This is a genomic window from Prochlorococcus sp. MIT 0603 (genome assembly GCF_000760215.1).
In the GTDB taxonomy this organism is placed as follows: domain Bacteria; phylum Cyanobacteriota; class Cyanobacteriia; order PCC-6307; family Cyanobiaceae; genus Prochlorococcus_E.
Window position 1 is genome coordinate 1 of the sequence record NZ_JNAW01000004.1, and the last position, 54,727, is coordinate 54,727.

Genomic DNA, 54,727 nt, shown 5'->3' on the forward strand with positions numbered 1-54,727 from the left:
TAATTAGATCTAAAGTAAGAAAAGCGTCCAAAATATTGGGCGCTTTTTTTATTAACTAAATTAAAATCTAAGAAAAAAAATTGAGTTTTATAGAGAAAGCTAATTACATAGAATGTCTCTCAGAGTTAGTAAAGAGAGATATTCTCTAGTTAAAATATATTTTTTTAGGAAGTAATTTTAATCTAAGGATTACAAATTTTAAATGGTAAATATTTGATATTAATATAATTTGTTATCGCTACCAGCAATTCTCTCCTTCACCAATAGGGATACAAATATCTTCTTCTTTAGCTTTTTTTCTAAGCTTTTTAGCCTCTTTATCAAGAGTGCTTTTTTCATCAACTTCTTGATCACTTGTCCACTCTTTTAGTCCTCCCATAGGTTCTTTACCTGCATTACTAACAGAAGGATTAATTGTGCTAGTAGCCAAAAGAGCTGAAGCTGCTAGGAATATAGCGATTGGTGATCTCTTACCCATAAGAACGATATTAATACTCCTTATTCTGACCCGATCATTGCAAATGTGATACCAAAAAAGCACTTACTGATGTATCAAATAGCACTAGCTCTAATCACCTAGCCTCCTAAGTAAATTGCTATATGATTGAAAAACTAAGTCCAGCTCTGCAGATCTGCCATGTTTGGCAAGTAATCCTTTTGCTCCCGCATCGAGTCCAAACAATAGCGTTCTATCATCATTATTACTAACATAGCTTTGTATCCAGCCAACACATACAACTCTCTGGCCAGATTTAACTTGCTCCACTGAATGCAAAGAAGTGCTTGGATAGATGACAAGATGACCTTGAGCAAGCTTGAACTTTTTCACCTCTTGCAGGGTATGTATAGACAATTCGCCACCTTCGTATTCTTCAGGGTCATTTAAAAACAAGGTAAAAGACAAATCACTTCTACCAGAACTCATATATGGGTTATCTATATGTATTCCATAACCTTGGTTTTCTGAAGTTTTTGTAAACATAACGCCATGGATTTTTCTAGGCAAAGAGAAGCTTTTAATTAACTGATCTGAAGTAATCGCTTTTCGAATGATTTCGACATTTTCAATGGCAATTTTTGAATTTCTATTTAATTGCAAATTGTCTTTTAATTCAGCGGCATGCGTACCTGCCGTCCTTTTACCACTTTCCCAGCTCATTTGATCGCTCTCAATACTTTCCAGACATTTCGCAGCTTCAGCTTTGCCTATAAGCTTATGTACTAAAAAATCCATAAACAATCAAAGACTAATAAATCAGACAGAAAACTATTGAGCAATCATATCTCAAGGAACAATTTATACTCTCCTACGTATCATATGTGCACACGTATTTACTTTTTCTTGTTTTGTCTAAGATTAATATTAATCATCAAAATGCAATCGACTAATGAAAGTTTCAAGAAGCATGATCTCATCTCTAAGTGCATGTGCTGTAGTAATTGGAGCTAGTTTAGGTGCACAACTTACCGCTTCAACAAAAAGAGAGGTTAGGGTATATTCTGGTCGGCACTATAATACTGATAAACAAGTATTTAAACAGTTTGATAAAGAAACAGGAATTAGGGTAAGGCTTATTGAAACTGAAGGCATCTCATTACTTGAAAGATTAAAAAGAGAAGGCAAAAAATCTACTGCTGATGTCATCTTATTAGTCGACGCTGCAAGAATAAATAACGCAGCAAAGGATGGTCTTTTACAATCATTTCGATCAGATAAATTAGAAAAAAATGTTCCTTCTAATTACAAGGATTCAAAAAGAAGGTGGTATGCACTTACCAGGAGAGTAAGAGTGATGGTAGTGAATCCAAGTAAAGTAAATGCATCTAAGATACGAACATTCGCAGACCTAGCTGATCCTTCCTTAAAAGGATTAGTATGCCTTAGAAAACGCAACAGCCCATATAATCAATCATTAGTAGCTAATCAAATAGTTCTCAGGGGTGAAAGAAAAACAAGAACTTGGCTGAACAAAATGTTATCTAATGTATCTCAACCTTACTTCCCTGGAGATATAGGAATAACACGTGCTGTCGCTCAAGGAAAATGCGGAGTTGGAATAGTAAATCATTATTATGTTGCTAGAATGCTTGCAGGAGTTAATGGCAGCAATGATATACGTTTAGCAAAAAAAGTAAGGGTAATTACACCTAACCCTGCACATGTTAATGTAAGCGCAGGTGGGTTAGCAAGATACGCCAAGAATAGATCTGAAGCGATAGAGTTTTTAGAATACCTTGCTTCACCTAAAGGAAGTGAGGGGCTTGCAGGACCAACATATGAACACCCTTTAGTTGGATTAAATAATAGTGAAGAGGTTAAAAGTTTTGGAGGTTTCAAACCAGATAAAGTAACAATCAGCCAATTAGGAGAATATAATTCTAAAGCCATTAAAATGATGATTAAAGCTGGTTGGCAATAAATTCAATGTTCATATTACTTTTGAAATAGAATAAAGAAATAAATAAAGAGTTTAATAGGTATAAAGTATCCTTACATAAAATTATGTTTATAAGGATAATTTTATGTAAGGAGAGGTGGCTAAGTGGTCTAAAGCGAACGACTCGAAATCGTTTGACGTTATAGCGTCCGTGGGTTCGAATCCCACCCTCTCCGTTCATGACTTTTTCCGTAGGCGTCTCAAGGCATCCATTACGGTCAAGAATTTCGTCTGAATTCTTTATTCTTCCGTCAATTTCAGTGTTTCAGAGATTTATTGTATTCGCATAGGATTTTGTTGTTTTCAGTGATACGAAACCCGCCAGTATTATGAGCATAAGAAAAGCTTTGACTATTAAAACTTACCCAATTTCCCCATCCCACTGATAATCCAATCTCTTCTCTTCTTTTACTATTTGGATATCTGACGATAATCTTTGCAGCATGAATCCTTTTTAGCGGAAGATTATCTTGTTTAATATTTCCAATGTCCTGCAAGTATGGAGGAAAACTTTCAAATTTAATTACATGTCCATAGCAATTTTGTGAAGATGTATAGATGAATCTATTTGGACGATCATTTTCTTTATACGTATGAGCTGTCGATGTATTATTAAAGTTTAAAAAATTAATTATAAATAAATTACTAATTATATACAATACATGCTTATTCAATTTGAACATACCATATTGAAACATATAATCCATTCTATCGTATAAATCTATTTATATATAGCATCTCTTTCTAATAAAAACTTGAAATCGTCTTTTGCCTATTTGTGATTACCTAACTTCGTCCAAGAAAATAAGCGAATTGGCAATGATTATTTAAATCGAATTTCAACTATATCTAACCAATACTAAAACCGATTACTCCTAATGATAAGGATCCCCATCAACATATTCAATTGATAAATCATGCAATCTACTTAATAGGCCTGAATCTAGATCTATAAGGAGAAAATAATGCCTTTTTGAATAAATTATTGGTCTTATACCAGTTTTCCATTTATCTGAAATACATGTGTAAAGAGCGTCGTAGGGTCTGCCCTTTTGATTATTAAAATATGAAATCTTTTTATGTTTAATTTCATTGCCATTTTTATCTAACAATGAATGTGATAAAAATCTTTGCTCTTCATAATTTCTCCAAAATATCTCACAAGAGGAAGATATTATTCGATGGAATTTTCCCTTTAACCTTTCCTTTAACTGTCTTCTGATTCCTGCTAGATGGTATATAGATAATCTAGCAAAATCTTCTGATATCAATGCTATAGAGTAATCATTACTTGATGAATAATTCCATTCCTCGAATTTTGGAGCTAAACCACTACCTTTAAGAAAATAATTCATTAGGCAATTTTTGTTACGCTTGCATTTTAAGATATATTTATTATCACTAATATTATCTAGAGTATTCTCTAAATTTTTCTGGAAATTTTGATTTAAAGTAAGTGTAACCGGTACAATGATTGTACTATCCATATTCCATTTGCTAAGCTCATACAAAGGTGAGTTACATAAACTATAAACACCATTATTATCAACAAAATTACAATCTTTCTGACTATAATCAAATTGTACATCTGATAAGTTTAAATCTCTTATACGCTGAGATTCTCCTATTTTAATTCCTACCACTTCACCAGAAACCAAAGGTGAATAAATATTTTCCAGAAGGAAATCTAATTTTTGATCCTCGTTATTTAAATCTGTGGCAACAGAAGTGAATACATTAAGATTCCTAATTTTTACTTTTTCAGATGCTAATTTCTTCATATAATGCCTAAGATCTTCTACTCTCACATCAATTCTTGCAGAGATATTGTAAATTGAACCCTTCTTTTTTATATCAAGTATTTCAAAATACTTGATAGATCCCTGCGCGTAATCTCTTCTATCCTTTTTTATTATCTTTGTTTGATTAATTATACCAGCTCTAATTTCCTTCTGGTTTAAAATCTTGGTTTCGGAATCAATAAAAGAACCGACAACATTTGCAAGTGCATTTTCTACAGCATTTTGTATAGCAGCTTGAACAGATTTCCCAATTCCTTTAGCATCAATTGTTTTAATTATCTCTTTATTAGTAGTTGAACTATCATCAATCAGTTTTGATGTATGGTAATTTTTAATATATTCTTTGAAATCTTCTACTCTAATATCAACACGAGCTATTACATTATAAATTGAACCATTCTTTTGTATATCTAATATCTCAAAATACTTAATTGATCCCTGAGAGTAATCTTTTATGTCTTTTTTAATCACTCTGGTCCTACTAATAACACCGTCCCTAATTTCCGTTTGCTTTTTTATTTGAGTCTCTGCATCAATAAAAGAACCAACCACTTGAGTTAAGGCATTTTCTGCAGCATTTTGTGCAGCAGCGTCAACAGATGTTCCATACCCTGCAGCTGTAACAGTTTTAATGGCTTTTTTGTTTGATCTATAAGAATTAGATATTTGGGTGAATGTTGTACTTCCAGAAGCTTCTTTTAAAGGGGGAACGGACTCATAGGCAATCGAAGATGGACAAAGAAGTAAAGGGAATAGATATATAAACTTTGGCAAATTCATATTGGCAGGAGTTTATTCTTCCTCTTGCATTTTACGCCCATAGTTTAGCTTGGTTTATAATGTTGGTTGTAACCCAATCAAAATCATGAAATTTACATATCTTTCCGCAGCGTTACTTCTTTCTTTTATTACTCCAACAAGTACATTTGCTTCTTGTAGAAATTATCCTAAGAGACCAGGTGTAGATATTGTTGAAGTAGAGAATGGAGTGAAAATATTTTCAACTGCCATGGCTACTGTTCCAATTGATGATGCAGAGCTATATATTGATGCACTAGAGGAGGCAAAAGTCGAGGCAAAAGTCGGAATATCGAGCTTTATGTCTGAAAATGTTTCAGAAGCATGCAAAAGAGATAGAAAGAAAATAAAAAAATTACGTGTAACCAATGAAAATAAAAGTGTTGATTTGGAAAAAGTCAAGACAGTGTTGTGCTCAGTTAGCACTCAAACCCAAGCACTATTAAAAGGCACAGTGAATGTTGGAGAATGTTATACGCCAGGCAAATTTGTAATGGTTACAGTTGGAATAAAACCTCAAACGATTTCAAATGCAAAGAGATTATCTAACAACTTAAGAGGCACAGCAGATCTTACTTCAGATGGTTCCTCTTCAAACTCAGGCGGATTTACAAATATAGATGGATATTCTAATACTGATAGATTTAATGACTTCTAAGGGGCCTAATTAGTGTTTAGTTTAACCTTTGCTTCATAAGCTTCTGATACATTTCCGGCCATTTCTCGTAAGAAATATCGCAAGGATCACATTCAAGCCACTCTATAGTTGCTTTCATAACTTCCCTCCCATACTCAAGAAGGTTTCTCTATTACAGAGGCAACACTTGTACTCGGGATAATGCCTTTTCATAATTGCTCCTATTCCCATAGCAGTAATTGAACTTTCACATAGGATCCAAATCTCTTTTTTTTCTTCAACAAAGATGTGGTTGCGAGGTAATTCCATTCTTCAAGTTAGCGTAGCATCTTTTTTTTAATTATTCATTAGAAGATCATCTACATTTCTGATATTTTATAGCAGAAGTTTTCCATTTACAAGAAATTATTGGCTTAGTATACTTCATCTAAATTAAATTGCTAATTAAAAAATTCAATATTTATAGCTTTGAGCTCCTTCATTATATCTAAATCCAAATCCATAAAAAGAAGATATTTCCTCTCTGACGAAATAAAGTGCTGTAATCTAAATTTTGTTTTTATATAATTTCCATGAAGCGGTGAGAAATTGCCGTAATATCCTAAACCCCAATCTATTGGCACCAATACAAGGGGAGGTTTGCAATAATAAGTAGAGGTTGAATCAGAAGCCATCGTACAATAATGTGACATCTGATAATTATTATCTTTGGGATCATATTCCTTTGTGTATAGCAATTGATTATTAGTACCATATATATTTATTCGGAAAGGATTAAATGTTTTTGGGTAAGGCCTTCCTTGGCGATCTATAGTAAGATATTTAGTGTATTTTTGAAGCTCCCATTTATGCTTAACATCTTTTAGGATATATGTTGTGAAATTCTTTCCTTTCATATCTATAATTGAAATAGTATAATCATTTTCCTTATCAAATAGTCCTTTAGAACGAAAGGAATCGATATTCTTATCTATCTTTATCATATGAGCTGGGGTTGCTATTCTAGTTACTCTCTTCTCATCACTTATATTATCTAGAGTAGATTCGATTGTTTTAATAAAGTCATCATTTACTAGAAAAGTAACTGGTATGACAAAAGTCTTAAACTTATCGAAACTAGGAGGAAACGATGATGGGTTGCATAAATTATTTCTACCATGACCATGCCCGGCACTTTGGGCATATGATCTTGAAAAAGCAATCCATTCCTTACAAAAATTTGAAGTGAAGAAATCCGAATGCTTTATTGGATTCCCAATATCTACTGTAACTATTTCACCTTGATTTTCTAAAGGCCTAAGAACTTTACTGAAAAGTATGTCTCTTTTTTGATCTAGGTTTCTTAGATTTGAAGTGACTTCAGTAAAAAGGTCTATTGCATTTATTTCTTTTGATGTTTTTGCTAATTCTCTAATATAGACTCTAAAATCCTCTATCCTAATATCAACTCTTGCAGTGACATTAAAAATCGATCCATTCTGTTGAATATTGAGAATCTCAAAGTATTTAATAGATCCTTGCGAATAATCTCTGATATCCTTTTTAATTATTTTTGTTCTGCTAATAACACCATCTCTAATTTCTTTTTGCTTTTTAATTTGAGTTTCTGCATCCATAAAAGAACCAACAACTTGAGTTAAGGCATTTTCTGCAGCATTTTGTGCAGCAGACTCTAGCGATGTTCCATAGCCACTTGCAGTAACAGTTTTTATGGCTTTCTTATCTGATGTAAAGGAATTAGCTATTAGGGTTGATATTCTCCTGTCAGATTTTTCTTTGAAAGGTGCCAGGGACTCATGAGCAATCGAATATTGACAAAGAAGTAATGGGAAAAGGTATATAAACTTAGATAACTTCATATTCTCGCCAATTTTCTAACTGTTAGTAATTTACTATCACAAGCACTTGCTTGAGAAGTCTGGAAGAATATTGGTTATGAGAATAAAGAATGTTGGGTGAATGGATTTGGTTAAGACAATCGAATGCTTGAATGCAAATGTTTGATCAAAACAATCAGAGCGTTACTACAAATGCATCTCTAAAATTTATTGATTTTATGTAATAGTGTATTAGCATAATTATATTCATACTATTTGATGTGATCATGGAAATCAATGAAGTTGATTTCCAACAGACTCTTTAGACCACTTGAGCAATCCATGTTGTCTATACCTTTTCAAGATGATCTATTTGGTATCAGTTCAGCATCATTACCAATCAAAGAACTATTAGATGAGCTGCTTGGAAAATGATTATATTAACTGGGCATAAAGGGTTTATTGGGAAAAAGTTCTTAGATAAAATATCTGTAGATGTTTTAACCATAGAGAAAGATACTAGTTTGAATTTTCGTGAATCATTTACTAATTGGAAGGATATAAGTTTGATAATTCATCAAGGTGCAATATCAGATACAACATGTACAAATATTAAAGAGATTTATACATATAACATTGATTATACTGAATGGTTATTTAAACAGTCAATTAAATATCAAATCCCTATAAAATATGCTTCTTCTGCATCAGTCTATGGTAATCAACAAGGCATAATAAATCCTCTCAATTACTATGCAATATCGAAAGTAATAATGGACTATTGGGTCCAGGACCATATAAAAGAATTTAAATTAGTTCAAGGATTCAGATACTTTAATGTATATGGGAAAGGAGAAGACCATAAAGGAGACCAAGCGAGCCCTATATCTAAGTTTGCAAAACAAGTAAAAGAAAATGGTAAGTTAAAGCTCTTTGAGGGTTCTGATAAATTTCTTAGAGATTTTATTTGTGTGGATGATGTTGTAGATATTGTTCTTAATAATAAAAAGCCATCAGGCATCTATGATTTAGGTACTAGCAAGCCTATAAGCTTCCAGAAGGTTGGAGACCTCATAGCCAATAAATATGAAGGTCAAATAGAATATATCCCCTTCCCAAATCATTTAGTAGGCAAGTATCAAAACTATACCTGCGCAAGGGATGAGGATTGGGGCCTTAACTTTATTTCAGTAGAAGATTATATAAATAGCCTTTAAAACCCTATTGAGAAATGGCTGGCAGATCCAGAGTCGAAGAAATAATAGGACTTGCAGTGCTCAATAAACCAAAGAATCAATTCCGCACATTTATGTTCTGGCGATCACATTTGATTATTTGATTTCCTTGTGAATAGTCATCTTATTTAGCTGAGGGCAAAACTTTTTAAGCTCCAACCTTTCGGTTGTGTTCCGACGGTTTTTTTCTGTCGTGTATCTTGACACTCCAGGAGAACGCTTTTCAGAAGCAGGAACAGTTCTACACTCAGTACACTCTATGGTTACAACGATTCTAGTTCCTTTCTTTGCCATAACTATAAATTCCGCGTTAAAGGAGTATTAATTGATAAGATCATATTACAACCTAATAGGTGATTTTAGAATTTATTGAAGCTCTCTTTGAAGTCAGACTTCAGATGAGTGCTTCTGGTAGGAGGTGTGTTCAAGCATGTTTTTTAAAGTGGGAGTTTGGGAACAGTTTCAATAGATCGCTCTCCTTTGCTCAATAACTTACTCAAGCAGAATAAAATCAATTAAATCCTATTATTTTTCATTTCTATAGGCTTTCTCAAGAAGAACATCAAATTATTTAAGCCTATTGGTGAAATTCAATGGGGCTTCTGAATTCCAACACTCACACATACGAAGACTTAGGTTTGCTAATCGCAACAAGTGCTTCCGCTGGAAGCGATCCTAAAGAATTGGAGTTGAAGGTTTGATAAAAATTTGGCAAGAAAGTGTAGTTTTAGAAAAAATTTCTTTTGATTAATTAATAGGAATCTTCAGATTAAATTTTACAGAAGTCTTACAGAAGAGGGTATATAATCGAAACCCACTGAAGGGGTTAAGATGGTAGATAAAAAAAGGATTTTTAATAGAATATTTTCTCTATTAGCAGTCAACTCTATTCTATTGCCCTCTATAGGAGTACAAGAATTAAAGGCTTTGCCAATAAGCAATTTTGATCATTTAGAAATTTCACAGAGCTTATTAGATTCAGAGCCAATTACTATTGCAGTTAGGAAGGTAAAGAATATGGCTGGTAGCTTTGCTGAAAGCGGGGAAATATATGGTCCTAATGGTAAGAAAATTAATGTTGGGTTTTGGAATAAAAATGTTGAGATTAAACTTGCAGAGTATATTTCAAATGCACTTTCAGATACCGGTCATTTCATTATAGTTGAGAGAAATAGGTTATACGATGTCTTTAATGAACAATCAATTAAAGGAATAAATCCAAAAACTGCAATCAAGAAAAATAACTTGACAGCTGCTAAGTATATTGTACTGACGACATTGAGCAATTATGTGCCAAATTCATCAGGCTCAAGAAGTAGCTCAGATTCAAGATTCTTAGTTTTTAAATCAGGAAAAGATCGCGCTAAGGTTAATACTTATATATCATTAGATGTAAGGATCGTTAATACAAGTACAGGGACTATTGAGCATAGTAGAACAATTGAAGGGATAACTTCAACAGTTGCGAAAGCTGATAGATCGGGAGTTACATTAGGTTTAGCTAATAATGTCAGTGAGAAGCAAAGGTATGATATGACTGCCACAAGCAGGGCCTTACGTGCAGCTGTTATTAACGTAGTTGATTATTTGGATTGTCGTCTATATCTTCAAGATGAATGCTTGGATGAATATAAAGCCATGGATGAGATAAGGAAAGAGTCCACTAAAGATACATTTGATCTTTTTTAGTTAATGCAATTCAATTGATTATTCATACTTAAACAAACGACGCAAAATCATGAAGTTAAATCATTTAAAAAGCAAATTACTTGCATCTGTATTTATAGTCTTATTTTTGGGTTTTGATTATGCTTATTCTAATCAAAAAAGAAGTGCTGATAATTCAAGCGCAATAGAGAAAGATATTTTAATTGATGAAATGATAAATATGGTGCGTGATTCTCAAGTCAAAAACAGAACTTATAAGATCAATCGGAATAGCAAGTTAAACACTATAACACTGCATGTTTACCCCTTTGAGTTAAGAACAGAAGGCAGTCCAGACTGGTGGTCTGAAAAAAAATCATATGATCTAGCTTATCTATTAAAAAAATCGCTAGACAAATACCCTGGTCTAAAAGTCAAATTATATAAAACATGGGAAGAGTATTTGATTAATGAGGAAATGAATCAAAATAATTCTAATATAATGAAAAGTAAGAAAAAAGAAGAGTTTAAAACAAACTCAAATTTCTACCAAAAAGCTAAGGAGAGTCTATTTAATATATCTAATAATATAAATTATTTTATTAAAAGAGATGAAAAAGAGAATCAAGAGATTTTACAACCTAAACAATACCATTTATCAATTCGTCCAAATATAACTGAATATATTCATCAGAGACTGCCTTCTAAGAAGAGAGGGATTGGACTTGGCTTTGTTGCTTTTAATTCCAAGAAATGCATTACAGAAACTTATTTTTCTTCAGACTATAAAATGAGCTTTGAAGACCAACCCAAATATCTGTTAGATTCTGGTAATTTCAATCATTTAAAGACATTTGAATATTCTAAATCACTTACAATAAATAAATTAATAACACAGACAATGGGGGGTTCAAGTATGAATGTTAATTTAATATTGGGTGGATTTGGTGGAGGTAAGTTCAAAGAGCCTAATAAACCAATTAAAAAGATAATTTATCAAAATATTGTAGATGCTTCTGAGGGTATATATTGCCTAATCACAAATCAAGAAGAGTGTATTAATTTTTACAAGGATAGGTTGGATCAGTCGCCTACATTGCTTAAGATAAAAGATGAAAAGAAGCCTGTTGACAAGAGTTGCTAGCCTTATTAATTTTACAAATTAATAAACTTTTTTTTCTAATCTAAAATCACTTGCTATTATTTAACTTAAACAAATAATTATGAGATGAGACTTTTATTTAACTATAGGAGATTAGGCTTTTTGCGGTTTATTATTATTGGATTACAATTATTTTCATTTTCTTCTTTTACTCCTCCTGTTCTTTCTCGCTCATACCCTTTTCAAGGAAAATGTGGAATATTAATGATCGAAGCTTATCAAGAAAAATGTAAAGCTCTATTTTCTGAAGATATCTTAACAATTATCCCTAAAGGTTCAAGGCAAATAAGGATTCTACCTCAGCAAATTGTATCTTTCTCACTTGCAAATAAAGCTACAATGAAAATAAATGAAAGAGATCCTTTATGGAAAAATTCTTTTAATAGAGGTAGATTTTGGTGGAAAAATTCAGCCACTCCAGAATGGGTTATTAAAGCCTCCCAAAGGAGAGAGTTGCATCAATTCTTGATTAGTTATGTTGACAGAAGCTTTAATCCACAGTTAGTACTTTTTGTCCTAGACGATCCAACAAAAGCCGGCTCTATGAGCATTGCATTGAATAACATGTCAGGGTTAAACTTAAATCAAACTAGAAAGCCAGGTGATGCATTAAGTTCTCAAATTTCATATCGAATGATAAAGAAAGCAAAGCGCCAAGCCAAGAGGCTTAAAGGACTATGTAATGCCTCAATGTATGACGATGCTAAACCAGTGGCAATTGCTTTAGATTCATACGTAAATAATACTATTAATGAGATATCTATTTTTTCTGGTTCTGAACGAACTATTGAGGATCTGCAAAATATAGTTGATGGAGTTATCTCAAATTGTGATGGTAAAAGGCAAGAGGATATTGCACTAGAGAGAAAAGAGAAGGAAGCGGCAGAGGAGGCCAAAACAAAAGCAGAAGCAGAAAAGCGAAAAGCTGCTTTTGATATGCTTGGATCCTATTAGAAAACCCCATAGCAAATGAATTCTCTAAAAGCCCTACCATTTCTAATATTTCTCTCTATTGGAGTTTCAAGTTGTGGCAACTGGAATATTAAAACAGGTACGTCAGACATAACTAAATCAGGTGGATTTATGTTTGACCATAATTCTGGAGATATAATAGGTACTGAAATAGATGAGAATGGGAACTTAAGAGATTGCACAAGAGGAAATTCCTCAAAGAAAAGAGGATTACCATCGTGTAATAGTATTATTGACAAAAGAGAGCTAGCAAGAAGTAATTCACTTAAAGATTCAAATAAGCAATCTGAAAAATTATTAACTGATAAAGTTGCTGGGGTTAATTTATTTAACTTGCCGAATGGTTCTCAGATAAGAGTTAAATCAATGGTTAAATATAATGATAATACCGGTCAACTAATAATTAATTCTCAGGTAGAAAGGGTTAAAGGTAATAGTGCATTATTCGAAAACTTATTTATCGAAAGCAAAGCAAATATTATTATTTCTTTTTTAGATAAGGATGATTTTGAATTACTTGAACCATTAAGGCTCCCATTGAATGTTCTTAAAGGTCAAGCTCAAAACATATCATATAGAAAAAAGATAGGTAGAACTACAGATGACATCATTGCAGTCAGGTTACAAGCAAGAAGGACAATTAAAAGTATTAGAGAGTACAAGAATATAGCTAGAATAGAATCATCAATTAACTTCTAGTTTTCATTCAAGATAATTCACTTTATACACTCAAAGCCAATATTTTCAGGGTATTCCCAACGATTCTTATCTTCAACCTCCTTAAACTCAGAATATTCAGAATCATCAAATCTAGCTCTTCGAATACTCGAAAATTTGACTTTTGATAGTTCATTTTCCAATGTTTGATAATCATACATAAGGTGATGACCATCACCTCTCATTCTGCTAAAAATATTTTCAAAACTTTCCTTACCTAGGTTTGAGTTTAAACAGAAATCTATACTTTTAGATTTTGAATCCGAATCTAAATACTCTTCTATAAAATAACGCAAGTTCGGAACGACTAGTCTGAAAATGCCTCCTTTCTTTAAAATTCGATAACTTTCCTTAATGGCAAAAGTAAATTCCTTTAATGGTAAATGCTCTAACACATGAGACGCATATAAAAAATCTACTGAAGAACTTCTCTCTGGCAATCTTTTAGTTATGTCGCCATAAATTGCTTTGTTCGAGATAATATTCCTTAGATTTGCAGATATACGCGGATTGGTTTTTTTCAAGATTTTATAAATTATCTTAGAAAATAGTTTTGAAAGTGGGATTTTTTGTATAAAGAGGGTTGGGGTTGAGTCATAGTTTTTCCACCCGATAGGATTACTTAAACCACAACCGTATTGAACTTTTAGGGAATCCATATGAATGTTAATTGTGCAGGCAAGCTGATTTACTAATATTAAGTCTAGTTTATTGCGAGAACAACACTTTTAGCAATATAAGTTTTCACTATATAATTGTTCAAATTGTTGGAAATTCATACTAATTAGCTTTCTAAATATAAAGACTGTGATATTTGTAAAAGAATCAAAGAATAGATACTTAAATGTCTTCTGTCCTTATAAAAATAGCATCTAATTGAAGTAAGCGATGGCTATCTGGATCTTTCGTAACTGTTTCTAAATGCCATAAAGAGAATCCCAGTTTCTTTAGCCTATCGATAATATCCCACCAAAGTTTTTGATTCAGATATAATGGAAGTAATGATAATTCAATTAATATCCCTTTACATCTTCTCAAAGTATTATCTGCTCCATCTAATACATTCCACTCGTAACCTTGGGTGTCAATTTTTAAGAATAAGTTTGAGTCTTCATCTATATATTTTGTAGAGATATCATCAAGTGTATTTATAGGAACATTTTCTTTTGAAACATATTCTGAACCAGGACAAATAGAAGTGTGGGAATCTAAGATTGGCAATATAGATGAGCATCCAGTGTGACCTGAAATGTTAATACTTATCTCACCATTACTATCACCAACTGCAGATTGAGGGTAAATTATACAATTCTGATTTTTAGTATTCTTAAGAAGTTCAGAATATGCTTTAGAAATTGGCTCAAAGCATACTATTTGACCTTTATAGCCAATCTCTCTAAGGAATATTGAAAAAAGTCCAATATTGGCTCCAACATCAAAAACTATATTTATATTATTACTTTTAATTATTTCTTTGAATAATATATTTGAATCATTAAGCCTGGAATACCTAGTAATATCTAATCCAATATTTTTTGATATTTTTTTAAAGAATGATCTGAAATTTCTTTTAATTGGGTTTGGGGATGCTGTAAATCTCAAAAGGCTGTACCTTAATAACCTTTATTATCTTACTAGATATTTAACCAACTGAGCTATTATGAATACCGATATACAAATCTAAATAACTTTAGATCAGATTAATTAATAATTACTACATATTTTGATAGATAGTGTTTAACCTTTTCAAGCGATTAAATTATAGAAAAATGTTTTAGGAATTTGTCTATATCAAGAACTCTATTAATAGATTTTGCCAATTACTAAGTCAGAATTCATGATATGAGCCTAGAGATTTAGAGGCGTCTGCAGCCTTGCTATCAGCCCAGCCTAAAATTAAGAATTGCTCTTTTGGACAATATTGTTCAACAGTATTCAAGAAATGGAAATGCTTCATTGTCTCGTTTCTTAAAACCAATCGATTTGATTGAGGGAATATTGCTTCAGCTGTAAATTCATCCCGAACATAAGTCAAAATGCCTCCATAATCCCAACTCCATCCTTCATTTACAAACAAGGAAAATCCCACAATGCCAGCAAAACCATCATGGTGTGATCGATATACATCTCCAGAACGCATACGAACGGCTGCTGGAAATAGGGAGTATTTAGCTTTTCCTTGTGAGGCAGCTTTTAGAATTGGAGTTAAATAGTCTAGAAATACTTTTCTCAAGGTTTCTAGCTTTTCTCGTTGTTTTATTAAAGAAAATTTAGCTATATAGGGCTCATCTGCTCCAGGAAGGGTTTGAATGTTTGACGAGAAGATATGGCTATAATGATTGGGGCGAACTTGGTAGTGACATTCTACTGAACTAGTTTTTAATTCTGATAAAAGTTGACCGTATAAATCATTTGGCAAGAAATTGTCAATTACAAGGTATCCATGTTGATATAAGCGATTCATCTCAGCCTCGCTAAGCAGCTCAGAACATTGATTGGTATTTATCCTGTCAGGACTATTAGCCATTACACAGAGCTTGGAGATTACTTTTTTTAGCGGTCTCTCAACTTTTGTTGAGTAAATTCATAGTATACTTTACATGTAGGGAGTTGGTAAGTGATAGGAATTTTATTAAGATTATTGAATTGCTAATATGATTTAACATAGAAGTTATATGAATCATATAATTCATATGAATTATATGCAATTTACTTTTGTATTATAAAACGATCTGAATTAGATTAATGTCTTGGGGTTAGTTAATTAATATTGTATTGGTTAAAGCTCATATTCATGCTACCATTTTAGCTAAATAGCGGAAAGCATTGCAAGAAAAAATGAGAGTAGCATATATTTCATTTTATGCTAAATCATTTGATCATGAGTATGACTCGTGCAGGGAAAATGGAGGTGTTCGCTACGTTGAGCTTAAAAAAAAAGCAAAGTCTAATGGTATAACTTTTGAGAAATATAGAACTAAGTTTCATTCTGAATATGATGTTCTAATGATCTGGGACATTCCAAGGATAACAGATTTAATACCAATATTAATTAACAACATTTGTATTAAAAGGATACCAATATTGTTGATCCTAGAGGAGACTCCATGTGGCAGAAATCGTTTTATGATGAATATACCTTGCTTATTTAGCATGGTCTGTGTAAATACAATTGAAAGCAACTTTAAATATAGATTCTACAAGACAAGGTGTTTTGTACAACCAGGAATACCTAATAAAGAAGATATAATTAATTGCAAAAGCGAAATATTAGCGGGTAATAGAGTTAAATCTATTTGTTATATTGGAGCTGGTAAGACATCGGTAAACCCTCTCTCTACTTATAAGTTAAGAAGAAATATAGTAGAGATATTAAGCAATGCTAAGATATCATTTTCTCTTTTTGGAGAAGGCTGGGGCAGAAGAACAGTCCCTATGGATTTATTCGGCGCTGCATTAATTTCTAGAGTTAAGCCTATAAAAAAAATAATAGAATGGATTATAAATATTAATCATCAAAAAATTATTAGTAATGGAAGAATCAAATCTAAAAAAGATACTATGAAAAATTATAATTTCGCTCTTGCTATAGAACCATATATAGGAAGGCCATATATTATTTTAGAGAAAATATTTGATCCAATGTTAATTGGTTGTATACCAATTTATTATGGTCCAAGCGAATATTCCTCTATTCCTGATAATATTTTTATTAAAATCAAGAAAGAAACTAATATAAACAAGTTAACAAATTACTTAAACTCATTCTCTGAAGAAGAGCTGTCAAAATATAGAAATGATATATATAACTATCTTATATCAGAGTTAGCAGATGAATATAGATATGATAAATTTACTAAATGTTTAATTGAAAGCCTATACGAACTTTATTAGTGTTCTAAATAAGGCATTAATTATTTTTCCAGTGTATTCGAAGAAAAAAGATTTTAAAGATTATAGCCAGAAGCTCTAAAAGGATTAAAAGCCCAGTGAAACCAACTTATCAATCTTAATCATGCATTCTATTCATCAACATATTTAAGATCAAAACCACTACCTAGAAAGGTCCAAGAACTTATGGCATTATCAACTCATTGAAATTAGATCTAAAGATTCTTATGAACATCCTATACATAAGCGAATTCGTTGAAACCAGTGTAAAATAAGCAAAACCATAAAATAAATTGCTCGAATGTCAATAAAGCCAGAAGTAAAGAAATACAAAGGGAGTAACCTAATCAGAAATTTGACTGCGCCAAATTTAAGCTAGCTAGTAATACTAATTCCTTTTGCTTTAAAATCAATTTGGGAAACCTGTTATTTATTTCCCCAAATAAATTTCATTCAATTCAATAATATTAGTTTAATTTCTATTTTCTCTAAAATCAATGAAAATGGATTTAGGAATCTTTTAATATCTAATTTGATTAGTTTAATTGTAATAGTAACTCCTATATCTGTTATTACAATCTTTGAGTTCTTCTTTAATGATGATAGGGGAAAAGGTGATTTCAAGCAGACAAGCTTAGGGAAGATGAGTGAAGGAGAAGGGCATAAATATGCTGATATTTGGTATTATACTTTCTCACTTGTATTAAGAAAATTACCATTCTTAATCACTTTCTTTACACTTGGATTTTCAATTATAAACAATGAGATTGGTGATTGGTTTCATGATTTTTATGTGAAGTATATACCATATGAATCATCCATATTTGTAGCCACTATCGGAGTTATGGTAGTTATACATATGGAAAGCCTAACCCAATATATAGGACATAGATTGGCTCATAAAGTTCCTCTTTTATGGGATTTTCATGAACTTCATCACTCCTCTACAAAAATGACAATTTTATCCATTAATAGGGAAAGTCCTCTAGATGAGGTATTTACTTTCCCAATCACTGTCCCAATAACTGCATTATCTGGCTTGTTGCTAAATGAATATATTAAACAAGATTTAATGCTCCCATTCTTTATATATCTTGCCTATATGATTATAAAAGATTTAAATGGGCTTCTAGGACACTCATCCTTAAAGATGGTTTATCCCAAACCTCTCTCATATATATTAATGAGCCCCGCTCTTCATTGGCTTCATCATTCAGAGAACCCTAAACATTTTGATTGTAATTTATCAAATGACATAGTGATATGGGATAAAGTATTTGGAACCTATCTTGGTGAGGAATACCTAGAAGAGATAGAGTCATATGGTGTTCATAATACTGAGTATAACAAGCATCATCCTTTATATTCTGTTACTGTTTTACCTGTATTGAAGCTTACACGCCGTATTAAAAAGGTAATGGCATAAAACCTACTTAATTAAACAAATAACATGGTTAGTTTAAAAGATAAAATCTATATATTAGGAATCTCCTGCTTTTATCATGATAGTGCAGTTACTCTAATTCGTGACGGAGAAATTGTTGCTGCAGTTCAAGAAGAAAGATTCTCAAGAAGGAAGCATGATCCTAGATTTCCTGTTAATGCAATTAGGTACTGTCTTGAATCTCAAAATATTGACCTAAGTATTATTAAATCTATTGTTTATTACGAAAAGCCGCTTCTAACATTTGAACGTTTATTAGAGACATACCTTGCAACAGCACCAAGAGGTTTGCGTTCTTTTATTGCAGCAATGCAAGTTTGGTTAAAAGAAAAGCTGTTTTTAAAATCAGAGCTTAAAAAACAATTTGAAGGCCTTCAACAGGAACTAGTCCCAAAGGTTAAACCTAATATTCCAGAGTTACTCTTCTCAGAGCATCACCTATCTCATGCTGCAGCTGCATTTTATCCAAGCCCAATTAAACAGAGTGCAATACTTTGCATGGATGGAGTAGGAGAATGGGCTACAACATCTGCCTGGATTGGCAGTCAAAATACAATTAAACCTCTTTGGGAAATAAGTTTTCCACATTCCCTTGGTCTCTTATATTCTGCATTTACATATTATTGCGGTTTCAAAGTCAATTCTGGTGAGTATAAATTAATGGGTCTAGCACCATATGGAGAGGCAAAGTATGTAGATAAAATCAAAAACAACCTAATTGATATTAAAGAAGATGGAACTTTTAAGCTTGATATTAATTACTTTAAATATCATCGAGGGTTCCGAATGACTAGTAGGAAGTTTCACAATCTTTTTGGAAATGCTCCTAGAGAAAAAGAAAAAGAGATAACTCAGTTCCATATGGACTTAGCCGCATCTATTCAAGTTGTTACTGAAGAAATAGTATTAAAATTAGCCAAATCGCTTCAAGAAGAAACCGGAATTAAAAATCTCTGTCTTGCAGGTGGAGTCGCATTGAATTGCGTCGCAAATGGAAAGTTGCTGAAAGAAGAAATCTTTAATGATCTTTGGATTCAACCTGCAAGTGGAGATGCTGGTTCCTCTTTAGGTGCAGCACTTGTTGCGTGGCACCAACATTTTGATAAACCAAGAAGAGCTAACCCTAATGATTCAATGAAGGGGACTTATCTTGGTTGTGAGTTTTCGAATCATGAGATTATTAGTTATTTAAAAAAAATTAATGCTACTTTTCAAACCCTAGAAGATGACAAACTCTTTGAGAAAGTTGCGCAAGAGCTTGAATACGGAAAAGTAATTGGTTGGTTTAATGGGCCTATGGAATTCGGGCCTAGAGCCTTAGGGGGAAGATCCATTATTGGTGATCCACGCAATAAAGAAATGCAAAGAAAACTAAATCTTAAAATAAAGTATAGAGAAAGTTTTCGTCCTTTTGCACCATCGATTTTAGAAGAAGATGTTGCCAGTCAATTTGAGATGAATGTTAAGAGTCCTTATATGCTTCTGGTTGCTCCTATTAAGAAGAAACTACGCAAAGCAATGTCAAGTGATGAACAAAAGCTTTTTGGCATACAAAAGCTCAATATTTCCAGATCATCTTTGCCTGCAATTACTCACGTTGACTATTCTGCAAGGATCCAAACAGTAAGTAGCAAAACAAATCCCCGCTATCATAAGTTAATTACTGCTTTTAAAGAACGAACTGGTTGCCCCGCAATTATAAATACATCATTCAACGTAAGAGGAGAACCTATTGTTTGCACTCCACAAGATGCCTTCCGCTGTTTTATGAGAACAGAAATGGACATACTTATTCTTCAAAACCGTATCTTATTTAAGAATGATCAATTAAATGAAGAGAAAAATGAAAATTGGATGCAGCAATTTGCACTCGATTAATTATGAATAGAACAATTCACAAGAAACGATTGCGAGAATTTGGTTTTCTTTTTGGATTTGGATTACCTATTCTGATTGGATGGATCTTACCTGTACTTTCAGGTCATACATTTCGAATTTGGACTATTTGGGTTGGTATTCCATCTATCCTCATAGGAATCTTTATGCCAAGTGTTCTTCTTTACCCATACAAAGGGTGGATGGCTATTGGACATGGCCTAGGCTTCATTAACAGTCACCTAATTCTTGGGTTAATATTTCTTGTTGTTTTGCAACCCATTGCTTACGTAATGAGAGCTTTAGGATACGATCCATTGAGAAAAAAAAAGAGCAATGTCTCTTCCTATCGTGAAATCAAAAACCATGTTGATATAGATTTAAGACGCATTTTCTAGCTATGGAATCTTTTTTAGAATTAGCCAAAGACATATGGGACTTTCTACGAGTTCGTAAGAAATATTGGCTAGCACCCTTAATTATCACAATTGTGTTAATGGGATCCCTAATTATCTTTACTCAAGGTTCCGTAGTGGCTCCATTTATTTATTCTCTATTTTAGAGCGTAAAATGAAAACTAAAAACATAATTATTCCATCACTACTTAGTCTACTTAGTATTGAAGCAATATCTGCCATCTCTCTTAATACAGGTATCATACAAGACCTATATTCAGAGCTAGGTGTAAACAAGCCAATACATATTTCTCATCAAGGCCTGCATTGGAGAACAGAGAATAGTGAATGGGGGGCATGGCATAAAAACAATTTTGTAGATAGACATGTTAAAAGTTGCTTTGATGTTATATATAATTCTAATAACATTGGTGCTCGTGATATAGAGAACTATGGGCCAAATTTCTCAAGTGATTCTATAATTGCTTTAGGTGATAGTTTCATAGAAGGTCATGGCCTTAACCACCAAGACACATTCACATCTAAATTACAAAAGTATTCCGGAAAAAAAGTATTTAACCTTGGGACTGGTTATCAAACTGGGCCTCTTCAATATTATTTGATTTATAAATATAAAAGCTCTAACTTGCCTCATAAAACAATTGTAATGGGCTTTCTACCCTCAAATGACTTTACAGACAATGATTTTGAAAGTATTTCCAATAGCGGGCAGGGGAAGCTGAATTTATTCAAAAAGAAGCCTAGATATAGGCCCTATTATGATGTTAATAACAAACTAGATTCATACCCTATTATATACCCAAAGGATGCAAAAAAAAGGTCTAATCTTGCAAGATCAGGTTTCCATAATTTTATAGCCTCGCAATCTATAAGACTCAATACTATTCGTCTATATAAGAATCTAAAATTAACCAGTTATGTAAAACGACTAAATAATAAGCCTCGTTATATAGGGCATTCTATTGAGCAGCAAAATGCCGCTATCTTTTATATAAAAAAAACCTATAAACTTGCGAAAAGTAGAGGTGTAGAAAAATTTATTGTGCTCGGTATACCAGACTATTATGCATTCCAAAATAATTATAGAAATAAAGAATCACGCCCTATCGCTAAGTGGGAAAGGGATTTGATTAACTTTTCTAAAAAGAATAAAGATTTTACTTTCATTGACGGCTTCAGAATACTAAAAGAAGATAACAAAGAATATATTCATAAGGAATTCTTCTTATCATGCGATGGTCATTGGTCACCTCTTGGCGCTAAATTATCAGCAGAAATAATTTTAGAATCAATAAAAAACTAATTCAAACTTTACATTAGATTTGGTTATCAACAGGGAAATAAGTAGATTAAAATGCATATATAGTACATCCATTTCTAAAAATATTTTCCTGTTAAAATATAGATATAGCTAGCCTAATTGGATCAAGTATGCATTCATAAATCAAAGAGTTCAAATAATACTTAATCTAAAAGAAAATTAGCTTCTGAGAGCAAGAATGAATATAATGATGTTTAATATGGATATATTATGAATATCGCGTTGATTCCAGCAAGGGGAGGTTCCAAAGGCATTAAGAGGAAGAATTTGCAATGTGTTGGAGGCATTCCTCTGCTTGAAAGGACTATAAAAGCTGCACAATCCTCAAAAAATATTGACAAGGTTTACGTATCATCTGACTGCAATGAAATCCTAGAAAACGCAACTTTAAATGGGGCCATCGCTATCAAGAGGAGTAAAGATCTTTCCAGGGACGATACCAGTACAGATCCAGTATTAATACATGCACTTGAGAATATAGAAACAAAAGAGGGCAGAGTTAATTTGTTCTTGCTGCTTCAATGCACATCTCCTTTTACTACTGCAGATGAAATTGATCATGTAGTAAATATTTTTAAAATCAATCGTAAAGAGCATGATGCAGCATTTGCTGCACATCTGAGTCATTCATTTATATGGAAATACGATGAAAAGAACAAAAAGAGCAGTGGATTAAATCATGCATCTGATAAACCTAGAAAAAGAAGGCAAGATATTAATAGCAAAATATTTAAAGAACTAGGCTCTGTATATGTTATAGAAAGAGATGCTCTAATAAATTCCAAATCAAGATTTGGGACAAATCCTTTGCCTGTCAATGTGGAAACTCTTAATCAATATCTAGAAATAGATGAATATAAAGATTTAGATATTGCTAATACAATTGCTAAAAACCAATACAAAGAAAATATTGGTAATTTATTAAGTTGCAAAATCAAAAAAATTAAAGCTGTTGTAATGGACTTTGATGGTGTATTTACAAATAATATGGTAACTACTGATTGCAATGGGAAAGAAACAGTTTATTGCAGTAAATATGACAGTCTCGGAATAAGCTTAATAAGGAATTTAGGGATTGAATTATTTGTCATAACATCTGAGTTACATGAATCAATAACCTACAGGCTAAAGAAGTTAAATATAAACTATGTACAATCAATAGAAGAGAAGTCTAAATCTCTAAATAATTTTATGCGCATAAAAGGCTACTCCAGGGAAGATATACTTTACATAGGAAATGACAGCAATGATATTTCAGTAAAATCACTAACTTCTATATTCGTTTGTCCTAATGACAGCCATAAAAATGTGCTAGAAATTGCTGATTTAATAACAAAGAACTCAGGAGGTAGAGGATGCATAAGAGAAGTTTGCGACTTAATTACTAATCTTAAGGAAAAGCATTGAAAATTATTTAGGAATAGAGCTAAATAATTAGTCTCTATTTAGTTTTTTTGATAAGTCCTAAGCAAAGGTGATAAAGTTAGGTTTATAATAGATTTAATGAATCTCATAAATCGAATGCGATCTGATCCATTTGTCATAGCAGAGATTGGATGCAATCATAAAGGTTCTCTTGAAATTGCTAAAAAGTTAGTGCTTGAAGCAAAGGCAGCTGGTGCCACATGCGCAAAATTCCAAAAAAGAAATGTCAAAGAATCCCTTAGGCCTGAAATATATACAGGTCCTCACCCTAATCCTCACAATAGCTATGGAGATACTTACGGAAAGCATAGAGAATATCTTGAATTAACAGACGGTGAGCATATAGAGTTGAAGGAATATTGCGAACAGAATAGTATTCACTACTCTTGTACTCCATTTGATCTTACCTCGGCCAAATTCCTTGTCTCTTTAAATTTAAAGCACATTAAAGTAGCATCTTTTCATAATAATCATGAGGAATTAATAGACTATTTATGTAAAAACCAAAAAGGCATGATACATATTTCATTGGGAATGATTACAGAGAAAGAGTTAAACTCACTAGAAGGCTTATTAACAAGAAACAACAAGTTTAAAGACACTGTTCTGTACTTATGTACATCCAACTATCCTTGTTCCTTTGAAGACTTACACCTGGAACACATCACTTACCTCCTCAATAGATTTAAAGATAAATGTCATGCCATAGGATTCTCTGGACACCACAACGGTATTGCTGTTGACTTATGTGCTTATACGTTAGGAGCGACCTATTTTGAAAGGCATTTCACTCTTGACAGGACTTGGAAAGGGACTGACCATGCAGCATCATTAGAGCCTGGAGGGCTAAGAAAGTTAATCCGTGACTTAAAAGCAGCACAAAAATCACTTACGAAAAGGCCTAGTGGTGTATTGGAGTCAGAAAGGCATAACCGTAGCTTTCATAAACATATAAACAGTAATATAGATTTTTTATAGCTTGTAATTATTGTTATTAATATAATTCTCTATATTTAGTAAATATAAATGCTTTATATATTGATTATCTTATTGAATTGATTAACTATTATAATTGTACAAAATGGAGAAGATATTAAAAAGCAATAAAAAAGATTTTACCTGAGGGCAAAACAAGAGATGCAATCCATAAACGAATTTTCAATAAGTAAAATAAAATGCTATATTTAAATAATATATGTATCATATTGTTATATGGGAAGTAATCAGAAGGCTCTTTTTATTTACTTGCCTCTTTTTAACGAAATCATTAATCTTGACATACAAACAGCAAAGATATTCGGGATAGAGGACATAATAGTATTATCAAGCCCTACTGCAACAGAGATCAATCCTTATGGGAAAAGGTACATACATGAAATTGGCTTGTCTAAAATTGAATCGATATGCAAAGAAGAGTCTCTTAACCTGATATACCTAGAAACATCTAATATAAAGACAAATGAGAAATCAATAAATTCATACCATGTTTTTGTAGAAAACTTATTCCTTAGTTTATATCGATCCGACAAGTATAACAACCATCCCAAGGTTAGAAAACAAATTAATAACATATCCCTGAGTTGTTCCCAACTGGAAAAGTCATTCAATGAACTGATAATAGCTAGAAAATATCATACTGTTTATTTCTTCAATAACAGATTTCCTACCGCCAAAGCAGTTTCGATTTCTTGTATTTTCAATCATATTAACTTCATTACCTATGATACAGTTGCGAGGGCTCGATTACACTACAGCAAAAATAAAGCAGTACTTTCTTCTGAAAGCCTTAAAGAAAGTATAGAAAATGAATTATCTAAAGTGAGTCATAAAGAATTGGCTGATTTTGCATCTAAATTCATTGAGTATAAGAGGTCAAAGAAATTCATAGCTTATGAACTATTTAATAAAAGGCAAATACGAAGTAAGCTGCCAGAAGCGCTTTCCAAAAATTACATATGCGTCCTAACCAATTCATATGATGAGCAAAAAGTTTGGGCAAAATCAATTGGGATTAATCTTATCGATCCATTAGAAATGATCAGCGATATAATTAATTTATCTAAGGCTAATTCAATACAAGTTGTTGTTAGGATTCATCCAAATCAATCGAAGTCATTTGAAGAGAATTACTTGCTTAATAGATATATTAATAAAAAAGAAAACGTAATTATATTGTCTGGGGATTCTCTATTTGATACATATGCATTAATGCAGAATAGCATCGCAAATATTACATTCGGCAGTTCAACAGGTGTTGAAAGTATTCTATTGGGCAAAAGGTCATATCTAATAGGCAATGCGTTCTATCAAGACACAGTATGCATTCCAAGATTTAATACTGCAGAAGAGTGTATGAAGAAAGTCCTAATTGATAATAAAACCAGTACTAATATGATATCAAGAGAAAAATACAATGCATCTAAATGGTTTGCTTATCTATCAGGTGAATTTGCAGATGACAGGTACAAACTCGTTAATATACTTAAGAACAATCCTTCTACTAGCTTAGGCCATAAGCTCTTAAAACTAATCTGGAGGATAGATAGATTATCAAGCTACCCAATTGAATTCAATTTAAGGAGAGCGTATGTATTATTAAGTGCTCAAATAAACAATATCCTAAGGTGATTTTTTAGTTTTAGAAATCTATAGATGATTTGCATGAAATTAATGATCATTCCCATATATTAAAATAGTATATAAATCTAACAAGCTTAGCTTTAAGTTGAAAAACAAAAAAATTATTTGTCATTTTCAGAAGGAGTAATACGAAGTCTTAATCCAATATAAATTGCAAGCCATCCAATAAAAGGCGTATACAGTTGGAAGTTATTTGCATCATTTAATTCAGGAAACTCCATTAATCTTTTTATTTAAAAATTTGCTGCAGAAATAATTCTCAAGCTAATCTTATCCATTATGAGGGAGATATTGTTCAGTTTCTACTTTATGCAAACGTTTTTTAATTGAATTTGCTTTTTTAAAAAGGCCAATAGCTTCTTTCCTTCCTCTTGCTTGATCAGCTAGAAGCATTATCTCTGCGAACTCTTTTTTAAGCCCTGCTGTAGACATTAATACTCCTGCCTTGTTTGAATGAGTTGGTATTTGCATCTTATTCCTAATTAAACGTCTATTCCTAAAGCAAGACCTTTAGATAGATATAAATTATAAACGATATTTTTTTATGCTCAGTGTTTATAGATACAAAATCTAAGAGCCTTTCAGTGAGCTGTAAAGCAACCTCTAAAGACAGCTCTTAATGAGAAGAGGGGATTTGACTTTTACTTGAAAAGAGAAAAGGACTTATCATGCAAAGCTTTTAAAGGTGGAGTTCCCTTGAATAATATCAACCAATGTTTATTGTTCAACGATTCTTTTAGTCAATCGTAGTTCTTACCTATGGCGAGCATTGAGTCAGTTGATATAACAAACACAAGCTATAAAGTTTTAGATGTCAATCATCGCTAAATCATTAAGGCCACTGGTGCCTCAAAGGCATAGCGCAAAGATGGCAGAATTAGCCCCCGATCTATATAAGGAGCTGCTCAAGTATAAAACTCAAGAGAGTAATTACTTTCGTCAGACAATTGACCTATCTATACATAAGGGGAATAGACATCAGAGCAAAGCTGCTTAAGGGCCTTTAAGAGCCTTATTGCCTAGTTGAAGCTCTAATTCAATTTTTCTATTAACTAATTTTCTTTCGTTTTGGATTATCCTTGCTCCTAGCCAAGCAACTCCCACACCTATTGCTGTTGGGATTCCGATCCTTACAATTTTAGTGATGTTATTCATAGATAGTTATACAGACTTAACTGTTTCTCACTGGCCCCATAGAACGGTACTGCCTGAACCCATTTGAATTAATAAAAAGAAAAATATTTTTGAAAGCAACCAACCTATTCCTAGGCAAAGCACAACTGTTTTAAGTAAGTCCATTTAGCTATCAATCCTTCTTTAATTATGTAAGGTTTGAACTTTTTCGCAGTCGATGTTTTTTTAGCTTTACAAAAACATGGTTTATCTCAAGGCCTTTCGATGAATAAAATGTCTTAGTTAAACGATCGTTTTTTATTTCAATTAATTTTTTGGGTAGAAACTCCACAAAATCATTGCAATGGAAATAGCTATTGCAGTTAAGCCAGCCCATCCCCAAAATTTGTTTTCAGTAAACAAGTTAGTCAACATTGATTTCTCTTGATAACTCGCATCCATTTGGTTTTGATAAGCATCAACTAATGAGAAAAGTAAACGATTCATTTTTCAATTTAATAAAAGCAAATCCCAATTTATAAGAGATTTCTAGTTATTTTATTTGATTGATGCGCATGTTTTGCAATATCGGATCATGCGTCATTGAAAAGTAGATAACTAATTTGTTCATGGAGAAATTTAATCCTAGGAGTTTTTGTATCCTCATATTCCTTAAAAAGCAACGAGAGTTAGTAAGAAATGCGGATTGCTAATTATACAAAAAGCCCTACTTTGATAACAAACTTTAGAGAGCCTAGTATGAATACTATACCTAACAAAGAGAGTCATGAAGAGGGTCGGGATCCTATAGATGCTTACCTAGAATGCACAACATATTGCTCCCTTGGGGACAAAGAGAATGATTGCAGAACAATATGTATGGAAAGGCATCTCAAGGCAAGTTACTTTTAGGAATAAGGAATATCCCAATTAATCAAAAGAGACTCTGGGGAAGCAGCTAAAAGAAGTGCCTTAAGACTTAGGAGAGAGGTATAAGAGTCCAGGACAGGGGTTGCTATAACCAAATAGCATCCATAGCAGCTAAGTGTCTTGTACAAAATTAATAAGAGCGATCGCACTGCGCGCTCAGATCGCCCGACAGTATGCCAATAAGGAAATCGAACATCAACCCTTCACACTAGTTAACAATGTTCGTTATATTTCGTTACATCCATTAATTCCTCCCATGGATCAAGCAAACACCTCAGTCTTAGACATTGCTTTTGGAAGACCCGCAATGATTGGATTCATGCTTCTTCTAGGTACATACCTAGTGACTGGTCAAATCATCCCTGGCACTTTCTAATGCAAAATTCAAAGCCTTCGATCTCACTTGAAACCAGCAAAATTTTAGCTGAAAAGGTCAACGGGCGTGCTGCACTAATTGGCGTAATTGCCCTTTTAGGTGCTTACACCACTACAGGTCAAATTATTCCTGGATATCTCTAAGCAATTACTTCTCATTTTTCAATCACTTTTATTTTCTCATGACTCCTGAAGCAGAAAAATTTAATGGCTGGGCAGCAATGCTTGGCTTCGTTGCCGCATTTGGTGCTTACGCCACAACAGGTCAAATCATTCCTGGCATTTTTTAAGCCATGGAATGTAATCCTTTTAAGCCTTTACAGCAATTTGTTCAGGCTGCTTACAAAAAATCTCAAATACATAGTCGTTTGAGAACCTTCAAATGGGCATAAACAAGTTCTTTATTAGCTTAATTGCCCTTTTAGGTGCTTACACCACTACAAGTCAAATTAACCCTGGGATTTTTTAAACATCACTTTTCCAATGAATTCCTCTCCTTACGTCACTACTGAATCAGGTAATCGTCAAAATGCTTTTCCTGTTGAAGCTCAGCCAGAGCTAATAGAAAACTATTCAGGCTATATACAGGAAGCTGAAAAAGCCAATGGTCGCTGGGCAATGATTGGATTCATAGCCTTATTAGGCTCATACATTTCAACAGGTCAAGCGATTCCTGGAATTTTCTAACAATAACTAGCATTCCAACTTAGCTAAGTATGCAACACTCGCTTAGCCATGATTATTTTTTGAGTTAAGTAGAATTTGCTGATTTTATCCAGATCATTTAGAATGTTTAATAGTGATATCTACCAATTATAGTCGAATCAAAAAGCAATAGGTATAAGCTCTCTTGAGTCAATAAACAAGTCCTCCTATAAAGCTATCACTAAGCAAGGAGGGCTATGCAGTTAGTATCACCTTTCACCATCCTTAACTGTGCGACAAGCGACCTCTGGAGAATGCATGATTTTAACTACCGTTTGCCCATACCTGAACAAACTAAATGTATTGACTGGAAAAACGAATGCCTGAGGAATCCAAGCAAAGCCAATTGCAAAATATATGAAGTGTAAACAAGATTCTTGATAGATATCTGCAGGTGCAGGATCAGCATACAGAACCTCGCCATACTTCCTCATAAAAGCAACTAATCACAGGTATACCTATTTATATCAGGGGCAAAGTGTTCGTTGGTTTACTATTTTGTGAGTTTTCCTTTTTCAAACTTTTTATATGCTAAATAAAGAAAGATAATAAATATAAGAGCAAACGCATATTGATTAATAAAGGTAAATACTAAATAAGCAGCTAGTGGCATCAGGAGTAGTCTTTTAGCCGAAAGCCTTTCTTGATGAGTTAAACTATCCCATTCTAAATATCTTTTCCATTGAAATACTCGTTTCATAGATCTGTCTTTGTAGTTTCTTTTTTTGCCAAAGGTCTTAAGTAATTCTTTAATGGCATCTATTGGGTTCATCTATGAAAACTTCAAATATTTATATAGAGAATATAAGCAAAAGTATATGCGATGACCATTCTAGATAATGTCGACCAAATCATTTTTATTTACCCATAGCTCTTCTAAGTTTTGTAGATTCATCCATTCCTTCCATAATTGTAAAAGTTCCGTTTTCAGTAGCAGCATTTCTAAGCTTTGAAAGTTCTTGATAAGCAGGAGATTCATAAGCCTCAACTGCTGCTCGCATAGATGAGAATTCGCAAATAATCGCTAGGTTTGCACCTTTTGTCCTTTCTTTCCCTTGTGGCTCAGTATCTTTGGCAAAGACTTCGCCACCAACTTCTTTAAGCCAAGGACCTACCTTGTCAACATAGTCTGCAAACAACTCTTGATTGATAACTGTTGAAGTTGAAATCCAATAGCCCTTAGCACCTTTCTTATCCATTAAAAAGTCAAGGAAAGTAATTATTTTCAGCTTAGAGCATTACCAATCTGAAAAAGAAAAATCCACCTTCAATATGACTCTCGTGAAAATCTCATGATTTATCCTCTGTTTCATAGATACTAAAATATATCAGCAAAAGAATGTCTACTAGTGATAAATCGTTCTCCTAATGGTTTTAATTTAGTCGTCCCCTGTCAAAGAGATTGACGGAAGTAACCTATCTACCTCCATTGCAGAAATGAACCGCCTGAGAAGAACTTTTACCATTTTCTTTTACTTCTTCAACACACTCGGTAAACAGCTTCGATTCCTGCTTAACAGAACAGAAACTTAAAGCAATAGTTGCAAGAGCCAGAGCAGAAATAATACCAGTACCTAATTGGATTACACCGTAAGCAAGCATTACACCTTTCTTGCTACCGCATTTTTCCTTTTCGATTTTGTTCTCTTTAGTCATTGATGTTTTACAGGCTAATATGAATCATATAAATAGATATAGCTCTTCGTGAGCCAGCAAAAGGAGCGAAAACCGTATGTCATTAAAAAAGAGCCCTGAAACTAGGGCTCTTTACACAATAGAGAATTGACTAACTCAACTTTGATACTGCTTACCACGATAGGTAAGGAGAACATGCTTCTTCAAACCTACTTCTTTGTTTTGTGAGTAGATTTTTCCTCTATAAATAAGGGACATTGAAATTTTCCGTGTTAGCTCAAGTCCCCGTTCCATGGCTTGAGTCGAACTGCGGCTCGCAAACAAAGCGAGTTGAACGTTTTGTGTAGCGATAACTACATAAAAAGTTTAACAGTCAGGCGTGTTAAGCGTTGTTCATCTTGATACAAATAGATTGATCTATTCAATCTTTAGTGGGGCAAAAAAACAATGTTACCCCTGACAAAGTCGTTGGAATAATACAGGATGGTTTTCATAATATTGAAATCGCAAATAAAAACAGCAGTGCGTTTTGCTTTATAGAAGAGTTCGATACAAGAAAGCAACTTGTTGAACCTTGCTTGAAGAAGCCGTTTCATTAGGTTTATATATCACAAAGTAGTATCTCTAAGAAGTAAGAAATTCTTTCGAACAATAATCGCAGCCTTTCAAAGTCATCTATTGAGCGAAAAATTATTTATTCTCTATCTGGTTAAGGAATTTCCTGCTTCTTTCATGTTTTGCATTAGAGAAAAAAACATTTGGGGTAGATGTTTCTATCACCTTACCTGAATCCATAAAAAGGACTTGATCAGCAACTTCTTTTGCAAATGCAACTTCATGCGTGACAACAACCATTGTCATCCCCTGTTTTGCAAGGTTCCGCATCACATCTAAAACCTCATTCACACGCTCGGGATCCAATGCGCTGGTAGGCTCATCAAACAAAAGCAATTCAGGTTTTAAGGCTAAAGCTCTTGCTATTGCAACTCGTTGCTGCTCACCCCCACTGAGTTGACTTGGATATTTACTTGCGTGTGTAGATATTCCCATTTGATTCAAAAGATACATAGCATGCTCTTCAGCTTCAATCTTTGGCCGTTTCTGAACTTGAACTGGGGCAAGAGTTATATTTTCCAAGATTGACAGATGAGGAAATAAGTTAAATTGTTGAAAAACCATTCCCACTCTCTTCCTAATCTGACGGATTTTTCGCTCGTCATATTTTGGGTTTATACGAATCCCTAAAACATTTAGTTCGCCTGTATTAAAAGATTCAAGACCATTAAACGTACGAATTAGAGTACTCTTGCCTGAACCGGAAGGACCCATTACTACAAGTACTTTCCCTTGATCAACACGAAGAGAAATATTATCCAGTGCATATATCCCTTTTGTATATGATTTGGAAAGATTTTTAACCCTAACGATAGGTTCCATAATTAATCATAGATTCCCCTTGTCAAGAGTCATTCTATGCTCAAGATGTCTACCAATAATAGCCATAAATGTACAAAACAACCAATAAACACTCGCCAACCAAATATAGACTTCAATATATTGACCAATAAACTCAGGGTTTGCTAATAAGCCTCTACCAACACCTAGCAATTCTACTAATCCTAAAATTGCCATTAAAGACGTGTTTTGAAAAAGGCCAATAGCTTGATTCGTCAGGGCTGGCAAGGCAATTCTTAGAGCCTGAGGAATTAATACAAAATGGGTAATTTGAAATTGGTTTAAACCAAGAGTCTCTGCTGCTTCTATTTGTGTATCTGGGATAGCCTGCAGTCCGCCGCGTATATCTTCAGCTATATATGCAGAGACAAATAAAGTAAAGGCAAAAATTGCCCTCCAAACACGATCCACTTGTATTCCTATAGGAAGAAATAATGGGATAAGCAGTTGACCAAAAAAAAGCACTGCAATCAAGGGGACTGCTCTCATCGAATCTATATATATCGAACTTAAACTGTTGACCAATGGCAATTTACTTTGTCTGCAAAGAGCTAAGAATATCCCCAAGGGCAATGAAAAGAACAAACTACATTCTGTCAAAAGAATAGTTAGAGAAAGCCCACCCCAATTACTACTCATGACAGATGACAAGCCAAATCCACCTGAAAGCAAATAAATCCCTAGTGGGATAGTACTTACCCATGCCAGAGGCAAGCCCTTACGAAACCATCCCCAATTAGGTCCAATTAGTGTAAAAACGCTAAGAATCAGAAGACTAAAAATCCAAATAGCTGGCCGCCACCTTTGATTAGGCGGAAAACTACCGAAAGCATATAAAGGAAGGTTTTGAGTTACAACTTTCCAATTCGCAGTAAATATCAGCCACTTCAAAGTAAATATAAAACATAAGCCAATAATCAAAAGAATAATGGAAGTTAGCAGCCAATTGATAAGATCAGGCATATAAACTCTTTTGCTATTGTAAAGCAATCGAACAATCAGATTATTTAATTTATTTAACATAAGTAAACTATATTTTTTTAGAATTCATAGCAATTTTATTAACCACTTCCATCCCATTACTAATTAATAAGTTTAAGACCAAGAAACTAACTAATAATATGACAAAGCTTTCTATAGCTCTACCAGTTTGATTTATAACTGTATCATTAATAGCATAAATATCTGAATATCCAACTGCGATTGCCAAAGTACTATTTTTAGCAAGGTTAAGATATTGACTTGTTAGACCTGGAATAATTGCGGGGAGTGATTGGGGTATTATTATTCTATAAAGTCCAATACTTTCAGACAATCCCAGGCTCCTAAAGGCCTCCCATTGCCCTCTTGGGACTGAAAGGATCCCGCCACGAACCACTTCAGCAATATAAGCTCCAGTAAAGACACTTAATCCAAATAATAATGCTGAAAACTCTGAAGACAGATGAAGCCCCAATAATTCTATGCCTTGATTAGAAACAATCAGGAAACCTTTTATAGGCGCAAAAATATTATCTTTTAGCCCTAAAAAGGCCACAAAGTACCAGAACATAAGCTGAAGTAAAAGCGGCGTTTGTCTAACTATCGTGATATACCATGCCGCAACCATCACCAGTAATGAATTACTACCAATCCTAGATAAGCCTATAAATACTCCAATAAAAGTAGCGAAGAATAATGAGCTAAAAATCACTTTAAGACTGTTTAGCCAACCCATAAATAAAGCCCATGCATAACTATCTGAAGCCGAATACGGCAAAGGGTGTTCAGCTAATGCAAAGCTTGCTGGTCTGAATAACCAAGAGAAACTAAATTCGAGTCCAGATCTTGCAAGATTTATAGTTAAGTTATTGATTAATAGTACGCATAAGAAAATCACACATGCTAATACCACGCATTGAATATAAATATTCTTGCTTGCATTCATTACGGATAAAGTCGAAATCTATTTATTTGGTTAATTAAATGGAGGTGATATATGAACACCTCCATTGCTATATAAGTGATTCAATCCTCTTGGAATTGGGACTTCACTACTTGGGCCAAGATGTCTATTATAAATTTCGCCGTAATTACCAGTTGAGCCAATGACCTTAACAACAAAGTCATTACTAAGGCCGACTTTCTCACCAAGATCTCCTTCTATACCCAAAAATCTTCTTAACGGTTTCAGCTGAGGATTATCTCTTGCTATTTGCACTTTTTCATCAATATTGGTTTTTGTTATCCCTTGTTCTTCAGCAGAGATAAGAGCAAAAATGACCCATCGCATTGCATCTGCAAGCTGATAATCCCTACCATCAGAAGCTGGCGACAATGGTTCTTTACTAAGAACATCATCAAGGATGATGTGATCATCTGGATTCTTAAAGCCGGACCTGGCTGCAGCTAATTGAGAGCGGTCAGAGGTCATAGCTGAGCAACGACCCTGCAAATAGCCAGCAACTACCTGATTAAGGTCTTGATACTTAATTGGTGTATAAGGGAATGATTTGGATTCAAAAGCATCGTTAATATTTTGCTCAGTTGTTGTTCCTGAGCCCACACAAATTGATTTACCGCTAAGTCCCTTAATGCTTTTAATTCGACTTCTTCGTTTTACCATCAAGCCCTGTCCATCATGAAAAACAACTGGTGCGAAAGCAAGTCCATTCCCTCCTGAAGAGTCTCTGCTAAGAGTAAAAGTTGTATTTCTCGACAACAAGTCAATTTCACCAGTCTTTATGGCTGTAAATCTTTCTGCTGCTGTTAAAGGTCTGTATTGCACCTTTGTTGCATCACCTAAAAAAGCTGCAGCAAATGACTTGCAAATATCAACATCTAAGCCTTTATAACTTCCATCGCTCCCCAAAAAACTAAATCCAGGTATTTTTCCGCTTACGCCACATTTCAACTCATTGCGCTTTTTAATCAAATCAAGTCTGGAGATATTTTCTTGATTTCTTGTTGCACAGCCTGCTAATAGCATAGAAAAGGCAACTATTCCTGAAATGACGCGATACATGTTTCCTATGAATCATTAACTAAATCTTCGTCAAATTTTGCTCTTATGTAAACAAGAAATTCAAATCCAGAGCTTCCTCTTAATTGAATGAATTTATTTTTAGGCTTAATTTTTCCAGTAATAACATTCCTTGTGATTAGATCTTTATCAAGCTTCGTTCTTTGGTTTTAAATACAAAGGTTAGTCAAATCGCATAGTCAATAATTCCTTCTATGGTCTATGAGGATTAAAACAGCAATCGTGCCAATAGGTCTCAGGTTATAAGGAAATACAATTGTAAATTAATCTAAGCCACAAAATCCTTCAAAACAAATGTTCGTCTTAAAAGTTTCGTACAAGAAGGTTTAAGGAGTCCACTTGATCTAAGCACTGGTCTTCTTGGTGGTAATGAACCTACATTCCCTGTAGCTAAAGGGAAAATGCTTACTATGAATAAAAAAATCACTCTCATATGGTTATTAAAGAGAGTAACGCCATTAAAATAAGTATTAAATATAACCACACTGATTATTTAGAGAGGTTTCGACAATCAGAAAATCAAGGTAAAAAGTCTTGCTTAATTCTTTAAAGGTATTGGCATCATCTTTCCGCCACCTTGATCATCATCATCTTCAACGGAAAAGAATATGACAGCCATTCCTAAAAACGCCATGAATACTGAATAAGAAATAACTGCAAATTCACTCATTTGTTTTTTAACTTTTTAAAGAAACTATCAGGGCAAGAGAAAACTGAAGTAGCTAATTTTACTAACCAAGAATCTTCTAAACAAAAGGTTGCTTTACTACTATTATTTTTTACATCGAAGACTGCTTTCCTTTCTCCTCTAGTTGCTCTGTTTTCGCTTGGCTTAGTTTTCCTTGAAATCTGGGCAATCATCTCCGACGCCTCAACCCCAAGCGAAAACAGGAGTAGTGGTAATTGAAAGAGCAAATACTAAAGTAAAGATTTTTGTCACTGTGTATTTAAATTTCAGAAAGCATAAAAGGTTTTTAAATAGATCGCCAAACAATTTTATCTATAATTATTAGATAGGTTGTACGACTTATTTAGCAAGGTTTAGAAGTGCTTACTAACCTCACCATAATCAAGAAATATTTGTTTTATTGCCAGGTAGCATTTATGAATGCCGTTATAAAGTAATCGAGCTAGAACATAATTCTATGGTTGCTTAATTTTATGGTTAGTTTTTTTTCTGTTGCACTTAGCTTGAACCCAGTTGAGATAGGCGTCATTTTAATTGCTGGGCTAGGTTTTCTATTAATGTTTGGATACAGCTCTGCTAAAGGTGGTTATCAAGATCTAATTAAAACCACATTAGACAATGATGAAGCCAGAAGAAAAAAGAACTTGCCAAAAGGTCGTTAATCCTGGGATCTAAAGTAAAAGTACCCAATTAAAATCTAAATCCACTCAAACAAATCATCTTGATTTCACACGATTATCTAGTTGAAATCTTTAATTAATATTTGTAATTAGCTCATTTGAAAAACAACCGAGAAGTTATTGGCAGGCATAACTATAACCTCGCGTTTTTCAAATCTGTTTCTCATTCCTATTTCACTAACCTCGTTCAAATCACGCACACCCCAAGATGAATTTTGAGCCTTCAATGCATTATCAAATCTCGAGTTGCTTTCACTAATGTGCTCCCCATTAATTTTAAAAGGTCCATAAAGGATTAACGACTGTCCCTTTTTCAAGAGAATTCCTGCTTCTTCAAAAAGAGCTTCTGTAGATGACCATGGAGATATGTGGATCATGTTTATGCACACGATGAGTTTAATAGAAGATTGTAATTCAACAGTTACGGGCCAAGGTCTTCTCTCAACATCTAGGTCTATAGGCTGAGGCATCTTATGTGATAACCCTTGGTGATTAATCCAGGCACTAATACTTTTCCTATGAGAGGGTTCTGGATCACTGGTTTGCCAGCAAATATTAGGAAACCTTTCTTGAAATATCACTCCATGCTCCCCACTCCCACTTGCAATTTCTAGAACAGATCCGCTTTGAGTGAGAAACTTAGAAAGAACCTCAGCTATGGAATCTCTATTTCGTTGGGTTGCTGGAAAAAGAAGTCTTTCATCCATGTTGACACGCCAATCTCAAAATATAACTCGCAAGGAAAATCTATTTTCATAATCTATTCTTACTTTTTCGAATATTTTAAAAGTCAACGCAATAAATCCATGAAAAGATACATCTCATGGACCTAAAAAAAATCCGACTAAAGAAAAATATAGCTGGTCCTTTTTTTGTAGATTCAAGCTGCATTGATTGTGGTAGTTGCTGGCGAATAGACCCTAAGCATTTTGCACCAGATAGGAACACTGCTTACGTTCATGCGCAACCAAATGGGACAAAAGAAATTCAAAAAGCCTTCTTAGCTTTACTCGATTGCCCAGTATCAGCAATTGGAGCCTCAAAAGAAGTAACAGCAGATTGCTCAACTGATACTTTTCCAATATTCGTAACAAAATATTCTTCAGGAGAGGTTTATTACTGTGGTTGGAGCTCTCGAAAGAGCTTTGGGGCAAGTAGCTGGCTAATAAGAAGTAATAATGGGAATGTCCTCATTGATTCGCCACGTTGGAGTCCTATACTCGCTAAACGACTTTTAAAGATGGGCGGTATTAGCCAAATGATACTCACACATCGAGACGATGTTGCCGATCATGCTCAATGGTCTCAGTCATTGAGATGTGAGAGATGGATACACGAAGATGATCTTGATGCTGCACCTGATGTAGAGAATACATTAATAGGGATGAGAACCCTCTCACTAAGACAATATCTTAAACTGATTCCCACTCCAGGGCATACTCAAGGTTCAATAGTGATTTTACTTGACGATCAACAACAAATACTTTTTAGTGGTGACCATCTCTGGTGGGATCTTGAAAAGCAGGCACTAGTCGCATCAAAAGATTATTGCTGGTGGAGCTGGGCTGAGCAGTTAAAATCAATCAAAAAGCTCCAAGATCTTGACGTTAGATGGTTACTTCCTGGACATGGACATGCCAAACACTTTAAAGAAGGCGAATGGAAGGCAGCTGTTGAACAAACACTCCAATATGAAAAGGACATGGGAAAGCCACTATCAAATATTTCTCTGTAGTCAATAAGCTCTCTTTTCATAAAGGAAGGAAACTGGTAGTCCCCTTAATTAAGAGATGAAAATCTGAAAGAGGTGTTGATTCAACTACTAAAGCTAATGAGAATAAAAACTTCATAAAGCCCACCAGAAGTAATTGCAGCAAAATCTGAAATAAAATGCTCTCAAGTCTTCAACCCACTACTTAATCGCCTGCCTCCAAATAACCCCCAACATCAAACACATCAAAAGGAAAGGAAGCATAAATTTTAGGATCCCTACAACAACCAATACTCCAATCCCTAATAGGAAATAGACAGCCCATTTAGGAATAAAAGGGGTTGCATTAAAACCCGCTGAACTTGAAGGTTGAATCACTTCAGGGTCGATTGCCATAGTAAATAATCAGATGAAATCAAAATAACTTAACTTTCGTTGAGAAGGTATGGGTTTTTACTACATAGAAGAAACCACCTTTATAATGATCCACATTACTAATGCACCTTCTAGAAAAGCCATCCAATACAGTGTGTAATTAGATAAGCCCATTTCCTTTTGAACACGTTCAAGTATTGACTTATGCCAATTAATAAATTTGTTCATTAAAACCTCAACTGTAGCTCTGTTTTAAATGTATTAACTAGCTTCAGACAAACGAGGCAGCCTGTCGAGCGGAAGACAAAGATACCATCTATAATGCTAGTACTATTCTGTAAATGAATAGAAACAAATACTTCTTAGAAAAAAGATTTCATCCTCTCCTTATGAAGCTTAACTTCCTTTGAGAAAGGATTCACATAAGATTTTGCTAACTCATCGCTAGTAGGTATTGATACTGAATCAACAAAATTTTGCACATAGTCAGATGTAAAAAGCCTCCAGAATTTAGCCATCTTAAGTTAAGAGTTTAATTTAATCTCAAGATTACATTTTCACTTAAAATAATCAAGCTCAACTCTTTTTATTGTCTTGCCTAGTAATAATTCCAATTTTCCTGCTAATGATAAGAGTCTAACGAAATTACTTATTATCCGAAGAATTTATATAAAAATCATTTCGCAGGGGTTTCAATCATTTTTATTAAAAAACTTCTGCAACATCCAGACCAGATAAATACTAGAGGCTATAAATAAAATGAAGGCAAAAGTGCCAACTGCTGAATTAGTTGCTTCTACTGTTGGCATTACTGACTTTTATCTCTTGAATTACAATAAGAGTATGTCTAACCATATTACCAAAATCATTGTCTTAGTGATGGTAGCTTTACTTCTAGCTTCTACTTTTGCGGGGCTTTTCTTCTCTGTAATTCAAGAATGAGCACCAACTGGAAGGACACCTCTTGGCAAGAAGAATTCCTAGAGATGAAAGCCCATCACCCTTCGGACCTGAAACTGCTCACTGAAGGGCCTACAGGATTGCTGGATGCATTGAAGCTTGGTGCAATGCATGAGGAATACAAGCAGCTAAAAAATAATTGATAAATTAATTGATACAGCCTATTAATTATAAATGGAAATGAAATACTGCATTACCAGACACGATGGAGAGGAAGACGCGATTACTTCTCAAACCTTTGACAACTACGAAGATGCATATGACGAACTAGAAAGAATCTATGAAGGTGTTTGCTGCTCTGATGCTGATTATGAAGACCGTCCTTACTATGAAATTATTGAGGTTAAAAAGTGATAAATAAAAAATCAAAATTAAACTAATAATTAATTTTCTCAACTGTAAGCAAAATATCTCCTATCAGTTGTCTCAAAAGAGCTAATTGCTTTTTGTTCCCTAAAGCAATTAGTAGTTGTCCTGGAGAAATCACAAAATCTCCACCAGGGTTCGTTATTAAATCATCACCATCTCGTATTGCTAAAACCATTGCACCACTTTGACGACCTACATTCAATTCAGACAAAGTTCTGTTTTTTATTTGAGCAAACTTTTCAACATCATCAGTAAGAAGAAATTCTTCAATTTCACATTGTGATCCCGCCAACAATTCCATAAAATTAACCGCTAAAGGTCGTAAAGCAGTTGCTGCCATAGCCTTGCCTGCAGCTATATATGGACTCACTACTACTGTCGCACCTGCGAGCCTGAGCTTATTAGCAGCCTCTTCGCTTTCCGCTCTTGAAATCAAGCGACAATCTTTACTTAGTCCTCTTGCACTTAAAACAACATAAAGATTGGCCGCATCGTTAGATAACGCAACCACTAGGCTCCTACAACTTTTAATTCCAGCCAACAATAATGTCTCATCCAAAGTCGCATCTGCAAACAAAACATTCAACCCTTCTTTCTCAGCAGCATTTTTCATAGCTGGGTCCAACTCTACAATGAGAATAGGCACCTCCTCAGATTGAAGCTGCTGAGAAATTTCTTTGCCAATTCGGCCATAGCCGCAAATAATCACATGATTACGCATTCGTCTTAGCATCCTTTGCAATTTTAATTCTCTCATTCTTCGGAAATAACCAGATTCAGAAAGACCTAATAATTTCTGAAGTGTTAATTGAACTATTACTAGTCCTCCACCTATGATCAAAAAAGTTACGATTCTTCCAGTTGCGCTAAGTGGCTCAACCTCACCAAAACCTATTGTAGTGATAGTTATAAGAACCATCCAAAGGCAATCTCCCCAATCCCACCCCTCTGTCATCCGATAACCGATAGCTCCAACAATAAACAATGAGACTAAAGAAAAAATTGGACCTAGCCAAGGGATGGCTAGGTCTTTAATTTTGTATCCTCGAAAAAAAAGTTTCTGCATCAATAATGATTATCTCCTTTTAAAGAAAACACTAATAGTTAGAGAGAGCTTCATTCAACACAAATTTAATGAGCCATAACGATCAGAAATTTCTTTTAACATCTTTCATCGGTGATCATCTAGGAGTTTGCTTCCTACGTTGAGATTCTTTTAAGCGACTTTAGCTTGTATCTAAATGACTTCCATTGCTTCTCATCATTCCCGAGTGTGTTTCTATCTGACTATTTCTATTATTTAAAAACTGATTAGGCATTTTACTAAGCTGTACCTAATAACACATTCAGTTCTAAACGAAATCCAATATTCCAAAAGCATAGTCACTGTGGACAATAGTAATGTATATATAATTTACTCAATGCTAGCAATGAATATAAAAGAAAATAATTCTCCTGAAAACAAAGAAGAAATCAAAGAGAAGCCTGTTGATTCTCTAATGAATTATGAGTGTGATGAAGATGATGATGGCAGTGACTGGGAGACCTAGGAAACTCCTATCCATGAAGATAGAAAAGCTGGTATTGGCAGCTTGGAAGTAACCATTGCTAATAAGGTCATGTCAAATTGATGGACAGCTGGAATGGTCCTATCCAAAAGGAAAACTGCAAAATATGGAATATTCATTGCAATTTGCCATCTCCATTTATAAGTGATGACACTCCAGAATTTTTTCGCATAAGACTTTTGTCGATCAGTAAGTCTTTCCCATTTGCTACTAGCAAAAGTTTTTATACGTTCCCAAAAAACATCTTGGGATAATCCACCTTGTGATTGCATTGCTAAAGTCACATTAGTGGTCATTTATAACCCAGAGCACTGCTAAGTCGTGAAGAGGTAAGTACAGTTTCCAGACTGTTAGGTAATTAATCCTATGTAAAGGATGCTTGAGGGAAAGAGGAGGATGCCCTCAAGCAAAAAACTATTAATCAACTAAAGAAGAAAGCAATCTCTTTTGGATTTAGACCTTCCCATCCAGAATCAATCAGGCGCTGATCAAGGGTATTTTGATCAAAATGCTTTGCACCTGAACGGACAATTCGATTACGCATTGATTTTTTTACTCCACTTCTTTTTCGGGCACCTTCTTTTTCCATTACCTCTTTATAGAAATTCAGCATCTTTATAGGTATTAAACTGCCATCTAAATCCAATCCCTCTTCAATAGCTTTATCAATAGAGTCAGGTCCAGAAAAATCCATTTTCCTAAGCTGTTGAACAGTAATCATATAGACAAAACAAGTATTTTCGCTGATCAGCAAGTAATTTATTTAGAAAGGTCAAATTTTGGAATGTCTTCACATAAGATAAATTCAAAAACATGTTTGGGTTTTATAGGACTTGGTGCAATAGGGCTCCCTATGGCAGCAAACTTACTTAAGGCTGGTTTTTCTTTAAAAGTTCATACACGGAGTCGAAAAGCTGAAACCAGTCAAGAGTTGAAAGGGGCTCAATCTTGTTCTACTCCTAAAGAAGTTGCTGAAGACTGTGATGCTTTATTGCTTTGTGTAAGTGACGAAAAAGCTGTAGAAGAAATTCTGTTTGGAGCTAATGGAGCTGAAAAAAGCCTGGCACCTCAAAAGATCGTAATTGACTTGTCAACAATTAGTCCTGGCAAAGCGAGATTATTTGCAGCAAAGCTCGCAACAAAAAATATTGAATATATTGACGCGCCTGTGACTGGGGGGACAGAAGGTGCAAAAAGAGGAACTCTGACAATTTTCGTCGGTGGTAATGATGATTCCCTCAGGAAAATTGCTTTTATTCTTAAGTCAATAGGAAAATCTATCTACACTTTTGATAATGTTGGCAAGGGACAAGAAGTAAAAGCTATCAACCAAATACTTGTCGCTGGAAGCTATGCCGCAGTTGCAGAAGCAATTTCTTTAGGGGAAGCACTCAACTTACCAATGTACAAAGTGATCGAAGCCCTCCAAAAAGGAGCGGCTAGTTCATGGGCACTTTCTCACCGTTCAAAATCAATGTTGCAAGATTCTTATCCATTAGGATTTAAATTACATCTACATCATAAGGATTTATCTATTGCACTAAAAACAGCTGAAGAATCAGGTCTAAAGCTTCCTATTACAACCAAAGTAAAGGAGTTGGAAGAAAGCCTAATTAAGGAAGGCTATGAGAATGAAGACGTTTCTGTTTTAAAGCGTTCAATCAAAAAGAGAAGGGGCATATAAGAGAAGTTTCTTTTAATTGTTTAAGAGCTAAAAAACACAAACAGTATCAAAGCAATCGATCTAGGGGAATCAAAAAAGAAGTCCAATGGAGAAATTTACCATGGCAAAATCTCTCCATTGGAATGCCAAAACGTACCTGAATTCTTTAGAGATAATTCATCAATTCTTGAAAGAAGACCCTTAACAGATTGCTCTGGTGTAATCCCATTGGAAGTAAATCCCGTCATCCGGGTACTAACTAATCCAGGGTGCAAAATAGCCACAGAAATTTCGCTCCTCTGAAGGTCAATGGACAAAGACTTGCCCACCATACAAAGAGCAGATTTAGACATCCTGTATCCATAAGACCCACCAGATGTATTGTCATCAATAGATCCCATACGGCTTGTCATAAGTGCAACTTTTGAACCTTTACCCATGTTTCCAAGGAATGCATGTGTAAAGCACAAAGGACTTAATGCATTAACTTCAAACTGACGAATAACACTTTCTGGATCAAGATTCGATAACGAATTAAATTCTGCTATCCCCGCATTTTGGATCAATACATCTATATTAATTCCTTCTAATTTCTCTTTAAGTTTGAGAACTGATTGTCCTGATGCAACATCAACGCCTGATTCAACTCGTACACCAAGATCATCCAACTCTTGAGAAGAAGAGCGACATGTGGCAATTACATCATCGCCTCTTCCTTTCAATTGTCTGCAATACTCCAAACCTATTCCACGGTTGGAACCTGTTATCAAATAATTAGCCACGATCACTTGATAGGCAACTTCCAAAATTGTAGTTCAACTCTCTTAGAACTTGATACAACTGAGCATAGATCTATAAACAATGGTTTATGAAGCTAGCTTACAAACATCTCTTTTAATGGGTATCATTTCTAGCCTTATGTGTGTTTGTTATCAAGTCAAATGAACAACTTTCAATTTACTGATGAGCAATTTATAGAGATCAGAGAAATTTGGAGAGATATCAATTCACAATGCAAAGTGCTTCAAAATCAAACAGGTTGTCCTAATAGCGAGATCATAAAAATGATTGATTCGGCTAAGAGCTATTGGGAAGAGAAAGATTCAAAGCAGAGGTAATAAGACAACTATATTTTACTTATCATCTTGTTCTTCATCGATATAAATCGTCTCCTTTAAACTATTAACAACCCTTCAGATCACCCTATGTATCTTAGAAGTTTAGAAAGATGTCAGTTAGCAATTGGTTCATATCCACCATTTAGCTATAACGGCGTGGGTGGAGGAGGGAAAGCAACAGTCTTGCCAACCGAGCAAAATAATATTCTACTCTTAAGTTTTGCACCTGAAACATTTTCAATTCCTCCTCTTAATTCAAAAACAACCAAATTTTTGTCTCTTCCATTACCTCCTGGAATACAAATTATAATGTCAATGGATAAACTTGAAGGGACTGTAGAGAAAAACACCGGGAAAGTTATTTTGAGATTTGAATCAAGGTTTAGTTTTTCTATTGGCTCTATATTTCGCTTCCCCGATTTAATTGTCAAGACATCACTTAATACAGGAAAAGTAAAAGGAAGCCTTCACAAAGAAGAAGGGCTTAACATTCAAAAAGATGGAAAAGCAACACTGGTAGGCATTGCTACGATCCCAGTAACTGAAAGCAAAATTTTAAATATCTTCCTTGGCCTCCCTACTGAGGCTTTAGCTGTACTTCAATGCGAAATTAAATAATTCATTATGGAGAGATGTCTTCTAAAGTAATGAATAAGTTAAAGATTAAACTACTTTCACCATTTAGGAGGCGTTTCACTCTAACCGCAACTTGTATATGAGCGCATAATGCACAACAAAATAGATATGGCACTAGCCAATAAAAAGAGGGTTGTTAAGAACTAAAAACCAACCTGGGACTGTAAACAAGGCTATCAAAGTACTCCAAGCGACTAAAGAAGCAGCAAGATCTTGTTCTTGCCCACTTGCTTCAGATAACAACAATACAGAAATTGCAGTAGGCGTTGCTGCTTGCAATACAAGTGCGTTGCACATCAAAGGTGATAAGTTCAAAGCCTTAGCAACAATTAACATTAAGGCAGGAAAAACAAATAGCTTTATCAACAAGCTTGGTTGCACTAACAAACGCAAGTTTCTATTAAGTAGGTTTTGTGCAGAATCAAAAGAACCCAAACGCATCCCAACAATCATTAACGCTAAAACAATCACAATTCGAGATGGGACCCAAATAGCTGCAGTGATTTGCTGAGTCCATGGAGTCAGCTGAATCAACACCGCACCAATCAATCCTTTGCTCGCAGGACTATTAGCTAGAACACCTAAAAGTTTTTTCCAAAGAGGTCTCCCCTTCAACTCGTTTGATGAATTTACAAAAAACATGGGGCCGAAGCTCCATATAAGCAAAGTAGCCCCAAGGTCATAACCAATACTGAAACTCAGTGAATGGCTAGGTAGAAGAGCCAAAGAAACAGGTATCCCGAAATAGCCAGTATTGCCAAAAACACTTCCCAGCAATAAGCTTCGATCACCAATATGACTTTTAAGCTTTGGGAAACTCTTAATCAAGGCTATTAACAATCCAATAAGAAGGACGGCCATTGCAAGAGCCTGAAAAACAAGCCAATCCAAACCACTCTTCAATAGAAGGCCCATTAAGCTCACTGGCACGCCGACATTAATAAGCGGTGGGGCTATTTGGGATGAAAGGCCTGGCTTAAAGCGCCCAATCAAATAGCCGAAGCCAAGCAAGGGTAATAATTCACTAAAGAGTCGCAAAATAAACATTTAATGAACTCGATATAGAAACTTATGGAACTTGGACAAAGGGTGACCTGATGAAGGAAGTTTTAATGCGCTGCTAAACGAGACAGATAAGAATCTCTACGACCTGCATTAATCCAGCCTGTGGCAATCGTTTTGGTTCTTTTATCATTCACTTGTCCACGATGAAGGTGAGAAGGTCCTGCCGGAAAAATAATGAGTTTCCCTCGCTCTGCAGATTCATGATGTTTTTGCCAATAAAACTCAGTGCCGCCCGAATGAATATCATTGCAGTAAAGAATCCACGCTAAAACTCTATGAACGGGTTCTGTAGCCTCATCACTAATAGTCCAATCACAATGCCATTTCTTAAACCCTTCTCCAGGGCGATAACGTTGGATATTGAAAACAGGAACTACAAACATGGACTGCTCTGGACAACACTCTCTAAACAAGGGACGATCTTCAAGATATTTGTTAAGAGCAGCAGTAACGCCTCTGACAATTACATCTGAAAGAGCAAATGCCTCCGGGTCTGATCGATCAATTGCAACCAGGCTTATATCAGTTGACACCTTTGATGGTTCCTCGTCAGCAGCAGCATTGCCGAATGCAATCCCACTATGTTGAAGATCAAGGCGTTGATCAAAAAAAGACATCACCCCATCTGCAACAGATTCGAAACCAGCGTTGTGATAAGAAGCAATTAGGTCCAAAAGTAAAAATCCCTCCAGCAATTGCTATGAAATTAAGGTCCTTGTCAAAGGAATGCATATATATAGAAAAGCAAGAAGCAAAGTCTTAAGGAAGGGGTAATTACAATTTGATTCGAATCACATGTAAACAAAACAAGCATAAGGTCATACTTCGCTAGGGCCTCCCGACTCCTTGAGGGGGATTGAGAACCAAACCTTTTCCTTCAACTTATCCTCTACCAACCATTCTTTATATTCAATTGCAAAAGCAAGTCTATCTTTACCTTCTAATTGTTCGAGTCGAGTCAGAGCATAGTCTAAAACTACCTCTAGAGATTTTATAGATTGGGATTCAAGAGAAGACATAAGAGACTTCTTAAATTATTTAAATGCTATCGGAACTAATGAACAAAAGCATTAAACCATAGGGGGGCATATAGTTCATTAATAGAGAAGAAACGTAGTAAGGGTCTAATAGTTTTCTCTAACTTCCCTTAAGGATAATATTTATTTACTGAAAAAACGATAAGATTTAGCCAAGCTCAATTCAAATACTTGATGTTTGGTATCTCCATCTCCCTATCAAAGAAGTGTTTTTTCCTTACCTCCATTGTTGCTCTTGGGTCTGGAATTGCTGCATGTGGTACAAATAATTCAACATCAAGCCTGAGACTTATCGGAGCAGGGGCCACCTTCCCTTCCAAAGTATACACACGTTGGTTTGCCGATCTAGCTGCCAAAGGTGGGCCTAGGGTGAACTATCAAGCTATTGGTTCTGGTTCTGGCCGCAAAGCTTTTATTGATGAAACCGTTGATTTTGCTGCATCGGATGATCCGATGAAAGCTAAAGATATCGCCAAAGTCACACGCGGATTAGTTCAAATACCAATGGTTGGAGGCACGATCGCATTTGGATATAACAATCCAGATTGCGAGCTCATGCTCACTCAAAGAGAAGCAGTAGGTGTAGCAATTGGCAAAATCACTAACTGGAGTGAACTCGGATGCCCTGAACAAAAGCTTGTTTGGGCTTATCGTTCTGACGGCTCTGGTACAACCAAGGCTTTTACAAGTTCAATGGAAGCTTTCTCTAAAGAGTGGGCATTAGGAACAGGCAAATCAGTTAATTGGCCTGCTGGCATTGGAGCAAAAGGTAATGCTGGAGTTGCTGGCCTCATAAGGAAGACTCCTGGTGCTATTGGTTATGTTAACCAGTCCTATGTCACAGGAGCAATCAAAGCAGCTGCTCTGCAAAATTTATCGGGTGAGTATATAAAGCCAAGCAAGGATACTGGCGCAATAGCTCTCAACGGAATCACTTTAGATCGAAATCTAGCGGGCACGAACCCAAATCCAACAGCACGTGGTGCTTACCCAATTTCTACTTTAACTTGGATTCTTGCCTATGAGACTGGTAATGGCTCTAAAACAAAAGCCATTAAAGAATCGCTTAACTATCTTCTTAGTGATGAGTCTCAAAACAAGGCTCCTCGAATTGGTTTCGTTCCTCTAAAAGGAGAAATTCTCCAGAAAGCTCGTTCAGCTGTCAGTAGGATTGGAGAGTAATTTAAGCAAAAGCTTTATTAAATTCCCAAATTAATTTCAGAGAGGTTAGAAGATTTTGAAAATATATTTTTCGCTAAATTTATTAAAGACAACTCCATTGAAACATCTATAATTAATTGTTTTTACTATAGAAGAATCCCAAGGAGGCAATACAAAGAACACTTATAACAGGGCCTGGAGCTAAATTAAAAATAATCGCAAGCAAAAAGCCTAAGATTGCTATTACAAAACCAATCATTGAAGATCGAAGCATAGCTTCTCTCAAGCTTGATGCTTGAGCTAATCCCAATAAAGCCGGAGTAGAAAGTAAAGCGATTACAAGAATTACCCCAACTGCGGCCATTGAGCTAACAATGACAAGAGCAGTTGTAAAGCCAAGAGCTAAATTTAAAGAAGGAACCTCTACGCCATCAGCATCAGCACCTTCAGGGTCTAAACCAAGATAAACAAGCTTATCGTAACCAAATATCATCAGACAAATAAACATTAAAAATGCAATACATGTTCTGATTAGATCGGCCCAATTTGCAACCAATAAATCGCCAAATAGAACCGCTTCTAAATCAATCCTGATACCAAGAAAAGGGATAAGGAGAACACCAAGTCCAAGTGAACCTGCCAAGATTGTATTCATTACTGCTGCATAGTTTTCATTTCGTTTATTAGTCAATTTTTCAGCCAGAAGTGCTCCCACCAAACCACTGATCACTCCTCCAATAGAAGGATCAACACCAAGTGCTACAGCCAACGCCAAACCTGGTAACACACAATGAGAAATTAAATTAACCTGCAGCAGTCGCTTATGTGTAATCAATACTGTCCCCATGGCAGGGCAAAGCACTCCTGAACAGCAAGTTATAAAAAGGGGGATTATCCACCAATTTGTATTGAGCAAAGACATCAAGCAAATGATTGTGTATGGTCAGAGGAAGGGATCAAATGAAGATCTTTACAATGAGTGTTAGCAAGCCTGAAATTACTGACCGTCAAAAGCAAGTACTTGACGAACTCAAAAGATGCAATGATGAATTGAGTGGTCAAGAATTGCACAGAAAGTTGCACGAAGGGAATAATCCCATGGGATTGGCAACGGTATACAGGAATTTGCAAGCTCTTGTAAAGCAAGGTTTGATTCGTTCTAGGCATCTACCAACAGGAGAAGTTCTTTATACGCCTGTGGAAAGAGATGTTCATCATTTAACTTGTGTTGATTGTGGAGCAACAAGTCAATTGGAAGGGTGCCCTGTAAAAGAAATGAATGTACCAAAGACAACTTCTCAAAAATTCGAGCTCCTGTTCCATACCCTTGAGTTCTTTGGTCTTTGCCAAAGTTGCCTTGAAAAGAAAAAGTTTTCATGAGATTTGAAGAATATTAAGCACAACAATAATTTGATATACATCTAATTGATTCTAGTTTTTCCTGCACTTCCTGAGGTTTTCCTGAAGCCAAAACAGTCTTATCTAGAGCAACGACCTTGTCATAAATGTCTAAAGATTTTCCCCATTCATGACTGCTAACAAAAAGAGTTAGGCCTGCATCAGCTAGCTGACGAATAATGAGTAAAAACTGTTCTCTAGTAGGTGGATCTAACGAAGAGCATGGCTCATCAAGAAGAAATATTTTTGCTGGTCTCATTAAAGTCTTTGCAAGTAAGGCTCTTTGTTGTTGACCACCCGATAATGAATCAAGTCTCCTGTTAGCTAAATCAGACATTCCAACTCGTTGGAGTGCCGCTTCTAATTCACAACATGATGATTGAGAATCACTGCATCGACCTAAAGAAACCAATCCTTTAACAGTTATGGGGAAATGCCAATTCAATGATGACCGTTGTGGCATTAGAGCAACTTGATGCCGAGCATGATTTATAGAAGAACCATTGACTGTAATCTGCCCTTTGCTTGGCTTATGTTGCCCCTGTAGCAACCGTAACAAGGTGGACTTACCGGCACCATTGGGGCCAACAAGCGCAGTTAAAGTTCCGCCTAAAAGCTCAATAGAGACATCATCTAAAACAGAAAGACTTTGACCTGAATAGGAATATGACAAGCTTTCTGCAATTAAACTGGTCATGGATTCAAGGATTCCCTAACAGATAGGTCAGAATGATAATCATTATCATAATATAGATTTGCGATATATATCAAATGCATGTTTTCTAGTTTTTCCATCGCAAAGGATAAGAAGCGCACAATTGGAAAAGCAATCATTAACAGCTCCATTTTAACTGGAGTAGTTTTTTTGACTGGGATTAATCAGGGTGTGCAAGCCAAACCAAAGTCAATAGTTGCTGTTGAACCATTAGTTTGTGACTTGGTTTCTACAATTGCTCTACCTTCAACACCTGTTACTTGTTTGATTGATAGAAAACAAGACGTACATGATATTAGAATTTCCCCGAGGCAGGCCCAAGCTTTAAATAATGCAAGTCAAGTTTTTACTCTTGGACAAGAGATGACTCCCGCAATGAAAAGATGGCTGGATAACCCCGTAACGGTTGTTGTCGGTGTAAGTGCAATAGAAATTGACGGCCACGATGACCATGACGATCATTCATCTGCTAAACATGATGACCATGACGATCATTCATCTGCCAAACATGACGACCACGATGATCATGATGACCACGATGATCATGGAGATGAAGCCTTTGAATGGGCTGGTGTCTTTGAACTTTCACCAGGAACCTACAAATGGTCTTTTGCAAAAGTCGATGGAGACTATGCAGATCCTGCCATGAAAATGGTCATTCTTAAATCTGGGGATATTGAAGCAACAGAAGAGCTTGCTGAAGAATTATTAGAGTCTAAAAAATCAGAAGTTAAACGTAGCAATGACACACTTGTTGCACAGGAAAAAGCCTATCTTCTTACATTTAATGAGAGAAAAGACAGAACAACATTCAATGTAGAAATCAAAAAAGCTGGTAAATATGCATTCTTTACTGAGCATATGCCTTTTGAGTTTGAAGCCGATGAACATTTCTTTAAAGATGTTTCAGGCGATGATATTGAACCGATAGCTCAACTTCCAGATGAAGGCGGTGATCATCATCACCATGATCATGGTGGACTAGATCCCCATGTTTGGCATGATCCTCATAACATCATCAAGATGGGTAATGTCATTTCTAAAAATCTCAACAAGAAAATTTCATTCTTTGATAGAGAAACTAAAAAAGTTTTAAAAGAAAGAACTCAAGTGTTTAATTCGGTTTTAGAAGATTTAGATCGATGGACTCAACGACAAGTAGCCACAATCCCTTCTAATCAAAGGACGATAGTTTCTAAGCATAAAGCTATGGAATACTACGGGGATGCTTTTGGTTTGAAAACCATTAGCTTATTGGATTTTCTTGGTCATTCATCGAGTCTTAGGCCTCAGACCATTTCCAAAGTAATAACAGAGCTTAGAGAAGAGAATGTACAAGTTATATTTCCTGAGCAAAAACCTTCTTCAAAGCTATTGAAAAACTTAAGTAGACAAACTTCTACCCCTATAGCAAAACAACAGATTTTTGTTGATGGTTTAATGCCTACAGGGAATACTATTTCTGTCGCTGTTCATAATACATGTACAATCGTTAATTCTTTGGGTGGTTCCTGCAATAAGAAAGCAGGCAATCAACTCGTAAATAGATGGGATACATTAACTAAGCGTTAATTTGAAAATTCCCGACCTACTTTTTAAATTTCACATTCAACTGTAATTAAAATGGCTAAAGTTAAAGGTCTGGAAACCTATAAAAAATACTGGGAAGATCAAGCAAGTTTCATGGATCAATCACCATGGAACCAACAAAAGATCTTAAAGCTAACTCTCTCAAATGATTTTGAGAAACATATAGAAGAACTTAAATTTTCAGATCACTCCATTTCAAAAGAAGATGGGAAATTATTCTTACGGCTAAAAGTTCCCTACAACTACTCAGAGCTTGATGATTTTGAAGGAAAGGCTATCGAACTCTTGGGTATCGACAAGAATTACTTAATCGATATGAGCTTCACCAATTCTAATTGTACTAATACTTAAGAACAACAAAATGACTATCGAGCAAAAAGTACCTGTCACCATCCTAACGGGCTTCCTCGGCTCTGGGAAAACCACCCTCCTTAATCGGATTCTGAGTGAAGAACACGGTAAACGAATCGCTGTAATCGAAAATGAATATGGTGAAGTTGGTATTGATCAGGGTCTGGTCATTAATGCTGATGAAGAAGTCTTTGAAATGTCCAACGGTTGCATTTGCTGCACCGTTCGTGGAGACCTAATTCGCGTATTAGGCAACCTCATGAAGCGACGAGATAAATTCGACTATGTGTTAGTTGAGACAACAGGACTTGCTGATCCTGGACCTGTTGCTCAGACATTTTTTATGGATGACGAAATCCGTAATGAATTTTCTCTTGATGGCATTGTTACTCTCGTTGATGCGGTTCATATTGATCAGCAGCTCGGTCGCAGTGATGAAAGTTCTGAGCAGGTTGCCTTCGCAGATGTCCTTGTCCTAAACAAAACGGACTTAGTCTCTGATGAATCTCTCGATATTCTTGAATCACGGCTACGCGATATGAACCGGATGGCTCGTGTTGTTCGGAGTAAGCAAGCGGAGGTCTCTATTGATACTGTGTTAAACCTTAGTGCATTTGATCTAGATCAGGTCTTAAAGCGTCGCCCCACTTTCCTTGAGCCAGAATATCCATTCGAGTGGACAGGTGTTTTTTCTCTTGAGAAAGGTCGTTATGAACTTAGCCTTGAAGAAGGTCCTGATCCCACGATGTCGCTGGTCGTTCTGGAAGATCAGGGGATTGACGAAGCAGCTCTTAATGCTGGTGCTGAATCTTGCGTAAGACTTTACGCTGACTCTGCGAAACTTCTTCATCCTGGAAGCACAGTCCCAATTGAAAAACATGTCAGTCTTCAGCTTCAGTCTAATGGGCGTAAATCTTTCTTTTTAGAACTTGATAACCCTACTCATATTGGTCTTTTCACCCAGCACACAGCAGAGGAATTTGATATCAAAGTATCCCGAGTTGATACTTTAATTACTACAACTGAAAGTGATGGCAAAAATGATGCTTTGGTCCAACCTGAAACTGAGCGGACTTGGGTGGCAGAGCATGAACATGATGATGAAGTGGGCTCAATTGCTATTGAGCGAATAGGTGATGTCGATCCAGAAAAACTCAATAAGTGGTTGAGTCGACTCCTTTCAGAAAAAGGTGTAGATATATTTAGGACAAAAGGGTTTATAAGTTACGCGGGTGAATCCAGGAGAATGGTTTTTCAAGGGGTTCACATGCTCTTCACTGCTCAGCCAGATAAAGAATGGGGGAATGAACCTCGCCATAATCAATTAGTGTTTATCGGTAGAAATCTTGATGAAAAAGAAATGTGTAGGGAGTTCGATAAGTGCCTGGTGTAGAAGGATTTAGTCCCCAGGGGATGCTTCACGAGGGCTGGAGTGCTGAAGTTGAAGACTATGCCATAGTTTGTGGGTGGATCTTGGGTGGCAAAGCACTCTTAGTAGGTGACGTTGCAGGTGGACTTTATTTATTTGAGGGTAAATCTGGAACCCCCCTTTGGCAGAAAAAAGAGGTCCATAAAGGAGGCCTGCTCGCATTATCTATACACCCAGATGGAGATATTTTTGCAACTTCAGGACAAGATGGACGTGTTCTTATTTGGAATAGCGAAGAAGGTGAGTCAACTAACGTAATAGAGCTTGGAGACGGTTGGGTCGAACACCTGAGATGGTCACCAGATGGACGTTTCTTGGCTGTAGCCTTTTCTCGCAGAGTGCATGTATATGGGATTGATGGTCACGAACATTGGAAATCAGGGGAACACCCAAGCACTGTTAGCTCGATCGCTTGGTCAAAGTCGAATGAACTAGCAACTGCATGCTATGGTCGAGTGACTTTTTTTGACGTAGTTGCTGACAAGGTCAATCAAAAGCTGGAATGGAAAGGCTCACTAGTGTCTATGGTACTTAGTCCTAATGGTGATGTTGTGGTTTGCGGTAGTCAGGATAATTCTGTACATTTCTGGCGACGCTCAACTGATCAAGACTCTGAAATGACTGGGTATCCGGGTAAGCCAAGCCAGTTAGCGTTTGATCAGAGTGGCACAGTCCTCGCTACAGGGGGAAGTGATGTTGTAACAGTTTGGAGCTTTGAAGGTAATGGCCCTGAAGGCACTG

At 35.1% G+C, this 54,727-nt stretch carries 71 protein-coding genes and 1 tRNA gene (1 of these 72 cut by a window edge); 37 read left to right on the forward strand and 35 right to left on the reverse strand.

Annotated elements, in window-relative coordinates; translation table 11 throughout:
- Positions 1-238: 238 nt before the first annotated feature.
- Both EV07_RS06980 and EV07_RS06985 read right to left on the reverse strand, forming a co-directional pair.
- A complete protein-coding gene (locus EV07_RS06980) occupies positions 239-478 on the reverse strand; it encodes a hypothetical protein (protein ID WP_036918868.1) in 240 nt (79 codons plus the stop codon).
- Positions 479-568: 90 nt separating this feature from the next.
- Positions 569-1,234, reverse strand: a complete 666-nt coding sequence (locus EV07_RS06985) for a Fe2+-dependent dioxygenase (protein WP_036918870.1) — start codon at positions 1,232-1,234, stop codon at positions 569-571.
- 154 nt (positions 1,235-1,388) lie between these two features.
- Between EV07_RS06985 and EV07_RS06990 the strand changes: the two genes are divergently transcribed.
- Together EV07_RS06990 and EV07_RS06995 are read left to right on the forward strand one after the other, a co-directional pair.
- A complete protein-coding gene (locus EV07_RS06990) occupies positions 1,389-2,420 on the forward strand; it encodes an extracellular solute-binding protein (protein ID WP_036918872.1) in 1,032 nt (343 codons plus the stop codon).
- 109 nt (positions 2,421-2,529) lie between these two features.
- A tRNA-Ser gene (locus tag EV07_RS06995) sits at positions 2,530-2,614 on the forward strand.
- Between the two features lie 81 nt (positions 2,615-2,695).
- On the opposite strand, the gene EV07_RS07000 is transcribed toward EV07_RS06995, so the two are convergent.
- Complete coding sequence (locus EV07_RS07000; RefSeq protein WP_152557641.1) at positions 2,696-3,112, reverse strand: hypothetical protein; 417 nt, start codon at positions 3,110-3,112, stop codon at positions 2,696-2,698.
- A gap of 201 nt (positions 3,113-3,313) precedes the next feature.
- Positions 3,314-5,020: a hypothetical protein gene (locus EV07_RS07005; RefSeq protein ID WP_036918876.1), complete on the reverse strand. Its 1,707-nt coding sequence runs from the start codon at positions 5,018-5,020 to the stop codon at positions 3,314-3,316.
- A gap of 85 nt (positions 5,021-5,105) precedes the next feature.
- Between EV07_RS07005 and EV07_RS07010 the strand changes: the two genes are divergently transcribed.
- A complete protein-coding gene (locus EV07_RS07010; RefSeq protein WP_036918879.1) occupies positions 5,106-5,696 on the forward strand; it encodes a hypothetical protein in 591 nt (196 codons plus the stop codon).
- A 114-nt stretch (positions 5,697-5,810) separates the two neighbouring features.
- Here the strand turns inward: EV07_RS07010 and EV07_RS10035 are convergent, their stop codons facing one another.
- Together EV07_RS10035 and EV07_RS07015 are read right to left on the reverse strand one after the other, a co-directional pair.
- Positions 5,811-5,984, reverse strand: coding sequence for a hypothetical protein (locus tag EV07_RS10035; RefSeq protein ID WP_193742746.1), 174 nt, complete (start codon positions 5,982-5,984; stop codon positions 5,811-5,813).
- Positions 5,985-6,115: 131 nt separating this feature from the next.
- A complete protein-coding gene (locus tag EV07_RS07015) occupies positions 6,116-7,534 on the reverse strand; it encodes a hypothetical protein (RefSeq protein ID WP_036918881.1) in 1,419 nt (472 codons plus the stop codon).
- A 389-nt stretch (positions 7,535-7,923) separates the two neighbouring features.
- Between EV07_RS07015 and EV07_RS07020 the strand changes: the two genes are divergently transcribed.
- The gene (locus EV07_RS07020; RefSeq protein ID WP_036918883.1) at positions 7,924-8,709 is read left to right on the forward strand and encodes an NAD-dependent epimerase/dehydratase family protein; all 786 of its coding nucleotides are present in this window, start codon (positions 7,924-7,926) and stop codon (positions 8,707-8,709) included.
- Positions 8,710-8,823: 114 nt separating this feature from the next.
- On the opposite strand, the gene rpmG is transcribed toward EV07_RS07020, so the two are convergent.
- Positions 8,824-9,021, reverse strand: a complete 198-nt coding sequence (rpmG, locus tag EV07_RS09435) for a 50S ribosomal protein L33 (protein WP_072013342.1) — start codon at positions 9,019-9,021, stop codon at positions 8,824-8,826.
- Positions 9,022-9,558: 537 nt separating this feature from the next.
- Here rpmG and EV07_RS07025 point away from each other — a divergent pair.
- The 4 genes from EV07_RS07025 to EV07_RS07040 all read left to right on the forward strand — a co-directional run bounded on the left by EV07_RS07025 (position 9,559) and on the right by EV07_RS07040 (position 13,207).
- Positions 9,559-10,416 (forward strand): CsgG/HfaB family protein, encoded by an 858-nt coding sequence (locus tag EV07_RS07025; RefSeq protein ID WP_036918886.1) that lies wholly within the window; start codon positions 9,559-9,561, stop codon positions 10,414-10,416.
- Between the two features lie 106 nt (positions 10,417-10,522).
- A complete protein-coding gene (locus EV07_RS07030; RefSeq protein ID WP_152557639.1) occupies positions 10,523-11,518 on the forward strand; it encodes a hypothetical protein in 996 nt (331 codons plus the stop codon).
- A 120-nt stretch (positions 11,519-11,638) separates the two neighbouring features.
- Positions 11,639-12,490: a hypothetical protein gene (locus EV07_RS07035; protein ID WP_152557637.1), complete on the forward strand. Its 852-nt coding sequence runs from the start codon at positions 11,639-11,641 to the stop codon at positions 12,488-12,490.
- A gap of 15 nt (positions 12,491-12,505) precedes the next feature.
- Positions 12,506-13,207 (forward strand): hypothetical protein, encoded by a 702-nt coding sequence (locus EV07_RS07040; protein ID WP_036918893.1) that lies wholly within the window; start codon positions 12,506-12,508, stop codon positions 13,205-13,207.
- 17 nt (positions 13,208-13,224) lie between these two features.
- On the opposite strand, the gene EV07_RS07045 is transcribed toward EV07_RS07040, so the two are convergent.
- From EV07_RS07045 to EV07_RS07055, 3 genes are all read right to left on the reverse strand, one after another.
- A complete protein-coding gene (locus EV07_RS07045; RefSeq protein ID WP_036918896.1) occupies positions 13,225-13,884 on the reverse strand; it encodes a class I SAM-dependent methyltransferase in 660 nt (219 codons plus the stop codon).
- Between the two features lie 181 nt (positions 13,885-14,065).
- Positions 14,066-14,827, reverse strand: a complete 762-nt coding sequence (locus tag EV07_RS07050) for an FkbM family methyltransferase (RefSeq protein ID WP_052043950.1) — start codon at positions 14,825-14,827, stop codon at positions 14,066-14,068.
- A 226-nt stretch (positions 14,828-15,053) separates the two neighbouring features.
- A complete protein-coding gene (locus EV07_RS07055; protein WP_036918899.1) occupies positions 15,054-15,752 on the reverse strand; it encodes a 2OG-Fe(II) oxygenase family protein in 699 nt (232 codons plus the stop codon).
- A gap of 299 nt (positions 15,753-16,051) precedes the next feature.
- Between EV07_RS07055 and EV07_RS07060 the strand changes: the two genes are divergently transcribed.
- The 9 genes from EV07_RS07060 (at position 16,052) to EV07_RS07095 (ending at position 26,225) form a co-directional block, all read left to right on the forward strand.
- A complete protein-coding gene (locus EV07_RS07060) occupies positions 16,052-17,119 on the forward strand; it encodes a glycosyltransferase family 10 domain-containing protein (protein ID WP_152557850.1) in 1,068 nt (355 codons plus the stop codon).
- A 529-nt stretch (positions 17,120-17,648) separates the two neighbouring features.
- Complete coding sequence (locus EV07_RS07065; protein ID WP_036918905.1) at positions 17,649-18,542, forward strand: sterol desaturase family protein; 894 nt, start codon at positions 17,649-17,651, stop codon at positions 18,540-18,542.
- 24 nt (positions 18,543-18,566) lie between these two features.
- The gene (locus EV07_RS07070) at positions 18,567-20,438 is read left to right on the forward strand and encodes a carbamoyltransferase family protein (protein WP_036918908.1); all 1,872 of its coding nucleotides are present in this window, start codon (positions 18,567-18,569) and stop codon (positions 20,436-20,438) included.
- A gap of 2 nt (positions 20,439-20,440) precedes the next feature.
- Positions 20,441-20,833, forward strand: a complete 393-nt coding sequence (locus EV07_RS07075) for an SxtJ family membrane protein (protein ID WP_036918911.1) — start codon at positions 20,441-20,443, stop codon at positions 20,831-20,833.
- 2 nt (positions 20,834-20,835) lie between these two features.
- On the forward strand, positions 20,836-20,997 hold the full coding sequence (locus tag EV07_RS10075; RefSeq protein ID WP_241434026.1) for a DUF5989 family protein: 162 nt from the start codon (positions 20,836-20,838) through the stop codon (positions 20,995-20,997).
- An 8-nt stretch (positions 20,998-21,005) separates the two neighbouring features.
- Positions 21,006-22,154, forward strand: coding sequence for a hypothetical protein (locus tag EV07_RS07080; protein WP_036918913.1), 1,149 nt, complete (start codon positions 21,006-21,008; stop codon positions 22,152-22,154).
- Between the two features lie 228 nt (positions 22,155-22,382).
- Complete coding sequence (locus EV07_RS07085; RefSeq protein ID WP_036918915.1) at positions 22,383-23,579, forward strand: acylneuraminate cytidylyltransferase; 1,197 nt, start codon at positions 22,383-22,385, stop codon at positions 23,577-23,579.
- Between the two features lie 96 nt (positions 23,580-23,675).
- Positions 23,676-24,575: an N-acetylneuraminate synthase family protein gene (locus EV07_RS07090; RefSeq protein WP_036918918.1), complete on the forward strand. Its 900-nt coding sequence runs from the start codon at positions 23,676-23,678 to the stop codon at positions 24,573-24,575.
- A 267-nt stretch (positions 24,576-24,842) separates the two neighbouring features.
- Complete coding sequence (locus EV07_RS07095; protein WP_152557635.1) at positions 24,843-26,225, forward strand: hypothetical protein; 1,383 nt, start codon at positions 24,843-24,845, stop codon at positions 26,223-26,225.
- Between the two features lie 282 nt (positions 26,226-26,507).
- Here the strand turns inward: EV07_RS07095 and EV07_RS07100 are convergent, their stop codons facing one another.
- From EV07_RS07100 to EV07_RS07110, 3 genes are all read right to left on the reverse strand, one after another.
- A complete protein-coding gene (locus EV07_RS07100; RefSeq protein ID WP_036918922.1) occupies positions 26,508-26,708 on the reverse strand; it encodes a hypothetical protein in 201 nt (66 codons plus the stop codon).
- Positions 26,709-27,230: 522 nt separating this feature from the next.
- The gene (locus tag EV07_RS09920; protein ID WP_193742745.1) at positions 27,231-27,392 is read right to left on the reverse strand and encodes a hypothetical protein; all 162 of its coding nucleotides are present in this window, start codon (positions 27,390-27,392) and stop codon (positions 27,231-27,233) included.
- 285 nt (positions 27,393-27,677) lie between these two features.
- A complete protein-coding gene (locus EV07_RS07110; RefSeq protein ID WP_036918927.1) occupies positions 27,678-27,857 on the reverse strand; it encodes a hypothetical protein in 180 nt (59 codons plus the stop codon).
- Positions 27,858-28,395: 538 nt separating this feature from the next.
- On the opposite strand from EV07_RS07110, the gene EV07_RS10205 reads away from it, so the two are divergent.
- The 4 genes from EV07_RS10205 (at position 28,396) to EV07_RS07135 (ending at position 29,342) form a co-directional block, all read left to right on the forward strand.
- Positions 28,396-28,656, forward strand: a complete 261-nt coding sequence (locus EV07_RS10205) for a hypothetical protein (protein WP_413677113.1) — start codon at positions 28,396-28,398, stop codon at positions 28,654-28,656.
- A complete protein-coding gene (locus tag EV07_RS07125; RefSeq protein ID WP_036918932.1) occupies positions 28,656-28,799 on the forward strand; it encodes a high light inducible protein in 144 nt (47 codons plus the stop codon). Before EV07_RS10205 ends, EV07_RS07125 begins: the two co-directional genes overlap by 1 nt.
- A 38-nt stretch (positions 28,800-28,837) precedes the next feature.
- Positions 28,838-28,945, forward strand: a complete 108-nt coding sequence (locus EV07_RS07130; RefSeq protein WP_011125327.1) for a high light inducible protein — start codon at positions 28,838-28,840, stop codon at positions 28,943-28,945.
- Positions 28,946-29,138: 193 nt separating this feature from the next.
- Positions 29,139-29,342, forward strand: a complete 204-nt coding sequence (locus EV07_RS07135) for a high light inducible protein (protein ID WP_036918936.1) — start codon at positions 29,139-29,141, stop codon at positions 29,340-29,342.
- Positions 29,343-29,569: 227 nt separating this feature from the next.
- Here EV07_RS07135 and EV07_RS10040 read toward each other — a convergent pair whose 3' ends face one another.
- The 4 genes from EV07_RS10040 to EV07_RS07155 form a co-directional block, all read right to left on the reverse strand.
- Positions 29,570-29,794 (reverse strand): hypothetical protein, encoded by a 225-nt coding sequence (locus EV07_RS10040; protein ID WP_036918939.1) that lies wholly within the window; start codon positions 29,792-29,794, stop codon positions 29,570-29,572.
- 59 nt (positions 29,795-29,853) lie between these two features.
- Positions 29,854-30,132 carry a hypothetical protein gene (locus EV07_RS07145; RefSeq protein ID WP_036918941.1) on the reverse strand — a complete coding sequence of 93 codons (279 nt, stop codon included), beginning with the start codon at positions 30,130-30,132 and terminating at the stop codon, positions 29,854-29,856.
- 85 nt (positions 30,133-30,217) lie between these two features.
- Positions 30,218-30,559, reverse strand: a complete 342-nt coding sequence (locus EV07_RS07150; RefSeq protein ID WP_036918942.1) for a DUF1330 domain-containing protein — start codon at positions 30,557-30,559, stop codon at positions 30,218-30,220.
- Between the two features lie 217 nt (positions 30,560-30,776).
- Positions 30,777-31,016, reverse strand: a complete 240-nt coding sequence (locus tag EV07_RS07155; protein WP_036918943.1) for a hypothetical protein — start codon at positions 31,014-31,016, stop codon at positions 30,777-30,779.
- Positions 31,017-31,426: 410 nt separating this feature from the next.
- Between EV07_RS07155 and EV07_RS09925 the strand changes: the two genes are divergently transcribed.
- The gene (locus EV07_RS09925; protein ID WP_193742768.1) at positions 31,427-31,594 is read left to right on the forward strand and encodes a hypothetical protein; all 168 of its coding nucleotides are present in this window, start codon (positions 31,427-31,429) and stop codon (positions 31,592-31,594) included.
- Between the two features lie 91 nt (positions 31,595-31,685).
- Here EV07_RS09925 and EV07_RS07160 read toward each other — a convergent pair whose 3' ends face one another.
- The 6 genes from EV07_RS07160 to EV07_RS07180 all read right to left on the reverse strand — a co-directional run bounded on the left by EV07_RS07160 (position 31,686) and on the right by EV07_RS07180 (position 36,333).
- Positions 31,686-32,432 carry an amino acid ABC transporter ATP-binding protein gene (locus tag EV07_RS07160; protein ID WP_036918944.1) on the reverse strand — a complete coding sequence of 249 codons (747 nt, stop codon included), beginning with the start codon at positions 32,430-32,432 and terminating at the stop codon, positions 31,686-31,688.
- A 6-nt stretch (positions 32,433-32,438) separates the two neighbouring features.
- A complete protein-coding gene (locus EV07_RS07165) occupies positions 32,439-33,413 on the reverse strand; it encodes an amino acid ABC transporter permease (RefSeq protein ID WP_241434027.1) in 975 nt (324 codons plus the stop codon).
- Positions 33,414-33,480: 67 nt separating this feature from the next.
- Positions 33,481-34,377 (reverse strand): ABC transporter permease subunit, encoded by an 897-nt coding sequence (locus tag EV07_RS07170; RefSeq protein WP_036918947.1) that lies wholly within the window; start codon positions 34,375-34,377, stop codon positions 33,481-33,483.
- Positions 34,378-34,407: 30 nt separating this feature from the next.
- Complete coding sequence (locus EV07_RS07175) at positions 34,408-35,454, reverse strand: amino acid ABC transporter substrate-binding protein (RefSeq protein WP_036918950.1); 1,047 nt, start codon at positions 35,452-35,454, stop codon at positions 34,408-34,410.
- Positions 35,455-36,010: 556 nt separating this feature from the next.
- Positions 36,011-36,142 carry a hypothetical protein gene (locus EV07_RS10135; RefSeq protein WP_152557634.1) on the reverse strand — a complete coding sequence of 44 codons (132 nt, stop codon included), beginning with the start codon at positions 36,140-36,142 and terminating at the stop codon, positions 36,011-36,013.
- Positions 36,139-36,333: a hypothetical protein gene (locus tag EV07_RS07180; RefSeq protein WP_036918953.1), complete on the reverse strand. Its 195-nt coding sequence runs from the start codon at positions 36,331-36,333 to the stop codon at positions 36,139-36,141. Before EV07_RS07180 ends, EV07_RS10135 begins: the two co-directional genes overlap by 4 nt.
- A gap of 300 nt (positions 36,334-36,633) precedes the next feature.
- Between EV07_RS07180 and EV07_RS07185 the strand changes: the two genes are divergently transcribed.
- Positions 36,634-36,822 carry a hypothetical protein gene (locus EV07_RS07185; RefSeq protein ID WP_036918957.1) on the forward strand — a complete coding sequence of 63 codons (189 nt, stop codon included), beginning with the start codon at positions 36,634-36,636 and terminating at the stop codon, positions 36,820-36,822.
- A gap of 107 nt (positions 36,823-36,929) precedes the next feature.
- Here the strand turns inward: EV07_RS07185 and EV07_RS07190 are convergent, their stop codons facing one another.
- The gene (locus tag EV07_RS07190) at positions 36,930-37,547 is read right to left on the reverse strand and encodes a DUF938 domain-containing protein (protein ID WP_036918959.1); all 618 of its coding nucleotides are present in this window, start codon (positions 37,545-37,547) and stop codon (positions 36,930-36,932) included.
- A 116-nt stretch (positions 37,548-37,663) separates the two neighbouring features.
- Here EV07_RS07190 and EV07_RS07195 point away from each other — a divergent pair, with 116 nt between their 5' ends.
- Positions 37,664-38,575, forward strand: coding sequence for an MBL fold metallo-hydrolase (locus tag EV07_RS07195; RefSeq protein ID WP_036918961.1), 912 nt, complete (start codon positions 37,664-37,666; stop codon positions 38,573-38,575).
- A gap of 177 nt (positions 38,576-38,752) precedes the next feature.
- Here the strand turns inward: EV07_RS07195 and EV07_RS07200 are convergent, their stop codons facing one another.
- Together EV07_RS07200 and EV07_RS09680 are read right to left on the reverse strand one after the other, a co-directional pair.
- Positions 38,753-38,947: a hypothetical protein gene (locus tag EV07_RS07200; RefSeq protein WP_036918963.1), complete on the reverse strand. Its 195-nt coding sequence runs from the start codon at positions 38,945-38,947 to the stop codon at positions 38,753-38,755.
- Between the two features lie 60 nt (positions 38,948-39,007).
- A complete protein-coding gene (locus tag EV07_RS09680; RefSeq protein WP_152557633.1) occupies positions 39,008-39,154 on the reverse strand; it encodes a hypothetical protein in 147 nt (48 codons plus the stop codon).
- Positions 39,155-39,685: 531 nt separating this feature from the next.
- On the opposite strand from EV07_RS09680, the gene EV07_RS07205 reads away from it, so the two are divergent.
- The 3 genes from EV07_RS07205 to EV07_RS09935 are packed head-to-tail and all read left to right on the forward strand — an operon-like array spanning position 39,686 to position 40,240.
- A complete protein-coding gene (locus EV07_RS07205; RefSeq protein ID WP_036918965.1) occupies positions 39,686-39,868 on the forward strand; it encodes a hypothetical protein in 183 nt (60 codons plus the stop codon).
- Positions 39,865-40,029: a hypothetical protein gene (locus tag EV07_RS09930; protein ID WP_193742744.1), complete on the forward strand. Its 165-nt coding sequence runs from the start codon at positions 39,865-39,867 to the stop codon at positions 40,027-40,029. Before EV07_RS07205 ends, EV07_RS09930 begins: the two co-directional genes overlap by 4 nt.
- A gap of 37 nt (positions 40,030-40,066) precedes the next feature.
- On the forward strand, positions 40,067-40,240 hold the full coding sequence (locus EV07_RS09935) for a hypothetical protein (RefSeq protein ID WP_193742743.1): 174 nt from the start codon (positions 40,067-40,069) through the stop codon (positions 40,238-40,240).
- A 22-nt stretch (positions 40,241-40,262) separates the two neighbouring features.
- Here EV07_RS09935 and EV07_RS07215 read toward each other — a convergent pair whose 3' ends face one another.
- On the reverse strand, positions 40,263-41,321 hold the full coding sequence (locus EV07_RS07215; protein WP_036918969.1) for a potassium channel family protein: 1,059 nt from the start codon (positions 41,319-41,321) through the stop codon (positions 40,263-40,265).
- A 322-nt stretch (positions 41,322-41,643) separates the two neighbouring features.
- Here EV07_RS07215 and EV07_RS09940 point away from each other — a divergent pair, with 322 nt between their 5' ends.
- Positions 41,644-41,805 carry a hypothetical protein gene (locus EV07_RS09940; RefSeq protein WP_193742769.1) on the forward strand — a complete coding sequence of 54 codons (162 nt, stop codon included), beginning with the start codon at positions 41,644-41,646 and terminating at the stop codon, positions 41,803-41,805.
- Here EV07_RS09940 and EV07_RS07220 read toward each other — a convergent pair.
- Together EV07_RS07220 and EV07_RS07225 are read right to left on the reverse strand one after the other, a co-directional pair.
- Positions 41,802-42,119, reverse strand: a complete 318-nt coding sequence (locus EV07_RS07220; protein WP_036918971.1) for a hypothetical protein — start codon at positions 42,117-42,119, stop codon at positions 41,802-41,804. The genes EV07_RS09940 and EV07_RS07220 overlap by 4 nt on opposite strands.
- Before the next feature lie 125 nt (positions 42,120-42,244).
- Entirely contained in the window at positions 42,245-42,517 is a 273-nt protein-coding gene (locus EV07_RS07225) for a small RNA NsiR4-regulated ssr1528 family protein (protein ID WP_036919719.1), read from the reverse strand.
- 90 nt (positions 42,518-42,607) lie between these two features.
- On the opposite strand from EV07_RS07225, the gene EV07_RS07230 reads away from it, so the two are divergent.
- Entirely contained in the window at positions 42,608-43,507 is a 900-nt protein-coding gene (locus EV07_RS07230) for an NAD(P)-dependent oxidoreductase (RefSeq protein WP_036919721.1), read from the forward strand.
- Positions 43,508-43,602: 95 nt separating this feature from the next.
- On the opposite strand, the gene EV07_RS07235 is transcribed toward EV07_RS07230, so the two are convergent.
- A complete protein-coding gene (locus tag EV07_RS07235) occupies positions 43,603-44,268 on the reverse strand; it encodes an SDR family oxidoreductase (RefSeq protein WP_036919723.1) in 666 nt (221 codons plus the stop codon).
- 159 nt (positions 44,269-44,427) lie between these two features.
- Here EV07_RS07235 and EV07_RS07240 point away from each other — a divergent pair, with 159 nt between their 5' ends.
- Both EV07_RS07240 and EV07_RS07245 read left to right on the forward strand, forming a co-directional pair.
- Positions 44,428-44,604 (forward strand): hypothetical protein, encoded by a 177-nt coding sequence (locus EV07_RS07240; RefSeq protein WP_152557631.1) that lies wholly within the window; start codon positions 44,428-44,430, stop codon positions 44,602-44,604.
- A gap of 87 nt (positions 44,605-44,691) precedes the next feature.
- Entirely contained in the window at positions 44,692-45,222 is a 531-nt protein-coding gene (locus tag EV07_RS07245; RefSeq protein WP_036918975.1) for a hypothetical protein, read from the forward strand.
- A 132-nt stretch (positions 45,223-45,354) separates the two neighbouring features.
- Here the strand turns inward: EV07_RS07245 and EV07_RS07250 are convergent, their stop codons facing one another.
- The 3 genes from EV07_RS07250 to EV07_RS07260 form a co-directional block, all read right to left on the reverse strand.
- Entirely contained in the window at positions 45,355-46,287 is a 933-nt protein-coding gene (locus EV07_RS07250; protein ID WP_036918977.1) for an AEC family transporter, read from the reverse strand.
- A gap of 62 nt (positions 46,288-46,349) precedes the next feature.
- The gene (locus EV07_RS07255; RefSeq protein ID WP_036919724.1) at positions 46,350-46,979 is read right to left on the reverse strand and encodes a 2OG-Fe(II) oxygenase; all 630 of its coding nucleotides are present in this window, start codon (positions 46,977-46,979) and stop codon (positions 46,350-46,352) included.
- A 144-nt stretch (positions 46,980-47,123) separates the two neighbouring features.
- On the reverse strand, positions 47,124-47,324 hold the full coding sequence (locus tag EV07_RS07260) for a hypothetical protein (protein WP_036918980.1): 201 nt from the start codon (positions 47,322-47,324) through the stop codon (positions 47,124-47,126).
- Between the two features lie 192 nt (positions 47,325-47,516).
- On the opposite strand from EV07_RS07260, the gene pstS reads away from it, so the two are divergent.
- Positions 47,517-48,524, forward strand: a complete 1,008-nt coding sequence (gene pstS, locus EV07_RS07265) for a phosphate ABC transporter substrate-binding protein PstS (RefSeq protein WP_193742742.1) — start codon at positions 47,517-47,519, stop codon at positions 48,522-48,524.
- A 112-nt stretch (positions 48,525-48,636) separates the two neighbouring features.
- Here the strand turns inward: pstS and EV07_RS07270 are convergent, their stop codons facing one another.
- Positions 48,637-49,425: a metal ABC transporter permease gene (locus EV07_RS07270; RefSeq protein WP_036918982.1), complete on the reverse strand. Its 789-nt coding sequence runs from the start codon at positions 49,423-49,425 to the stop codon at positions 48,637-48,639.
- A 17-nt stretch (positions 49,426-49,442) separates the two neighbouring features.
- On the opposite strand from EV07_RS07270, the gene EV07_RS07275 reads away from it, so the two are divergent.
- Positions 49,443-49,883, forward strand: coding sequence for a Fur family transcriptional regulator (locus EV07_RS07275; RefSeq protein ID WP_036918983.1), 441 nt, complete (start codon positions 49,443-49,445; stop codon positions 49,881-49,883).
- 13 nt (positions 49,884-49,896) lie between these two features.
- Here EV07_RS07275 and EV07_RS07280 read toward each other — a convergent pair whose 3' ends face one another.
- Complete coding sequence (locus EV07_RS07280; protein ID WP_036918985.1) at positions 49,897-50,598, reverse strand: ABC transporter ATP-binding protein; 702 nt, start codon at positions 50,596-50,598, stop codon at positions 49,897-49,899.
- 78 nt (positions 50,599-50,676) lie between these two features.
- Here EV07_RS07280 and EV07_RS07285 point away from each other — a divergent pair, with 78 nt between their 5' ends.
- The 4 genes in view from EV07_RS07285 to EV07_RS07300 are tightly spaced (at most 51 nt apart) and all read left to right on the forward strand, a layout consistent with a single transcriptional unit that may run on beyond the window.
- The gene (locus tag EV07_RS07285) at positions 50,677-52,188 is read left to right on the forward strand and encodes a metal ABC transporter solute-binding protein, Zn/Mn family (RefSeq protein ID WP_036918987.1); all 1,512 of its coding nucleotides are present in this window, start codon (positions 50,677-50,679) and stop codon (positions 52,186-52,188) included.
- A gap of 51 nt (positions 52,189-52,239) precedes the next feature.
- Positions 52,240-52,557: a hypothetical protein gene (locus tag EV07_RS07290; RefSeq protein ID WP_036918989.1), complete on the forward strand. Its 318-nt coding sequence runs from the start codon at positions 52,240-52,242 to the stop codon at positions 52,555-52,557.
- 10 nt (positions 52,558-52,567) lie between these two features.
- Complete coding sequence (locus tag EV07_RS07295) at positions 52,568-53,950, forward strand: CobW family GTP-binding protein (RefSeq protein WP_036918990.1); 1,383 nt, start codon at positions 52,568-52,570, stop codon at positions 53,948-53,950.
- Positions 53,938-54,727, forward strand: the 5' portion of a protein-coding gene (locus EV07_RS07300) for a WD40 repeat domain-containing protein (RefSeq protein WP_036918993.1). Its footprint extends 281 nt past the window's final position; the window shows 790 of its 1,071 coding nt (coding positions 1-790); it begins with the start codon at positions 53,938-53,940; its stop codon lies off the right edge, out of view. Before EV07_RS07295 ends, EV07_RS07300 begins: the two co-directional genes overlap by 13 nt.

Bases quoted from the DNA above. Each gene is read 5' to 3' on its own strand.
- EV07_RS07150 (WP_036918942.1), bottom strand. From the start codon at position 30,559: ATGGATAAGAAAGGTGCTAAGGGCTATTGGATTTCAACTTCAACAGTT.
- EV07_RS07180 (WP_036918953.1), bottom strand. From the start codon at position 36,333: ATGATTGCCCAGATTTCAAGGAAAACTAAGCCAAGCGAAAACAGAGCA.
- rpmG (WP_072013342.1), bottom strand. From the start codon at position 9,021: ATGGCAAAGAAAGGAACTAGAATCGTTGTAACCATAGAGTGTACTGAG.
- EV07_RS06980 (WP_036918868.1), bottom strand. From the start codon at position 478: ATGGGTAAGAGATCACCAATCGCTATATTCCTAGCAGCTTCAGCTCTT.
- EV07_RS07090 (WP_036918918.1), top strand. From the start codon at position 23,676: ATGAATCTCATAAATCGAATGCGATCTGATCCATTTGTCATAGCAGAG.
- EV07_RS07130 (WP_011125327.1), top strand. From the start codon at position 28,838: ATGACTCCTGAAGCAGAAAAATTTAATGGCTGGGCAGCAATGCTTGGC.
- EV07_RS09935 (WP_193742743.1), top strand. From the start codon at position 40,067: ATGAAATACTGCATTACCAGACACGATGGAGAGGAAGACGCGATTACT.
- EV07_RS09920 (WP_193742745.1), bottom strand. From the start codon at position 27,392: ATGAATAACATCACTAAAATTGTAAGGATCGGAATCCCAACAGCAATA.
- EV07_RS07165 (WP_241434027.1), bottom strand. From the start codon at position 33,413: ATGCCTGATCTTATCAATTGGCTGCTAACTTCCATTATTCTTTTGATT.
- EV07_RS07260 (WP_036918980.1), bottom strand. From the start codon at position 47,324: ATGTCTTCTCTTGAATCCCAATCTATAAAATCTCTAGAGGTAGTTTTA.
- EV07_RS07100 (WP_036918922.1), bottom strand. From the start codon at position 26,708: ATGCAAATACCAACTCATTCAAACAAGGCAGGAGTATTAATGTCTACA.
- EV07_RS07135 (WP_036918936.1), top strand. From the start codon at position 29,139: ATGAATTCCTCTCCTTACGTCACTACTGAATCAGGTAATCGTCAAAAT.
- EV07_RS10035 (WP_193742746.1), bottom strand. From the start codon at position 5,984: ATGGAATTACCTCGCAACCACATCTTTGTTGAAGAAAAAAAAGAGATT.
- EV07_RS07055 (WP_036918899.1), bottom strand. From the start codon at position 15,752: ATGGCTAATAGTCCTGACAGGATAAATACCAATCAATGTTCTGAGCTG.
- EV07_RS07200 (WP_036918963.1), bottom strand. From the start codon at position 38,947: ATGGCAATCGACCCTGAAGTGATTCAACCTTCAAGTTCAGCGGGTTTT.
- EV07_RS07080 (WP_036918913.1), top strand. From the start codon at position 21,006: ATGAAAACTAAAAACATAATTATTCCATCACTACTTAGTCTACTTAGT.
- EV07_RS07285 (WP_036918987.1), top strand. From the start codon at position 50,677: ATGTTTTCTAGTTTTTCCATCGCAAAGGATAAGAAGCGCACAATTGGA.
- EV07_RS07215 (WP_036918969.1), bottom strand. From the start codon at position 41,321: ATGCAGAAACTTTTTTTTCGAGGATACAAAATTAAAGACCTAGCCATC.
- EV07_RS07075 (WP_036918911.1), top strand. From the start codon at position 20,441: ATGAATAGAACAATTCACAAGAAACGATTGCGAGAATTTGGTTTTCTT.
- EV07_RS07155 (WP_036918943.1), bottom strand. From the start codon at position 31,016: ATGACTAAAGAGAACAAAATCGAAAAGGAAAAATGCGGTAGCAAGAAA.
- EV07_RS07280 (WP_036918985.1), bottom strand. From the start codon at position 50,598: ATGACCAGTTTAATTGCAGAAAGCTTGTCATATTCCTATTCAGGTCAA.
- EV07_RS10135 (WP_152557634.1), bottom strand. From the start codon at position 36,142: ATGAGTGAATTTGCAGTTATTTCTTATTCAGTATTCATGGCGTTTTTA.
- EV07_RS07160 (WP_036918944.1), bottom strand. From the start codon at position 32,432: ATGGAACCTATCGTTAGGGTTAAAAATCTTTCCAAATCATATACAAAA.
- EV07_RS07250 (WP_036918977.1), bottom strand. From the start codon at position 46,287: ATGTTTATTTTGCGACTCTTTAGTGAATTATTACCCTTGCTTGGCTTC.
- EV07_RS07220 (WP_036918971.1), bottom strand. From the start codon at position 42,119: ATGACCACTAATGTGACTTTAGCAATGCAATCACAAGGTGGATTATCC.
- EV07_RS07175 (WP_036918950.1), bottom strand. From the start codon at position 35,454: ATGTATCGCGTCATTTCAGGAATAGTTGCCTTTTCTATGCTATTAGCA.
- EV07_RS07195 (WP_036918961.1), top strand. From the start codon at position 37,664: ATGGACCTAAAAAAAATCCGACTAAAGAAAAATATAGCTGGTCCTTTT.
- EV07_RS07125 (WP_036918932.1), top strand. From the start codon at position 28,656: ATGCAAAATTCAAAGCCTTCGATCTCACTTGAAACCAGCAAAATTTTA.
- EV07_RS10075 (WP_241434026.1), top strand. From the start codon at position 20,836: ATGGAATCTTTTTTAGAATTAGCCAAAGACATATGGGACTTTCTACGA.
- EV07_RS07010 (WP_036918879.1), top strand. From the start codon at position 5,106: ATGAAATTTACATATCTTTCCGCAGCGTTACTTCTTTCTTTTATTACT.
- EV07_RS06985 (WP_036918870.1), bottom strand. From the start codon at position 1,234: ATGGATTTTTTAGTACATAAGCTTATAGGCAAAGCTGAAGCTGCGAAA.
- EV07_RS09930 (WP_193742744.1), top strand. From the start codon at position 39,865: ATGAGCACCAACTGGAAGGACACCTCTTGGCAAGAAGAATTCCTAGAG.
- EV07_RS07185 (WP_036918957.1), top strand. From the start codon at position 36,634: ATGGTTAGTTTTTTTTCTGTTGCACTTAGCTTGAACCCAGTTGAGATA.
- EV07_RS07245 (WP_036918975.1), top strand. From the start codon at position 44,692: ATGTATCTTAGAAGTTTAGAAAGATGTCAGTTAGCAATTGGTTCATAT.
- EV07_RS07240 (WP_152557631.1), top strand. From the start codon at position 44,428: ATGAACAACTTTCAATTTACTGATGAGCAATTTATAGAGATCAGAGAA.
- EV07_RS07045 (WP_036918896.1), bottom strand. From the start codon at position 13,884: ATGGATTCCCTAAAAGTTCAATACGGTTGTGGTTTAAGTAATCCTATC.
- EV07_RS07230 (WP_036919721.1), top strand. From the start codon at position 42,608: ATGTCTTCACATAAGATAAATTCAAAAACATGTTTGGGTTTTATAGGA.
- EV07_RS09680 (WP_152557633.1), bottom strand. From the start codon at position 39,154: ATGAACAAATTTATTAATTGGCATAAGTCAATACTTGAACGTGTTCAA.
- EV07_RS07005 (WP_036918876.1), bottom strand. From the start codon at position 5,020: ATGAATTTGCCAAAGTTTATATATCTATTCCCTTTACTTCTTTGTCCA.
- EV07_RS07020 (WP_036918883.1), top strand. From the start codon at position 7,924: ATGATTATATTAACTGGGCATAAAGGGTTTATTGGGAAAAAGTTCTTA.
- EV07_RS07295 (WP_036918990.1), top strand. From the start codon at position 52,568: ATGACTATCGAGCAAAAAGTACCTGTCACCATCCTAACGGGCTTCCTC.
- EV07_RS07145 (WP_036918941.1), bottom strand. From the start codon at position 30,132: ATGAACCCAATAGATGCCATTAAAGAATTACTTAAGACCTTTGGCAAA.
- EV07_RS07085 (WP_036918915.1), top strand. From the start codon at position 22,383: ATGAATATCGCGTTGATTCCAGCAAGGGGAGGTTCCAAAGGCATTAAG.
- EV07_RS07070 (WP_036918908.1), top strand. From the start codon at position 18,567: ATGGTTAGTTTAAAAGATAAAATCTATATATTAGGAATCTCCTGCTTT.
- EV07_RS07205 (WP_036918965.1), top strand. From the start codon at position 39,686: ATGAAGGCAAAAGTGCCAACTGCTGAATTAGTTGCTTCTACTGTTGGC.
- EV07_RS07025 (WP_036918886.1), top strand. From the start codon at position 9,559: ATGGTAGATAAAAAAAGGATTTTTAATAGAATATTTTCTCTATTAGCA.
- EV07_RS07170 (WP_036918947.1), bottom strand. From the start codon at position 34,377: ATGAATGCAAGCAAGAATATTTATATTCAATGCGTGGTATTAGCATGT.
- EV07_RS07275 (WP_036918983.1), top strand. From the start codon at position 49,443: ATGGTCAGAGGAAGGGATCAAATGAAGATCTTTACAATGAGTGTTAGC.
- EV07_RS07015 (WP_036918881.1), bottom strand. From the start codon at position 7,534: ATGAAGTTATCTAAGTTTATATACCTTTTCCCATTACTTCTTTGTCAA.
- EV07_RS10040 (WP_036918939.1), bottom strand. From the start codon at position 29,794: ATGAGGAAGTATGGCGAGGTTCTGTATGCTGATCCTGCACCTGCAGAT.
- EV07_RS06990 (WP_036918872.1), top strand. From the start codon at position 1,389: ATGAAAGTTTCAAGAAGCATGATCTCATCTCTAAGTGCATGTGCTGTA.
- EV07_RS07290 (WP_036918989.1), top strand. From the start codon at position 52,240: ATGGCTAAAGTTAAAGGTCTGGAAACCTATAAAAAATACTGGGAAGAT.
- EV07_RS07190 (WP_036918959.1), bottom strand. From the start codon at position 37,547: ATGGATGAAAGACTTCTTTTTCCAGCAACCCAACGAAATAGAGATTCC.
- pstS (WP_193742742.1), top strand. From the start codon at position 47,517: ATGTTTGGTATCTCCATCTCCCTATCAAAGAAGTGTTTTTTCCTTACC.
- EV07_RS07225 (WP_036919719.1), bottom strand. From the start codon at position 42,517: ATGGATTTTTCTGGACCTGACTCTATTGATAAAGCTATTGAAGAGGGA.
- EV07_RS07270 (WP_036918982.1), bottom strand. From the start codon at position 49,425: ATGTCTTTGCTCAATACAAATTGGTGGATAATCCCCCTTTTTATAACT.
- EV07_RS07110 (WP_036918927.1), bottom strand. From the start codon at position 27,857: ATGAATCGTTTACTTTTCTCATTAGTTGATGCTTATCAAAACCAAATG.
- EV07_RS07040 (WP_036918893.1), top strand. From the start codon at position 12,506: ATGAATTCTCTAAAAGCCCTACCATTTCTAATATTTCTCTCTATTGGA.